The organism is Kitasatospora sp. NEAU-69, from assembly GCF_057158765.1.
This window is the reverse complement of sequence record NZ_JBWXUE010000045.1, coordinates 1-55,727: the sequence shown is the minus strand read 5'-3', so window position 1 is coordinate 55,727 and position 55,727 is coordinate 1. Positions and strand designations below refer to the sequence as shown.

Here is a 55,727-nt window from a genome sequence, read left to right as displayed (position 1 = left end):
GCCTCGGGGTGTTCCGGGCGTTCCGGGACCAGGTGGGCGAGCTGGTCGAGCTGGCCGCCGACGACCGGGCCGCGCGCCGGCACGGGCGGCTGACCACGGCGCTCGCGATGGTGGAGATCAACGCCGGGCGCGGGGTGTTCGCGGACTGCGCGAGCGTCCGTGCGCCGGGCCAGCTGGCGCAGGCGCCTCGCCGGGTGGACCGGCTGCTGGCCGGCGAGCCGCGGCTGACGGTCGCCGGGCGGCTCTGGTGCACCGCGCTGGCGCTGGCGCTGCCCGCCGCGGTGGTGCTGCTCGCGGCGGCGCCGGGGCTGCGCGCCGCGCTGTGAACAGCGCTCCGACGGCGCTCTACCTGCCGGCGCCCTGACTACCGGAGGCCGGTCACAGCGCCCGGAGCTCAGCCGACCGGCTGCGGGGCCGTCAGCGTGCGTGCCAGCACCTCGCGGTGCAGCGGGCGGGCGGCCGCGTAGCGCTCGCGACCGGCCTCGCTGAGGATCACGTAGATACCGCGCCGGTCCACGTCGCACATGGTCCGCTCGACCAGGCCGGCCTTCTCCAGCCGGCCGATCAGCCGCGACAGCGCGCTCTGGCTCAGGTGCACCTTCTCGGCCAGCTCCTGGACCCGCAGCTTGTGGGCCTGCGCGGCAGGCGCCTCGGCCAGCCGCTCCAGCACCTCGAACTCGCTCATGCCCAGGTCGAACCGCTCGCCGAGCTCTCGCTCCAGCGCGCAGACGGTCGCCGCGTGGCGGGCCAGCAGGTCACGCCACTCGACCACCAGGGCGGCCGCTTCGGCCGAGTCAACTGTGGTCACCGGCGCATCCTAACACGTGCACATGAACTAAATGCATCAGAAATATATTCACTTGCATTGGATGCACGTGCATGTAGTCTCTTGCCCATGACCACAGTCCCGCTCGACGGATCAACATCCGTCTCCCTGAAGGCTTCTGACACACCGCTCGGCTCCGCGCAGTGGAGCCCACGGCTCTGGGGCACCCTGATCGTGCTCTGTGCCGCGCTCTTCCTGGACGCGCTGGACGTCTCCATGGTCGGCGTGGCGCTACCGTCCATCGGCACCGACCTGAAGCTCTCGACCTCCGCACTGCAATGGGTGGTCAGCGGCTACGTACTCGGCTACGGCGGCCTGCTCCTGCTCGGCGGACGGGCGGCCGACCTACTGGGTCGCCGCCGGGTCTTCCTGATCGCGCTGACCGTCTTCGCCGCCGCCTCACTGCTCGGCGGCCTGGTGGACAACGGCGCACTGCTGATCGGCGCCCGGTTCCTGAAGGGCGCGAGCGCGGCGTTCACCGCACCGGCCGCACTGTCGATCATCACCACCACGTTCCCCGAGGGTCCGGCCCGCAACAAGGCGCTGTCGATCTTCACCACCTGCGGCGCCAGCGGCTACTCGCTCGGCCTGGTGCTCAGCGGGCTGCTCACCTCGGTCGGCTGGCGCTGGACCTTCCTGATGCCGGTCCCCGTCGCGCTCATCGCGCTGGTCTTCGCGATCAGGCTGCTGCCGCGGCACGCGGCCGAGGAGCGCGGCCACGGCGGCTACGACGTGGCCGGTGCGATCACCGGCACCGCGTCACTGCTGCTCCTGGTCTTCACCGTCACCGAGGCGCAGAGCGTCGGCTGGGCGAGCCTGCGGACCGTCGGATCACTGGTCGCGGTCGCCGTGCTCGGCGCGGTCTTCCTGCTGATCGAGCAGCGCACCGCCCACCCGCTGGTGCGGCTCGGCATCTTCCGCAACGGGAGCGTGGCGCGGGCGAACGTGGCCGCGCTGCTGCTGATGGGCTCGTACTCGGGCTTCCAGTTCGTCGTCGCGCTCTACCTGCAGCGGCTGCTCGGCTGGTCGGCGCTGGAGATGGGCTTCGCACTGCTGCCGGCCGGCGCGATCGTCGCGCTCTCGGCGACCAGGATGGGCGCGATCGTGGACCGGTTCGGCACCGGCAGGCTGCTGCCGCTCGGCGCGCTCGCGATGCTCGCCGGGTACGCGCTGTTCCTGCGACTGGGCGCGCACAGCGGTTTCGTCGGCCTGGTACTGCCGAGCATGGTGCTGCTCGGCATCGGCTTCGCGCTCTTCTACCCGTCGGCCAACATCGCCGCCACCAACGGGGTGGCCGACGAGGAGCAGGGGCTGGCCTCGGGTCTGGTGAACACCGCGATGCAGGTCGGCAACGCACTGGTGCTGGCCGTCACGACCGCGGTGATCACCGCCGGCAACCACGGCGGCACCAGCCCGCGGGCACAGTTGGACGGCTACCGTCCGGCACTCGCGCTGGTCACCGGCGTCGCGCTGGTCGGCCTCGTGGTCACCGCGGCGGGCGTCCTGCTCGACCGGCGCCGAGCCACCGCAGCGGTCCGTCCGGTCCCGGACTACGATGTCAGGCGGACCGCAGCCGCCACCAACGCGGTACTGGAGGAGCGGGTTTGACGGCCCGTCAGCAACGACGGCCACACCGCAGGACGTAGCTGGACCGATCCACCGGACCAGACGCCCACCTGGCAGGCGACCCCTCGCTGCCCGGTGGGCGCCGGTCTCACCAGTCCCCCGTTCTGGTGAGACCGACACCGACCTCCGTACCCGATGGACGCCCGCCTTCGCCTCGGGCGTCCGCCGTCGTCGGCTCCGGGCCGAAAGTATATTGACCGGGAGCCAACCAACGTACGGAGCTGACACGATGGCACCTCGCGGGGAATCGGTCAACGAGGAGATGCGGCTGCGCTCCCGGCGCCGGCTGATGAGGGCCACCATCGAACTCGTCGACCAGCGCGGATACGCGGCCACCACGCTGGCCGACATCGCAGAGCAGGCCGGCCTCGCACGTGGCCTGGTGTCGTACTACTTCGAAGGCAAACGGCTGCTGATGCAGGCGGCCACTCACCGGCTGATGCACCTGGAGCTGGCCTCCGCACTCGAACAGCTGCCGGCCGAGAGCTCGCCGCAGGCCCGGCTCGCCTGTTCGATCGACGCGGTGCTCGGTCTGGCGATGGACCATCCGCGGGTGATGCGCTCGCACCTGGCGCTGATCCTCGACCCGGACACCGGGGCCTTCGTGCAGGACCCGGAGCAGCAACGGCTCAGTGTGATCCTGCGGGAGGTGCTGGCCGACTGGGGCGCGGCGGATCCGGTGGCCGAGCACGCGGTGCTGCGCAGCGCGCTGATGGGCGGCTGCATAGGCGTCCTGCTGCCGGGGGCGCAGACGCCGCTGCCGCCGATCCGGGCCGACCTGTTCGCCCGCTACGGGCTGTCCTGGGAGCTCGGCAGGCCACCGCAGCCGACGCCGCCGAGCCGACCGGGTCAGCCGGACCGACGGTAGCGCGTGACCGCGCTCGGGCACGCCCGGCCGCCGCTCCGGCCGTCACCCCGGGCGGCCCGCCGGAGCTCAGTTCTCGGCGAGGATGGCGCCGAGCAGGTCGATGGTCTTCTCCGGCGTGAGGCTGTCCACGCAGAGCCGCTCCATGACCTGCACGTAGGCGTCCACGTCGTCCCGCTTGTCCAGGTAGAGCGCGCTGGTCAGCTGCTCCAGGTAGACCACGTCGGCCAGGTCCTGCTCGGGGAAGCGCAGGATGCTGAACGCCCCGCTCTCGCCCGCGTGCGCGCCGAACCGGAACGGCATCACCTGGATCACCACGTTCGGGCGCTCGGCGATGTCGATCAGGTACTGGAGCTGACCGCGCATCACCTTCGGGCCACCGACCGGGCGGCGCAGCGCCGCCTCGTCGATCACGGCCCACAGCCGGGGGCCCTGACCGTCCGTCAGCAGCTTCTGGCGGCGCAGCCGCAGGCCGACCAGGCGGTCGATCTCGTCCTCGCTGAGCACCGGGCGGCTCTGGCCGAAGACGGCGCGGGCGTACTCCTCGGACTGCAGCAGGCCGGGGATGAACTGCACCTCGTAGGTCCGGATCAGCGAAGCGGCCTCCTCCAGGCCGACGTAGGTCTGGAACCAGCCCGGCAGCACGTCGCTGAAACTGTGCCACCAGCCGGACTTGTTGGCTTCGCGGACCAGGCCCAGCAACGATTCGCGCTCCTCGCCGTCGTCCACGCCGTACAGGCTGAGCAGATCGGCGACGTCGCGCTCCTTGAAGCTGACGCGACCCAGTTCCATCCGGCTGATCTTCGACTCGGAGGCGCGGATGGCGTAGCCGGCGTCCTCACGGGTGATGTTGCGGCTCTCCCTCAGGCGGCGCAGCTGCGAGCCGAGGAGGATCCGGCGCACCATCGAGCCGCCGCCGGGCTGAACACTGGTCATGCCGTGGGAACCTCCGCATCGGGAAAACAGCGCACAGTCTGCCATCATCCGGCCGCTCACAGTGCGTGTAGTGGCAGATGGATCTATCAATTTTGCATCGGCACGTCCATTGGCATCGTACTCGGCACGTCCATCAGCACAGGCAGATGCACGTGCATCCGGCTCCTGCATATGCCAATAGTGCGACTGCACGTGAATCGACTCTTGCATCTGCCGGGAGCGCAGAGCACGATGGTGCACGTGCAGTTGCACACCCCCTAGACATTCCCGCGGGCTTCGCCGTCGACCCCACGCGCGACCTCCGCATCCGCACCAGGCAGCGCTCGTGCGCGACTTGGCGCGGTGCGTGGACGAGCGTGGCGGCCGGCTCGGGCGGATGACGAAGCGGCCGAGCGAGTCGGAGGTGACCGGCATGACCCCGCCGGGTCCAGCCGTGTCCGCCCCCTTATGGGAGGAGCTCTTCATGGGCACCGGTACGGCCCTGGCCGTCGATCCTGACGTCGTGACGTGTACGCTCGCCCCGCGCTACGACGCGGTGAAGACCGCTCGCGACTTCGCCAGGACCACCCTGCAGCGCTGGGGACTTGACGACATCTTCGACGACGTGGCCCTGGTGGCCTCGGAGCTGGTGACGAACGCGCTGCGGCACGCGATCGGCGAGCCGACGCTGGCGGACCTCCCGCGCGCCGAGTCCGGCCGGCCGGCGTTCCCGAAGCAAGGCGGCCCCGCGCTGGGTGCGGACCGGCTGCCGATCCGGATCAGCCTGGTACACCGGGCCCCCCAACTGGTCTGCGCGGTGAGCGATCCGAGCAGCATGGGGCCGGTCACCCGGGAGGCGGACTTCGTCGCCGAGTCCGGGCGGGGGCTGCACCTGGTGGACTCGTTCAGTCTCTCCTGGGGCTGGCACCCGCTGGCCTCCGGGGCCGGCAAGGTGGTCTGGGCGCTCTTCCAGGCCGATCCCGACGGGTCGTCAGAGAGCTTTCCGGGCCTGATATCCGACGTCTCGTCGTCCTCCGGTCGGCACCGTCGCTCGGCCTAGGACCGGGCCCCGTGCATCGAACGCCGCGCCATCGCGCGGCGTTTCGCTGTTTCCCGGCGTTCCGCCGTTTCCAGGCGCTTCGCTGCTTCCAGGCGCATCGCTGTCTCCCGGCGCTTCGCTGTCTCCTGGCGTTTCGCCGCTCGACTGCGGTCGGCTCCCCCGGACATGTCGAACGCCGCCGCGGCTCGGACCACCACGACGGCGCGTGCACGTTCCCAACGGGCCCACCCGGCCCGGTCCTCAGCCGACCAGGTGGTCGAACTCCCCGTCCTTCACCCCGAGCAGCAGCGCCTCGATCTCGTCCCGGGTGTAGATCAGCGCCGGACCGTCCGGAAAACGCGAGTTGCGCATGGCGACACCCCCGCCGGGGAGGGCGGCGAGCTCCACGCAGTTCCCCTTGGAGTTGCTGTGCCGACTCTTCTGCCAGACCACACCGTCGAGGTCCGCAGCCGCCATGCCGTTGTACGTGTGGTGCATAGAAATCTCCCAAGAGCCTGGAGTGCCCGAGCCTGGAGTGCTCGTACCGCTCGGCACCCGACCGCTCCGGCCGCCGGCCGCCTCCGGCTCGTGCGGGCAGGGCAGATGCCTCACTACTCGTAATGATAACGCTAATGCACGTGCATCGGCATGCGATTTTGCGCGTGCACGGCAGTCGGGCAAACCACGCACCGGGGGCGACGAATCACGCCACGACCAGCCGGTTTGACGGTGCGTACATGGACATATGGACACCATTCGCCGTGCGGCCGACGGCCGTGCGGCGAGCGGGTGCCGGTCGGCGGGCCACGACGGACCGGTGGGATGAGCGGGGCACCTGGGTCCAAGTGATCAACTTCGCAGCCGATTACTCACACTCCGTCACTTCATGCAGTGCGGAGCCGAGCTTTCGGGCGAATTCGCGTCGGCCGTTCCGGGCGGTGGGGCGCCCACCTACTAGACGCGGTGGGAACGGGGGAAGTTGCAACGGAGGAACCGGCTGCGGGCTGACCGTGCGACACGACCCGGACGGGGCGGCTGAGCTGCGAGGGTGCCCGACTTCGGAAGGTGCGCCCGAATGTCCTACGATCTCCGCCATGAGCACTGCAGCCATCCCGGGCGCACCACTGCCCGTCCGCACTCCAGGCTCCCGTGCGCGGGGGCGCCACCGTCGGCCCGAGCGGCCCGAGGTGCCGGCCGGTGCGCCCGCACTGGTGCTCGCCATCCCGGCCGAGGCCTCACCCGAGACGGTCGCCCTGGTCGACGAGATCCTGTCCATGGTCCGCGGCGAGCAGCCCGGCATCCAACTCGCCGCCGGGTGGCTGCCGTCGGCCGCGACCGACGAGGCGCCGCAGGGCGAGGGCGAGGGCGAAGCCGGGGCACCGTCGTTCGGCGCCACGCTGCCGACCGCGGCCGAGCTGATCGCCGGCGCCGTCGGGGCCGGCCTGCCGACCCCGGTGCTGATCCCGCTGCTACCCGGCCCGCACCAGCAGCTGACGGCACTGCAGCAGCTGGCCGCCGAGACCGGCGCACTGCTGACCGATCCGCTCGGTCCGCACCCGCTGCTCGCCGAGGCCGTCCACGTGCGGCTCTCCGAGGCCGGTCTGGCCCGCGCCGACCGCGCCCGGCTGTTCGCCATCACGACGGCGGCCGACGGCGTGGTGCTGACCACCGCCGGTGGCGAGGAGGCCGCCGCCGCGGCCGGGATCACCGGCGTGCTGCTCGCGGCCCGCCTGGCCGTCCCCGTGGTCCCGGCCGCGCTGGACGTGCCCGGTTCGGTCGCCGCCGCCGTCGAGCACCTGCGGGCCACCGGCTCGCAGCGGCCGGCGCTCGCCCCGCTGGTGATCGGCCCCGAGGTGGACCCGGCCCTGCTGGCCGCCGCGGCCGAGGAGACCGGCTGCCCCTCGGCGGACCCGGTCGGCAGCTACTCGACCATAGGGCAGCTGATCGCCTCCGCGTACCTCGTCGCACTGGGCGAGCTGGGCCTGCCGACCGCCGAGCAGATCGAGGCCGAGGCGGTGGCCGCCGCCGAGGCCGCTGAAGCGGCCGCAGCAGCCGAGATGGCCGAGTAACACCGCCTCAGGCGCTCCGCAGCAGCAACCGGGGAGGCTCCCCACCCGCAGTCGGGTGGGGAGCCTTTCCGTGTTTGTGCGTTTGTGCGTTTGTGCTTTGCCGGTTCGCGCTTTGTGCGCTTGTGCATTTCGCGGCCGCACATTCGCTGCTTGTGCTCTTGTGCATCCACGCTTGTGCGTTTGTGCGGCAAACCCGCGAACGGGTCGTCAGAAATGCCAAACCAGAGTGAAACGGACATTCGCCCCATCGTCTTGGCACTTCGGACGGACCGTCGGATCCCGGGTCCCGACCCTTTGGTCGGTCGAATTCATGGACACTCCCCCATCCTCGCGAGCCATGATCGAATTCACTGATCCCGGATGGGGCATCAGGTTTCGCCGGGTCTGACGGGAGGCCAACTCCGGTCGGCGAGGGCTTACTTACCAGGTAAAGATCGTCAACGAAGGGTCCTTGCAGCCGAAGGCCTGTCAGATGATCTCCGCTATTGATCTTGACAATGGCGAAAAGGCCATGTGATGGCCGTCACAGGCATTTGCGAATTCAACTTATCTCTGTCTAACGTGCTCCCCGTTCGTGGTCACACGGACCAAGAGCAACCGGACGCCGAATCCTGCCACCGGTCGCGCTTGCACCGCACAGACGCATCACGGCAGGAGCGGGGGAACCACAGGTAAGCGCTGCGGGCGTCGGTCCTCGGACCGGCACGACGCCTGCGGCTAGGGGTGAAGCCGTGCTCAGCACGGCCGGGCAACTCCAGCCCGAATCCGACAGCTCACCTCGTAGGCGTAGGAGAGGAACGCGTCTTCATGCTGCCCACTACCGGCACGACCCGTCCGTCCCGCAACGCGCGCCGCCTGATCGCGGCCACCGGCCTGGTCGGCCTGGGCCTCAGCCTGCCGTGCATCACCGCCACCACGGCGTCCGCCGCGACGGTCTCCACCTGGGACAAGGTCGCCCAGTGCGAGAGCAGCGGCGACTGGAGCATCAACACCGGCAACGGCTACTACGGCGGCCTGCAGTTCTCCGCGAGCACCTGGGCCGCGTACGGCGGCACCCAGTACGCCGCGCAGGCCAACCAGGCCACCAAGGACCAGCAGATCGCGGTCGCCGAGAAGGTCCTCGCGGACCAGGGCCCCGGCGCCTGGCCCGTCTGCGGCCCGCAGGCCGGCCTGACCCAGGGCGGTGCCGCTCCGGCGATCAACCCGGGCGCCGCGGCGACCAGCACCCCGGCTCCGAGCACGCCGGCTCCGAGCACGCCGGCCGCGAGCGCCCCCGCGCAGGGCAACTCGGCGCAGGGCAGTGGCTCCGGCCACAGCTGGAACGGCCAGGGCGGCTGGGGCAACTGGAACCACGGCTCGCAGGGCAACCAGGACTACACCGTCAAGGCGGGTGACTGGCTGTCCACCATCGCCAGCAGCCACCACGTGGACGGCGGCTGGCAGAAGCTGTACGACCTCAACAAGGCGCAGCTGACCCACGGTCCGGACTCCATCTACCCCGGCCAGCGCCTGCACCTCGGCACCTCGGGCCAGCAGGGCGGCGGCAACGCGCCTGCGGCCGCTGCCACCACCGCCACCACCACGACGAGCGCCCCGGCCGCCACCGCGGCTCCGGCCGCCGCTGTCGCGCCGAGCGGCGCGATGGCCACCGCGGTCGCGTTCGCCGAGTCCAAGGTCGGCCAGGCGTACGTCTACGGCGGCACCGGCAACGGCGGCTGGGACTGCTCCGGCCTGACCCAGGCCGCGATGGCCGCGGCGGGCATCTCCATCCCGCGCGTCGCCGCCGACCAGGCCGCCGCCGCCACCCCGGTGTCGATGAACAGCCTGCAGCCGGGCGACCTGCTGTTCTGGTCGAACGACGGCAGCACGGCGGGCGTTTACCACGTCGCGATCTACGTGGGCAACGGCAGCTTCGTCGAGGCCGCCAACCCGAGCGCGGGCGTGAAGTACGAGACCATCGCGAACTACGCCCCGAGCTTCGCCGGCCGGGTCTGATCGTCGGTCGGTCGTAGCGCTCGGCGCTTGGCACTTGGCACTTGGCACTTGCGCGACTGTGGGCCTGTGGGCCGCTTCCCTTTGGGGGAGCGGCCCACGGGCGTTCCCGGTGTGCGGCATGCTGGGGGTCCGCCACCGATCAGGAGGGGACCCCGCATGGCCAAGGTGACCGTCACGCTGGATGCCAATCTCGCCATCGACGCGATGCTGCTCAGCGGCACCAAGAACCCGCAGGACGCGGTCGAGCTGATCGTCCGCGACTACCTGGCCCGCGGTCAGCGGACCGAAGCGCGCACGGGCGAGGCCCACACCGCACTCGACCGCCCCCACACGGACCGCCCGGCAGCCGAGGGCTGAGGGCTGAGGGCTGAGGGCTGAGGGCCGGACAGCCCTGGGCCGGGCCCGGCCCAGGCTTGCCCGGCTGAGCGCGAGCCCCGATGGGCAACCCGATGGGCAACCCGATGGGCAACCCGATGGGCAACCCGATGGGCAACCCGATGGGCATGCCTGAGCCCCGGCCACCAGAGGTGGCCGGGGCTCAGGCATGCCCATCGGGTGCAGGGCGAGCGTTACGGGGTGGGGATGGAGAGGGGATTGCCAGCGCTCGCGCGGTGTCAGCGGTGGGGCCGGGATCGCGTGGCCGGCGCAGCGCCACCACGCTGGCGCGGTGTCAGCGTGGTGGGCGGGGATGGCGCTGCCGGCGGGGGTTCAGCGGTGGGGGCGGGCTCCGGTGGAGCCGCGCATGACCAGTTCCGGTTGGAACATGAACTCCGCCCGCTGGGCCGCGCCGCCGCCGACCTCCTCCAGGAGGGCGTCCACGGCGGCGGTGGCCATGGCCTCGACGGGCTGGCGGATCGTGGTGAGCGGCGGCTCGGTGAAGGCGATCAGCGGGGAGTCGTCGAAGCCGACCACCGAGATGTCCCCGGGCACGGTCAGCCCGCGCTGGCGCACCGCGCGGATCGCGCCGAGTGCCATCATGTCGCTGCCGCAGACGATCGCCGTGCAGCCGCGGTCCAGCAGCGCGCCGGCCGCCGAGTGGCCGCCCTCGACGCTGAACAGCGTGTGGTGCACCAGCTGCTCGGCCTCCTCGGCCGTCTTGCCGAGCACCGCCTGCAGCGCCGCGGTGAAGCCCTCGATCTTGCGCAGCACCGGCACGTACCGGCGCTGGCCGACGGCCAGGCCGATCTGCTCGTGGCCGAGCTCGGCCAGGTGCTGCACGGCCATCCACATCGCCGCCCGGTCGTCGGGCGAGATGAACGGCGCGGCGATCCGCTCGCTGTAGCCGTTGATCAGCACGAACGGCACCTGGCGTCCGGTCAGCTTGGCGTACCGGTCGTGGTCGGCGGTGGAGTCGGCGTGCAGGCCGGAGACGAAGACGATGCCCGCCACCCCCCGCTCGACCAGCATCTCGACCAGTTCGTCCTCGGTCGACCCGCCCGGCGTCTGGGTGCAGAGCACCGGCGTGTAGCCGTGCCGGCTGAGCACCTGCTCGATCACCTGGGCCAGCGCGGGGAAGATCGGGTTGCTCAGCTCCGGCGTGATCAGCCCGATCAGGCCGGCGCTGCGCTGACGCAACCTGGTCGGCCGCTCGTACCCGAGCACGTCGAGCGCGGCCAGCACCGTCTGGCGGGTCGTCGCGGAGACACCCGCCTTGCCGTTGAGGACGCGGCTGACGGTGGCCTCGCTGACCCCCGCCTGCGCCGCGATGTCCGAGAGTCGCGCCGTAGTCACGAGGCCAGAGCCTATTGCACCCACCTCAGACCGCCCACCAACTGGTGCTGTCCGGTGCCAGCACCGTCTCGCCGTCCACCACCACGGTCTCGGCGGAGGAGAGCAGCAGCCGGCCCGGGGCGGCGTAACGGACCGGCGAGCCGGTCGTGTTGGCGAGGCAGACAACCGCCTGCCCGTCGGCCTCGCGGCGCAGCGCCAGCACGCCCTCGGGCGCGGGCAGCCACTGGACCCCGGTGCCGGCACCGAGCCCGGCGTGCGCGCGGCGCAGCGAGAGCGCGCTGCGGTAGAGCTCCAGCGTGGAGTTCGGGTCGCCGGTCTGCGCCTCGACGCTCAGCTCGGCCCACTCGGCCGGCTGCGGCAGCCAGCTCGGGCCGCCCTCGGTCGGTCCGAAGCCGTACGGCGCCGCGGTGCCGGACCACGGGATCGGCACCCGGCAGCCGTCCCGGAAACCGTCCTGGCCGCTGGCCCGGAAGAAGGACGGGTCCTGGCGGACCTCGTCGGGCAGGTCGGTGACGTCGGGCAGGCCGAGCTCCTCGCCCTGGTAGATGTAGGCGGAGCCGGGCAGCGCGAGCATCAGCAGCGTCGCGGCGCGGGCCCGGCGCAGGCCGAGCGCGCGGTCGCCCTGCTCGCGGATCTGGGTGCCGCCGGGCGGGTTGGCGAACCGGGTCGCGTGCCGGGTGACGTCGTGGTTGGAGAGCACCCAGGTGGTCGGGGCGCCGACCGGGAGCATCGAGGCGAGCGAGGCGTCGATCACCTCGCGCAGCTCGGCGGCGTCCCAGCTGGTGCCCAGGTACTGGAAGTTGAACGCCTGGTGCAGCTCATCGGGGCGCACGTAGTTGGCCGTGCGCTGGACGGTCGGGGTCCAGGCCTCGGCGACCGCGATCCGCTCGCCCGGGTACTCGTCGAGGATCGTGCGCCAGCTGCGGTAGATCTCGTGCACGCCGTCCTGGTCGAAGAACGGCATCACGTCGTTGCCGAGCAGCTTGAGCTGGTCGTGGCTGCCGAGGTCGGGCAGGCCGGCGGCCTTGACCAGGCCGTGCGCGACGTCGACCCGGAAGCCGTCGACGCCCATGTCCAGCCAGAACCGCAGGATCGAGCGGAACTCGTCGGCGACCGCCGGGTGCTCCCAGTTGAAGTCCGGCTGCTCGGGCGCGAAGAGGTGCAGGTACCAGTCGCCCGGGGTGCCGTCGGGGTTCTTCGTCCGGGTCCAGGCCGGGCCACCGAAGATGGACTCCCAGTCGTTCGGCGGCAGTTCGCCGCTGACGCCCTTGCCCGGGCGGAAGTGGTAGCGCGAGCGCAGCGCCGAGCCGGGGCCCTCGCGCAGCGCGCGGACGAACCACTCGTGCTGGTCGGAGGAGTGGTTGGGGACCAGGTCGACGATGATCCGCAGGCCCAGCGCGTGCGCGTCCCGGATCAGGCCGTCGGCGTCCATCAGGCTGCCGAACATCGGGTCCACCGCGCGGTAGTCGGCGACGTCGTAGCCGGCGTCGGCCTGCGGGGAGGCGTAGAACGGCGACAGCCAGACCGCGTCCACGCCCAGGTCGCGCAGGTACGGCAGCCGGCTGCGGACGCCCGGCAGGTCGCCCATGCCGTCGCCGTTGGCGTCGGCGAAGCTGCGCGGGTAGACCTGGTAGATGACCGCGTCCCGCCACCAGTCTCTGCCGGCGTCGGCCTGCTTCGCGGCCGCGGCGGGGGCGGTGCGGGAGGGCCGCGAGGTGTCGGCCAGGTTCTGGGTCATGTCAGGGGGATCCCTTGGAAACGAGGAAACGGCTTGTGGCAGTGGGAGTATGACGGATCGTCATATGCGGCGGAGCGGCGCCCGTCAGGACTTCGCGGCACCCGCGGTCAGCCCGGTGACCAGGTTCTTCTGGACCAGGTAGAAGAGCGCGGTGACCGGGATCGCGATCAGTACGGCGGTGGCGGCCATCAGGTTCCACTGGCTCTCGTACTGGCTGACGAAGGTGGTCAGGCCGACCGCGAGCGTGTACTTGTTCGAGCTGAGCATGAAGGTCGAGGCGAACGGCACCTCGGCCCACGCGGTCAGGAAGGAGTAGAACGCGGCGACCGCCAGGCCCGGACGGGCCAGCGGCAGGATCAGCCGCCAGAAGGTGCCGAACGGGGTCAGCCCGTCGACCCGGCCGGCCTCGTCGATCTCCGTCGGGATGGTGTCGAAGTAGCCCTTCAGCAGCCAGGCGCAGTACGGCACGGTGGTGGTCGAGTAGACCAGGATCAGGCCGCCGTAGCTGTCCAGCAGGTTGAGGCTGGCCATGATGTAGTACATCGGCACGATCAGCACGGCGATCGGGAACATCTGGGTCGCCAGCAGCGACCACATCAGCGGGCGCAGGCCGGGGAACTTCATCCGGGAGACCGCGTAGCCGGTGCTGGCCGCGATCAGCACGCCGAACACGGCGGTGCCGCCGGCGACGATCACGGAGTTGCCGAACCAGGTCAGGAAGTCGGTCTGGCCGAGCACCTTGGAGAAGTTGGCGAGCGTCGCCTTGCCGAGGATCTGCCCGGGGTGCAGGTAGTCCATCTTGTCCGGGCCGAGCGAGACGTAGCAGATGTACAGCACCGGGAAGATCGCGACCAGCGCGGTCAGCCCGAGCGTGGCGTGGATCAGTGCGGTCGCGGGGCGGCTGCGCTCACCCCGCCGGCGGACGGGGGCGGGCTTGGCCGCACTGGCGGGGACCCCGGTCGCCCGGGGCATCAGGTCGGTGGTGGTGCTCATCGGTGGCCCTTCCTGGGTGGTCTGGTCTGCCTGCGTTACCGGCGCTGCTGACGTACCGTCAGACGGCGGTCTGGTCGGCGCGCTTCAGCCAGCGCTGGTAGAAGGCCGTGAAGACGACCAGGATGGACAGCAGGATGATCCCGTAGGTCGCCGACTGCGCGTAGTCGCGCGGCAGTTGACCGAAGCCGAGCTGGTAGGCCCAGGTCACCAGGATCTGCACGTCCGGCGCGTTGTTCTTGCCGAACAGCAGGTAGATGATGGTGAACTGGTTGAAGGTCCAGATCACGCCGAGCAGCACCACCGTGCTGCTGACCGAACGCAGGCCCGGCATGGTCACGTTGCGGAACCGCTGCCAGGCGCTCGCGCCGTCCATCTCGGCGGCCTCGTACAGCTCGGCCGGGATCGACTGCAGGCCACCGAGCAGCGAGACCATCATGAACGGCACGCCGCACCAGGTGTTGACCAGGATCGCGGCGGCCTTCTGCGCCAGCGGGTCCTCCAGCCAGTTCGGCTGCGGCAGGTGGGCGAAGCTCAGCAGGCTGTTGACCATCCCGCCGTCGGAGAGCATCAGGCGCCAGGAGAAGACCGTCACGAAGCTCGGCACGGCCCACGGCACGATCAGCATCAGCCGGTAGAAGGTGCGCCCGCGCAGCTTCTGGTTGAGCAGCAGCGCGAGGCCGAGGCCGAGGCTGAAATGCAGCACCACGCAGGTCACGGTCCAGATGATGGTCCAGACGAAGTGCGACCAGAACCGGTCGTAGGAGCCGGGGCCGAAGAGCACGTCGGTGTAGTTGTGCAGCCCGACGAACTTGAAGGTGTCGGGGATGTGGTTGACGCCGACCGTGTGGCCCACGTTGAGGCTGTTCGCGTCGGTCAGCGTCAGGTAGATGCCGCGGCCGAGCGGGTAGGCGACCAGCACCCCCAGCATGATCACCACGGGTGCGGCCATCGCGTAGGCGTACCAATACGTGCTGTACGAGCGCTTCAGGCTCTTCACCAGTGCTGTCATGAGGGTGGAACACCTTCTCCGAGTCGGTACCGGACGGCATGGCCGCCCGGCCCGCCGTCAGGTGGCGGGCCGGGCGGAGCGCGGGATTACTTCGAGAAGTCCGGCAGGAGCTTGGTGTAGTCCTGCGCGGTCGTGTCGAGGCCGGCCTGGATGCTCTGCTGGTTCTGCGCGATCTTGCCGAGGCTGGTGCTCAGCGAGGTGTACAGCGAGGAGTACTCGGGCAGGGCCGGGCGCGGCTGGCCGACGCTCAGGATCTGCTGGAAGCCGGCGATGCCCGGGTCGGCCTTGACGTCGGCGGTGTAGGCGTCGGTGCGGGTCGGCAGCGTCGAGTTCTTCTGCGCGATGTACGACTCGCTGTCGGCCGAGGTCATGAACGCGGCGAACTTCTCGGCGGCGGCCTGGTGGGCGGCGTCCGAACCGGCGAAGACGCACAGGTTGTGGCCGCCGATCGGGGCGCCGGCCTTGCCGGTGGAGCCGGCCGGGACCGCGGCGATGCCGAGGTTGGTGTGGTCGGTGAAGGAGGAGCCCTTGTAGATGTTGGTGATCTCCCACGGGCCGTTGATGACCGCCGCGACCTTGCCGTTGTTGAACGCGTCCATCATGTGCGCGTAACTGTCGGTGGTCACGTCGGCCTTGACGGTGCCGGGAGCGCTGAACATCGACTGGTAGGTCGCGACGGCCTGCGCGGCCTGCGCCTTGTTGACGGTGATCTTCTTGCCGGCGGCGTCGACCATGTCGGTGCCCTCGCCGTAGAGGTACGGCATGGCGTAGTAGGCGTCGCCCGCGCGCTGCTCGAAGCCGTCCACGCCGGTCTTGTCCTTGACGGTGGCGGCGTCGGCCTTCAGCTCGTCCCAGGTCTTCGGCGGGGTGGCGATGCCGGCCTTGGCGAAGAGTGCCCGGTTGTAGAGCAGACCCAGGGTGTCGGTGACCAGCGGGACGCCGTAGGTCTTGCCCTGGAACTGCGCCTGCTTGAGCAGGCTGGGCTGGAACGCCGAGGAGTCCGGCAGCGCGGCGGTGCCGTCCAGCGGGGTCAGGAAGCCGGCCTTGGCGAAGGCGGCGGTCCAGCCCACGTCGGAGCGGAAGACGTCGGGGGCGCCCTTGCTGCCCATCGCGGTCTGCAGCTTGTCCTGTGCCTGGTCGAACGGCACGTTGACGAAGTTGACGGTGATGTTCGGGTTGGCGGCCTCGAACTTCTTCACCACGTCCTGGTAGTTCGGAGCCTCGTTGGTGGCGTTGGAAGTGTCCCAGTAGGTGATGGTCACCGGACCGGACGTCGAGCCGGCCGAGCCGGAGCCGCTGCTGCCGCAAGCCGCAAGAGAGACCGCGAGGGCCGCAACGAGGGCGGAGGCCGCGATGCCACGCCGCATGAGAACTCCAAAGGTAAGGGTGGTGGGGGTGGGTGCCCGAGCTGGGGAGACGGGAGCGCATACTTGCCCCCAAGCTCGCCCCTGACGCCGACCGCACCTGGCGCCGGATTCGGGCTCGGGCAGGAACGTAACAGCGCTGCAAGCGGTAGTGAAAGTTCTTGCAGCAAGTTTCTGCAAGAACCGGGCGATCGTTACATCCACGTGTCCGGACGGTTGCCTCCACGCGTCTTGACTCACAGGTCCACCGACCGGCCGGTCCTTGACACCACAGGGGGGCAGGTCATGGGATTGGTCTGGGCCGCCCCCACCCCACGGGCGGGCCTGCCCTGGCCGGCGCAGTCCAGGGGGTCAGTCGCTCAGGAGGCGCAGAGATGGCGTACTACCGCACCGTCGGCACGGTGCCGCCGAAGAGGCACACCCAGCACCGCAACGAGGCCGGCGGCCTCTACTACGAGGAGCTGATGGGCGAGGAGGGCTTCTCCTCCGACTCCTCGCTGCTCTACCACCGCGCCATCCCGTCCGCGCTGGTGGACAGCCGGATCTGGGTGCTGCCGGAGGGCAAGCCGGAGCCCAACCACCCGCTGAAGCCGTTCCACTTCAAGCTGCACGACCTCTTCCCCGGCGAGCAGTGGCGCCAGACCGACGCCGTGCGCGGCCGGCGCACCGTGCTCTCCAACGCCGACGTCCGGATCGGCTACGTGGCCTGTGGCCAGCCCTCGCCGCTGTACCGCAACGCGATAGGCGACGAGTGCGTCTACGTGGAGTCCGGCACCGGCACCGTGGAGACGGTCTTCGGCACGCTGGACGTCGGCCAGGGCGACTACGTGATCCTGCCGCGCGCGACCACCCACCGCTGGGTGCCGACCGGCGACGAGCCGCTGCGGCTGTACGCGATCGAGGCGAATAGCCACATCACGCCGCCGAAGCGCTACCTCTCCAAGTTCGGCCAGCTGCTGGAGCACGCGCCGTTCTGCGAGCGCGACCTGCGCGGGCCGGTCGGGCCGCTGGTCGTCGATGCTGACAGTGGTGCCGCCGAAGACACTGAGATCTACGTCAAGCACCGCGGCAACGGCGCCTCCGGCATCGCCGGCACCGTCTTCGTGACCCCGACCCACCCGTTCGACGTGGTCGGCTGGGACGGCTGCCTCTACCCTTACGCCTTCAACATCGCCGACTACGAACCGATCACCGGCCGGATCCACCAGCCGCCGCCGTCGCACCAGGTCTTCGAGGGCAACAACTTCGTGATCTGCAACTTCGTGCCGCGCAAGGTGGACTACCACCCGCTGTCGATCCCGGTGCCGTACTACCACGCGAACGTGGACAGCGACGAGGTGATGTTCTACTGCGGCGGTGACTACGAGGCCCGCAAGGGCTCCGGCATCGGCCAGGGCTCGATCTCGCTGCACCCGGGCGGCCACACCCACGGCCCGCAGCCCGGCGCGTACGAGCGCTCGATCGGCGCGGAGTTCTTCGACGAGCTCGCGGTGATGGTGGACACCTTCCGCCCGCTGGAGATCGCCGAGGGCGGCCGGGCGAGCGACGACGGCAAGTACGCATGGAGCTGGAGCGGGCGCGGCCCGCAGGACGGTGGCAACAACAAGTGACTGTGCAGCAGAGCTGGGTTCCGGTCCCCGAGGGCTCGGACTTCCCGGTGCAGAACCTGCCCTACGGCGTCTTCACTCCCCCGCACGCCACCGGCGCGCGGGTCGGCGTGGCGATCGGCGAGCACGTGCTGGACCTGTCGGCGATCTGGGCCGGCACCCCGCTCGGCGCGGACCTGGCGACCGGCTCGCTCAACCGCTTCCTGCGGCGCGGCCCGGCCGAGTGGGCGTACGTGCGCGAGCGGGTCACCGGGCTGCTCACCGACGAGGCCGAGCGCCGCCTGGTGGAGGCCAACCTGCACCGGATCGACGAGGTGACGCTGCACCTGCCGGTGGAGGTCGCCGACTACGTCGACTTCTACGCCTCCGAGGACCACGCGACCAACCTCGGCCACATGTTCCGCCCCGGCGGCGAGGCGCTGCTGCCGAACTGGAAGCACCTGCCGGTCGGTTACCACGGCCGCTCCGGCACCGTGGTGGCCTCCGGCACCGAGATCCGCCGGCCGAGCGGCCAGCGCAAGGGCCCGAGCGACCCGGCGCCGGTCTTCGGCCCGTCCGTGAAGCTCGACATCGAGGCGGAGGTCGGCTTCATCGTCGGCGCCGGCTCCACCATGGGCGAGCCGGTCGGCGTGGACGACTTCGCGCAGCACGTGTTCGGCGCGGTGCTGCTCAACGACTGGAGCGCGCGCGACATCCAGGCCTGGGAGTACGTGCCGCTCGGCCCGTTCCTCGGCAAGTCCTTCGCGACCTCGATCTCCCCCTGGGTGGTGCCGCTCGCGGCGCTGGAGGCGGCCCGCACGGCCACCCCGGCGCAGCAGCCCGAGCCGCTGCCGTACCTGGTGGAGAAGGAGCCGTGGGGCCTGGACCTGCGGATCGAGGTGCGGCTGAACGACGCGGTGGTCTCCCGGCCGCCGTTCGCCGGCATGTACTGGTCCGCCGCGCAGATGATGGCGCACACCACGGTGAACGGCGCCTCGCTGCGCACCGGCGACCTGTACGGCTCCGGCACGGTCTCCGGTCCCGAGGCCGACCAGCGCGGCTCGCTGATCGAGCTGACCTGGAACGGGCGTGACCCGATCACGCTGCCGGACGGCTCGACCCGCACGTTCCTGGAGGACGGCGACACGGTCACCATGACCGCGAGCGCCACCGGCGCGGACGGCGTGCGGATCGGCTTCGGCGAGGTCAGCGGCACGATCAAGGGCTGACCGAGGACGAGAACCGGCCGATGGCCGGTCACCCCGAGCGCGGGGTGACCGGCCATCGGCACGTCTGTGCAGGTTGCTGCGCTCGTGCTTTCGGGTGAAGCAGTAAGGATTTGCATATCCGTCACATCACCCGACCTGTGACCCGGCTCTACGGTGGCGACAGACCGTCAGTTCACGTCCCACCCCAGGGAGCAGAGCACATGTCCGCAGCCCGCCGCCGCACCCGTCCCCGCCGCCCACTCGCGGCCACCGCCGCGCTCGCGGCACTGGCCGCCGTCCTCGGCAACGCCGTGCCCGCACTGGCCGGACCCGTACTTGCCGGACCCGCCGTGGCCAACGCGCCGCTGCTGCGCCCGGTCGGCCCCGGCCTGCCGCACCAGACCGGCCCGCACGGCGGGCACATCAACGGCGACAGCACCAACTGGTCCGGCTACGCGGCCACCGGCAAGAAGTTCACCAGCGTCAGCGCGAGCTGGATCCAGCCGACGGCCGTCTGCGACAGCACCGACACCTGGTCGAGCTTCTGGGTCGGCCTGGACGGCGACGGCAGCCGCTCGGTCGAGCAGACCGGCAGCGAGGCGGACTGCTCCAGCGGCACGCCGACGTACTACTCCTGGTTCGAGATGTACCCGGCCTACCCGGTCATGTACCAGGACAAGGTGGCGCCGGGCGACCGGTTCACGGCGAGCGTCACGGCGGGCGCGAACGGCGCCTTCACGCTGGTGCTCGCCGACACCACGCAGGGCTGGCAGCACACCGCGCGCAAGACGCTGCGCAATGCCGCGCTCGCCTCGGCCGAGGTGATCGCCGAGGCGCCGTCCAGCCTGTACGGCCCGCTGCCGCTGACGAACTTCGGCAAGGTGGCGTTCAGTTCGGCGACGGCGAACGGGAAGCCGATCGGCTCGTTCAACCCGGAGAACATCACCATGGTGAGCGGCGGCACCACGCTCGCCACCACCTCGCCGCTGACCGGCGGTTCGGCGTTCTCGGTGGACTGGCAGGCGCAGGACTGACGGCGCGTCGGCGCTGCCGTGGTGAGGGGAAGTCGGCCGCGCCGACTTCCCCTCACTCGTGTCGGGCTTGACCAGTCAGTACGGCTTGACCAGCACGTGCGCCGCGCCCGGGATGCCGACCTTCAGCAGCTCGTCCTCCTCCGGCGTGGTCGGCGTGCCGGTCTCCTGCTTGAGCACGGCCCGGGAGAGCGCCTGCACCCAGAGCGCGCGCGGGCGCCGGCGCGCCTCCCAGGCGGCCAGCGCGCGGGGCAGCTCGGGCTCGGCGTCCAGCGACTCGGCCAGCACCAGCGCGTCCTCCATCGCCATCGCGGCGCCCTGCGCCAGGTGCGGGGTGCTCGCGTGCGCGGCGTCGCCGGCCAGCACCACCCGGCCGACGTGCCAGGGCTGCTCGACCGTCACCTGCGAGATCCGCGAGTAGACGACGGCGGCCGGGTCCGTCACCCGGGCGACCGCCGCCGCGATCGGCCCGCCGAAGCCGGCCAGCCGCTCGGCGAGCTGCTCGTGCGCACGGGCCGGGTCGGGGCGGAAGTCGGCGGCCTCGGCGAAGACCGTGCCGAGGTACATCAGCTCGTCGGTGATCGGCGTCAGCAGCGCCTTGGCGTTCCGGTCGCCCGCGCTCATCAGCACCCCGGTCAGCTCGGGGTCGCGCGGCAGCGTCACCCGCCAGTTCGCGAAGCCGGTGTACTCGGGCTCGAAGCGCTCGCCGTACAGCTCCCGGCGCAGCGGCGAGCCGATCCCGTCGAAGCCGACGACCAGGTCCCAGCGGTCCTCGGTGCCGTCCGAGAGCCGCACCTCGACGCCCTCGCCCTCCGTGGTGACCGAGCCGATCGTGGTGCCGAACCGGATCCGGGCGCCCGCGGCCGTCGCGGCGGCGGCGAGCAGCCGGGCCAGCGCCGGCCGGGGTATCCCGTTGCTCGCCGGGACGCCGTCCATCCGCGGCTGCGGGATCCTGGCCAGCACGCCGCCGGCGGGGTCGCAGACCGTCAGCACGTCCCACTCGAAGCCGGCCGCCAGGCACTGGTCCAGCAGCCCGAGTTCGCGCATCACGTGCAGCGCGTTCGAGGGCTGGATGATGCCGACGCCGAGCGCGTCCGGCTCCTCGCGCAGTTCGGCGACCTCGACCTGGTGGCCGCGCCGGGCCAGCGCGATCGCCAGCGTGAGGCCGCCGATCCCGCCGCCGTGCACGAGTACGCGCAGAGTCGTCATCAGTCGGTGTCTCCTCAGACCAGGGCCGGCAGGTTGATCAGGTGGTCGACCAGGGCGAGCAGCAGGTCGCGCCCGAAGGCGCGCTCGCGCACGTCCCCGATCAGCAGCGGGACGTGCGGGTCCAGGTCGAGCGCCGAGCGGATCTCGGCGGCGCTGCGGGTGTTGTGGCCGTCGAAGCAGTTGATCGCGACGACGAACGGGATCCCGCGGCTCTCGAAGAAGTCGATCGAGGCGAAGCTGGAGTCCAGCCGCCGGGTGTCGGCGATCACCACACCGCCGAGCGTGCCGTTCACCAGGTCGTCCCACATGAACCAGAAGCGCTCCTGGCCCGGTGTGCCGAACAGGTAGACCACCAGCTCGGAGCTGATCGTGATCCGGCCGAAGTCGAGCGCCACCGTGGTGGTCTCCTTGCCGGCCACGCCGTCCAGGAAGTCCACCCCGACGCTGGCCCGGGTCAGGTACTCCTCGGTGCGCAGCGGGGCGACCTCGCTGACCGTGCCGACCAGCGTGGTCTTGCCGACCCCGAAGCCGCCGGCGATCAGGATCTTGACGGCGGCGGGGGCGTGCGCGGCGGCAGGGGCGTACGCAGCGGCGGGGTCCGCCTGGGTATCGGTCATCACAGTCTCCATCAGAGTCTTCGGAGTCCGTCGCGCACGGCGGCGAGCAGGCCGAGGTCCACTCCACCGCCGCTGCCGGCGACCGCGAGCGGGGCACGGGCGGTCAGCAGGCCCTGGGCGATCAGGTCGCCCAGCAGGATCTTGGTCACCGAGACCGGCAGGTCCAGGTCCGCGGCGAGCTCGGCGACCGCCGCCGGGTGCTCGCAGCGGGCCAGGATCACCCGGTGCTCGGGCTGCAGCCGCCGCACGGCGGCGGACGGCTCGCCGCGCTGCTGAACGGTCGTCAGCACGGTGATCAGGGTCAGGTCATCCCGTTCGGGCGCGGTGCGGCCGCGGGTGATGGTGTACGGGCGGACCATCGAGTCGGCGCCGTCGTCCTGCGCGGCCGCCTCCTCGAACTCCTGCCAGTGCGGGCTCATCAGCTGCCCCGCAGCGCGGTGCCGAGCTTCTGGCCGACCTGCTGGACCAGGGTGTGCATGGCCAGCGACATCACCTCGGCGTCCACCTCCTGGGAGGCGACCACGGCCAGGTGGGTGCCCTGGCCGGCCGCGGTGACGAAGAGCCAGAGCTCGGCGAGCTCGACGATCACCTGGTGCACCGGGCCGCCGTCGAAGAGCTGGCCGACTCCGCGGGCCAGGCTCTGCTGGCCGGTGGCCACGGCGGCCAGCCGCTCGGCGTCGGCCCGCTCAAGCTCGCGGGACTTGCTGACCACCAGGCCGTCGTCGGAGAGCAGTACGGCGTGCCGGGTGCCTGCCACCGAGTCGACGAGTCCGTCCAGCAGCCAGTCCAGGTCCTGGTGGGTGGCGGTGGTTCGTGTCATGACTCGTGTTCTTCCGTCGTGGGGATGGGGGTCGTGGGGATGAGCTGGACCTCGGTGGTCTCGTCACCGAGGCGGGCCGCCCGGGAGCGGCGCTGGAACGCGCCGATCGCGGCGCCCGAGCGGGTGCGGGTCTCGCTCGCGCCGGGGACCGGGACGGGGGCGTGGCCGGCGTCCACCGGCTGCGCGGTGCGCAGGCCGGCGGCCAGGCTGGCCTGCCGGACCCGCTGCGGCAGCGGCGGCTCGGTGGTGACGGCGGCCTCGGCGCTGTCGGCAGTGCCGGCGTCGGCGGCGTCGGCAGAGCCGGCCGTATCGACGGTGTCGGCGGTGTGCTCGTGGTCCGGGCCCGAGCGCTGGGCCCAGGAGGGACGCGGCGCGGGCACCGGCTCCAGCGCCGGCGCGCTCTCCAGCGCACGTTCGGGCGCACGCTCCGGCGCGGGCTCTGACACACGCTCCGACACGACGGCCGGGGCAATGGGCGCAGCAGCAGGCGCACGCTCGGGCACGGACTCCGGCGTGGTGACGACCGCGACCGGCGCGGCCGTCAGCTCACGCACCGCCGCGGCCGCCCGGCCGCCGGAGCGCCTCGGCAGCTCCGCGGGCTCGGCCCGCTCGGCGCGCGCCGCCGGCGCCGCGTCGCCCGACGGCGGCTCGGCGACCAGCTCGTTCGGGATCAGCACGACCACCCGGGTACCGCCGAAGGCCGAGGGCCGGAACTCCACCCGCAGCCCGAGCGTGTCGGCCAGCCGCGCGACCACGTACAGCCCGAGCCGGATGTCGTCCGCCTGCGCCAGCACGTCCATCCGCGGCGGGTGGCGCATCAGCTCGTTCGCCGCGTCGTACTGCGCCGCCTCCATGCCGAGCCCGCGGTCCTCGATCTCCACCGCGAGCCCGCGGCCGACCAGCGCGACCCGCACCTCGACCGGGGTCGGCGGCTTGGAGAACGCGGCCGCGTTCTCCATCAACTCGGCGAGCACGTGCACCACCGCGCCGACCGCGCGCTCGGCGAGCCACGGGCTGCCCTCGACGTCCAGCAGGATCCGCCGGTAGTCCTGCACCTCGCCCTGCGCGGCGCGCAGCACGTCCAGCAGCGGGACCGGCTTGCGCCAGCGGCGCTGCGGCTGGCCGCCGGCCAGGATGACCAGGTTCTCCTCGTAGCGGCGCAGTCGGGCGGTCAGGTGGTCGAGGTCGAAGAGGCCCTCCAGCACCTCCGGGTCCTCGTGCTTGCGCTCCATCTCGTCCAGCGTCTTGAGCTGGAGGCCGATCAGCAGCTGGGTGCGGCGGGCGATCCGCTGCAGCAGCTTCTCGAAGCCGCGGTGCTGCTCGGCCTGCCGGACGGCCGCGCCGACCGCGCTCTGCCGGGCCAGGTCCAGCGCCTGGCCGAGCCGGGCGATCTCGTCCCGGTCGCGCCCTGCGACCACCTGCGGGCTCGCCGCCTCGGGGTCCACCTGCTCGCCGCGGGCCAGCTTCTCGACCAGCTCGGGCAGGGTGCGCTCCAGCTCCTCGGCGCGGGCCTGGAGGTCGGCGATCCGGCGGCGCAGCGAGCGGGCCAGCCGCCAGCTGCCGATCATCACGGCGATCAGCGCGAGCAGGCCGATCACGCTGGTCAGCACGAGCCTGAGCAGCAGGCTGAGGATGCTGCTCTTGCCGACCGCGACGACGGCGTCGGTCCGGGTCTGGATCAGCGAGACGAGCTGGGGGGTGACCAGGTCGGCGGCCTGGCGCCACTGGTCCGCGTCCGACGGCAGCGCGACGTCGCCGTCGGCGTCCGGCGCCTGCGGGCGCACCAGGGCCTGCTCGATCAAGGTCTTGCCGAGCCAGCCGTCGCTCGCGGTCAGGTCCTTGGCGGCCGCCGCCTCGGCGGCGGGCAGGTACGGCAGGATCCGCTCGCTGTACAGGAACGACTGGTCGGCGATGGCCTGCCGGACGGCCTGCATGTCGGCCGTGGCGAGCTTGCCCGAGGGCCAGCCGCGGGCCAGGATCGCGTCCTCCCGGGAGACCATCTCCTTGGCCCAGAACTCGTCCACCAGGGTCCGCGAGAGGTAGCCGACCTGGCCGTTGTCCACGTGGCTGAGCGCGGTGAAGAGCTGGAGATCGACGGTGATCAGGTTCGTGTAGAAGACGAACGTGGCCTGCTGGTCGGCGCTGCCCCGGTCCACCGCCGCCCGGCGCTGCGGCAGTTGGTTCATCGCCTGCCGGGCGGTACTGACGGCGTTGCGGACCTCGGCGGGGGCGTGGTCGGCCGACACGGCGGAGAGCCGCTGGAAGGTGTGCACCGCCTCGTCGGTCAGCTCCCGCTGGCGGGTCAGCGCGTCGCTGGCCGGGCCGCCGGTGGCGAGCTGCGCGGCGGTCAGCCGGCGCTCCTCCTGCAGGTTGTAGTACACGATGTTGGACGGCTGGCCGGCCTTCTGGGCGAGCAGGCCCTGCGCCGCCTGGACCCGGAAGTCACTGAAGGTCTGGGCGGTGGTGACCGCCCAGAGTGCGGCCAGTGCGAGGCTGGGCACGACCGCCAGGACGAGCAGGGCGGTCCGCAGGCTCAGGCGCGAGCCACCGGGTCTGAAGGCTCGCGCGCGCAGAGCAGGCTCCTAGAGGGGCGGCGGCCGGGGACGACGCGCCGTGTGGGGAACGGCTGGTGACGGGGTGATACTAGTCATACTGCGTGACCTAGAGGGAAACCCAGGCGAAACGCAGCACCGTCACCGAGCGGAACTCCTCCCCCGGACGCAGCTCGGTGGACGGGTAGCCGGGGTGGTGCGGGGAGTCCGGGTGGTGCTGGGTCTCCAGCGCGACGCCCGCGTACTTGCCGTACGGCACGCCGCTCACGCCGGTCACCGCGCCGTGGAAACTGTTCGCGGTGTACACCTGGATCCCCGGCTCGGTGGTAAGCACCTCCAGGCTGCGCCCGGAGACCGGCTCCTCCAGCAGCGCGGCGCGGGTCGGGGTGCCGTCGGCGGAGCGCGGGCGCAGCACCCAGTTGTGGTCGAAGCCGCCGGCCGCCGCGAGCTGCGGGTGCTCCTCCTGGAGCGCCTTGCCGATCGGGCGCGCGGTGGTGAAGTCGAACGGCGTGCCGGCCACCGGCTCGTAGGGGCCGTACGGGATCTGCCGCTCGTCCACCGGCGTGTAGGCGTCGGCGTCCACCGTCAGCAGGTGGCCCAGGACGTCGCCGCTGCCCTCGCCGGCCAGGTTGACGTACGCGTGGTTGGTCAGGTTGACCACGGTGGTCTTGGTGGTGACCGCCCGGTACTCGATGGCCAGTTCGCCGCTGGGCGCGAGCAGGTAGCTGACCCAGACGTCCAGCGCGCCGGGGAACCCCTGGTCGCCGTCCGGGCTGTGCAGGTGCAGCCGCACGCCGCCGCGCTCGCCGTCCCGGACCTCCTCGGCCGACCAGACCCGGTTGGCGAAGCCGTCCGGGCCGCCGTGCAGCGTGACGCCGCCGCCGGTGGCGGCCAGTTGGTGGTCCTGGCCGTCCAGCGTGATCCGGCTGTCGGCGATCCGGTTCGCGAACCGGCCGACGGTGGCGCCGTAGTGCTTGGCCGGGCCGAGCAGCGCGCTCAGGTCACAGGTGGTCAGCAGCACCTCGCCCGGAGCCCCGTTGCGGTCCGGGACCGAGACGCTGTGCAGGATCGCGCCCAGCGTGAGCACCGAGACCTCGACGGGGCCGGCCCGCAGCGTCCAGCGCTCGATCGCCGCGCCCGCCCCGCTCGACTGCAACGGGGCGTGCGAGACGGCGACTTCCTGCTCGTGGTTGGGTGCCATGACTCTCCTTCGACTAGGGCCTGTCCGGCGCGCGCAGCTCTGGTGTCGGGGCCGGCGGCCGACCCCGGCTGCCGGCCTGACGCCTGTCAGCCTAGGGCGTGTCGGAGCGCTGACCGGGCAGATCGAGGGCGGCCGCCAGTCCTTCGTGATTTGTGCCGGTCTTGCGGTGGACGGCGGCCAGCCGACGGTTGACCAGGCTCAGCGGTGCGTCCAGCCGTTCGGCGATCTCCAGCGTGCTGAGCCCCTGCACGGTCAGCTCGGCGACCTGGTACTCGGCCCGGCTGAGCGCCTCCTTGCCGGTGCCGCGCAGCCGGTTGGGCCGCAGGCCGGAGGACTTGAGCTCGTCGCGGGCCCGGGCCACCAGGCCGTCCGCGTTGCACTCGACCGCCAGCTCCATGCCCTGGTGCAGGTACTCGGTCGCCTCCGACAGCCGCCCTGCGGTGCGCAGCGCGGCGCCGAGCTCGACCAGCGCGTACGCGTGTTCGTAGCCGACCGGGGAGCGGCCGAGTTGGCGGACCGCCTCGCGGAGCAGCTCCACCGCCTGCTGCCCGTCGGCCACCGAGGCGGACATCCGCAGCGCGGTGCCGACCGCCGACTCCACGCCGAAGGCGCGGGCCCGGGCCGCGCCCTCATCCGCCAGTTCGCGGGCCCGGTCCGGGTCCTGCGGCTGGACGGCCTGCGCCAGGTGGCCGGCCCACGGCGCCCAGATGACGTTGTGCCAGCCGCGCCCGGCGAGCTGGGCCCCGACGCCGGTGAGGACCTCGATCGCCGTGTCCCGGTCGTGCTGGGCGAGCAGCAGCTTGCCGTAGAGCGTCGCGGCGTCCGGCAACACCATCGCGGTCGGGTGGTACGGCGGCGCGAAGTGGTACTCGGCGGCCAGCGTCCAGGCCTCCTCGGCGCGGCCGCGGGCGAGCAGCGTGTCGGCGAGCACGCCGACGGTGTTCCACAGCAGCGGCAGGCCGGGGCCGAGCCGCTTGGCGATCCGCAGCGCGCCGCGCAGGAACTCCTCGGCCTCGGCGAGCGCGCCGCGGCGGAACCGGGCCAGGCCCATCAGGAAGTAGCCGAAGCCCATGTGGCCGCCGACCCAGCCGGCCAGTTCGAAGGCCCGGATGCCCTCCTCGAAGAGCTTCTCGGCGAGGTCCAGCCGGTCGGTGTAGACGTAGATCAGGCCGACGATGCCGGGCAGCTCCATGCCCCAGGTGGTGCTGGTCCAGTTCAGGCCCTCGGGCAGCTTGCCGTCGTCCAGCGCGGACTCCACCAGGGCCAGCGCCTCGGCGGCGCTGCCGCCCTGCAGCGTCAGGTCCCAGGCCCGCAGCACCCTGGCCACCCGGGCGTTGGTGTCGTCGCCGGTCAACTGGGCGCTGAGGGCGGCCAGTCGGGCCGAGCGTCCGGGGCCGTCGGCCTCGTCGCGCTGGAACGCCGCCCACATGAAGTGCGCGACCTGCAGCCGGTCCTTGCCGGGCCCCGGCTCGGTCCGGTCGGCCTCGCGCTGGGTGAGCTCGGTGGCCTCGACCAGCTGGCCGCTGTGCGCGAGCACCTCGGAGAGCCGGAACGTCGCGTCCACCCGCAGCTCGCGGCTCAGGCCCGGGGTCTCCAGCGCCGTGCGCAGCTGATTGGCCGTGCTGACCGGGTCGGTGAGCAGCGTGGCGCAGCCCAGTTCGTAGATCACCTCGGCCCTGTCCTGCTCGGCGGGCGGCTCGTTCAGCGCGCGGTCCAGGCAGCGCACGGCGGCCTCCGGCGCGCCGACCGCCAGGTGTTCGCGGGCCGCCCGGCGCAGCTTCGCGACCACCTGCAGATCGCCTTCCGGGTGGGTCTCCAGCAGGTGCCGGGAGGACTCGATCAGCGGCCGTCCGGCGTTCTCCAGCTCGACGGCGGCGTTGCCGTGCATCGCGGTCCGGGTGGCGTCGCGGATGGACTTGTAGAGCGAGGTGGCGATCAGCGGGTGGGTGAACTCCAGCGGGCCGTCGGCCGGACCGTTCAGCACCTTCTGGCGGCGCAGCTCGGTGATCGCCTGCTCGGCCACGGCCGGGGTCTGCCCGGCGATCCTGGTCGCGATCCGGATCGAGATCTGGGTGCCGAGCAGCGCCGCGGCCTGCACGAAGTGCAGCGTGCCGACGGAGAGTTTGGCCAGCCAGTAGGCCTGGTCCATGCCCTGCGCCTCGGCCGCCAGGTCGTGCAGCAGCCGGACGTTCTCCTGGACCGGCTCGAGGTCGCTCTCGCGCACCTTGGCGAGCAGCGCGTTGATCAGCCACGGGTTCCCGTCGGTGACCGCCCAGACCTGACGGCAGAACGCGTCCTCGGCGTCCTCCGGGAAGACGTCGCGGACCAGCCGCTCGGTCGCGGCCGGACCGAGCCGCTGGAACTCCAGGTGCCGGTGCGAGTTGGCGGCCACCAGGCGGCGGAACGCCTGCGCGTGCTCGGGCAGGTCCTCGGAGCGCCAGGCGAAGGCGAGCAGCACCGGCAGCTCCGGGCAGCGCACCGCGAAGGACTCCAGCCAGTCGAACGACTCCCGGTCGGCCCAGTGCAGGTCGTCCACCACGATCACCAGCGGCGCCTTCAGGTGGGCGAACCGGGTGACCACGTGGTCGAGTCCGGCCCGCACGCTCTGCGGGTCGAGGTCCTCGCCGGCGGTCGGCGGGATCAGGCCGACGGCCGGGCCGGCGATGTCCCACCAGTGGCCGAGCATCTCGCGCCGCAGCGGCTCGTCCAGCTTCAGCAGCTCGGGCAGCAGCAGCTGGCGCAGCACGTTGAACGGCTCGTTGGTGCGGCGCTCACCGCCACGGGCGTTCAGCACCGTACAGCCGGCCCGGTGGGCCAGCGCGCGCAGTTGCTGCAGGATGCTCGTCTTGCCCAGGCCCGCCTTGCCGCTGTAGAGCAGCAGCGAGCCGAGCTGGATGCCGCCGGCGGCGAAGTCCCGGCTGAGCGTGTCGACCGCTTCCCTGGCCGCCTGGATCGCGGACTCCCGCTCGTAGAGCCGGGGCAAACCCGATTCCGGCTCGCCGTGCCCGTCCCTCTGCCCACTCACCCGTTCGCTCACCGTCGGTCCCTCCACTGGCCGCTGCCTACCCAGCCGCTACACGCAGTCGCTCCGCGTGATTGTTGTGAGATTAACGCCGGAGGGGCTCGCACGGATGCCGTTCGCGCTGGCCGGATCGTTGAAGATGGTTCAACCACAGGTGCCATGGGCAATTGCAGCGACATCCATGCCATCTGATGGTGTGATCAGATACTCTGCCGCCGCCGGGGGCGGCAGTGGATCTCGGCACAACTCGTGGCACCAACCGTACGACCGGCCCTCACCTCCCGGGAGTCCGATGTCCGATGCAACCACGCTCGACCTGCCCTACCCGTTCCGCCGCAACCCCCACCACGCGGCCGCCGAGTCCCACCACTGGCACTGGCTCGACGAACACACCATGCTCGGCAGCGAGATGACCGCCGAGGCGTACGCCCGCTGGGACGTGCCCGCCCTCGCTGCACTCAGCTACCCCGACTGCACGGCCGAGGAACTCGCCCTGGCCGCCGATCTGATGGGGTTCTACTTCCTCTTCGACGACCAGTTCGACGGCCCGCTCGGCCGCCACCCGGCTCAGGTCGCCGCGATCTGTGACGAGCTGACCGCGATCCTGTACGGCGGGCCGGCCGACACGGCGTGCGCGCGCGCCTTCGCCGACCTGTGGGCGCGGATCAGCCACGGCATGTCGCCGCGCTGGCGTGCCCGCGCCACCTACAACTGGGAGTGCTACTTCGCCAGTCACCCGGCCGAGGCCGCCGGCCGCCGCGGCGGCCGGGTGCCCGACCGGGAGGCGTACCTGGTGCTGCGGCGCGGCACCGCGGCGATGGAGTCGGTGCTGGACATGGTGGAGCGGCTCGGCCGCTTCGAGGTCTCGCCCGCCGCCTTCCACAGCCCCTCCCTGCGACAGCTGCGCCAACTGGCGGCCGATATCCCGTCGTTGAGCAACGACATCCGCTCCTATCCGCAGGAGGCGCCGCGCGGTGACGTGAACAACCTGGTGATGATCGTCCAGCGGGAGCGCGGCTGCTCGCTGGAGGAGGCCGGCTCGGTGGTGCTCGCCGAGGCCCAGCTGATGGTCGACCGCTACGCCCGGCTGGTCGACGAACTGCCCGGCACCTACCGTGATCTGGAGCTCGGACCGGTGCAGAGCCGGACCGCGCAGCGGTATGCGGACGGCCTGACCGCATGGCTGTCCGGCTATCTCAGCTGGGAGAGCGGCACCGGCCGCTACCAGCCGGAGTGACGGCGGGTCCGTAGTGACCGGTTCGGCACCCACGGTAGCCGATCCGGTCCGAGCGGGCTAGGGTGCCCATGCAGGACCAGCAGGCACGTCAACCACCGCACAGCACCTGTCACATCACAGGGAGAACCCGGACTTGACGATCTATCAGCCACCCACCAGCTTCAAGTCCCGCTACGAGAACTGGATCGGCGGCGCCTGGGTGCCGCCGGTGCGCGGCCAGTACATCGAGAACCCCACGCCGGTCACCGGGCAGGTCTTCTGCGAAGTGGCCCGCGGCACCGCCGAGGACATCGAGCTGGCGCTGGACGCCGCGCACGCCGCGGCGCCGGCCTGGGGCCGCACCTCCCCCGCCGACCGGGCACAGCTGCTCGGCCGGATCGCCGACCGGATGCAGGAGAACCTCGAACTGCTCGCGGTCGCCGAGAGCTGGGAGAACGGCAAGCCGGTGCGCGAGGCGCTGGCCGCCGACATCCCGCTCGCGATCGACCACCTGCGCTACTTCGCCGGTGCGATCCGGGCGCAGGAGGGCGGGCTCTCGCAGATCGACGACGACACCGTCGCCTACCACTTCCACGAGCCGCTCGGCGTGGTCGGCCAGATCATCCCGTGGAACTTCCCGATCCTGATGGCGATCTGGAAGCTCGCGCCGGCCCTCGCCGCCGGCAACGCGGTGGTGCTCAAGCCCGCCGAGCAGACGCCCGCCTCGATCCTGGTGCTGATCGAGCTGATCGCCGACCTGCTGCCGCCCGGTGTGGTCAACGTGGTCAACGGCTTCGGCGTGGAGGCGGGCAAGCCGCTCGCGTCCAGCAGCCGGATCAGCAAGATCTCCTTCACCGGCGAGACCACCACCGGCCGGCTGATCATGCAGTACGCGAGCGCCAACCTGATCCCGGTCACCCTGGAGCTGGGCGGCAAGAGCCCCAACCTGTTCTTCTCCGACGTCGCGGCGCAGCAGGACGCCTTCTACGACAAGGCGTTGGAGGGCTTCACGATGTTCGCCCTGAACCAGGGCGAGGTCTGCACCTGTCCGAGCCGGGCGCTGATCGAGGCGCCGATCTACGACCGCTTCCTGGCCGACGGCCTGGAGCGGGTGCGTGCGATCAGGCAGGGCAACCCGCTGGACACCGACACCATGGTCGGCGCGCAGGCCAGCAACGACCAGCTGGAGAAGGTCCTCTCGTACATCGAGATCGGCCAGGCCGAGGGCGCCAAGGTGCTGGCCGGCGGCGAGCGGGTGGACCTCGGCGGCGCGCTGGCCGGCGGCTACTACGTCGCACCGACCGTCTTCGAGGGCGACAACCGGATGCGGATCTTCCAGGAGGAGATCTTCGGCCCGGTCCTCGCGGTGGCCCGGTTCGACGGCTTCGACGAGGGCATCGCGATAGCCAACGACACGCTCTACGGGCTGGGCGCGGGCGTCTGGAGCCGGGACGGCAGCACCGCCTACCGGGCCGGGCGGGCGATCCAGGCCGGCCGGGTGTGGACGAACTCGTACCACCTCTACCCGGCCCACGCGGCCTTCGGCGGCTACAAGAGCTCCGGGATCGGCCGGGAGACCCACCGGATGACGCTGGAGCACTACCAGCAGACGAAGAACCTGCTGGTCAGCTACTCGCCCCAGGCGCTGGGATTCTTCTGATGCCGCGGGTGGCCGTCACCGCGGCGGCGGCCGAGCTGCTGCGGCAACTGACCGCCGATCACGGCCCGCTGATGTTCCACCAGTCGGGCGGCTGCTGCGACGGCTCGGCGCCGATGTGCTACCCGGACGGCGAGTTCATCATCTCGCAGAACGACGTGCTGCTCGGCGAGCTCGCGGTGCCCGGCCTGCCGCGGCCGGTCGGCGTCTGGATGGCGCGCGAGCAGTACGCGTACTGGTCGCACACCCACCTGACGATCGACGTGGTGCCCGGGCGGGGCAGCGGCTTCTCGCTGGAGGCACCGACCGGGCAGCGGTTCCTGACCCGGTCGCGGCTGCTCACCGACGAGGAGCTCGCCGAGCTGAGTCCGTGACGGCGCCTGGGGGTTGGGGGGGGTGGGGAAGACCTCCCGCGCAAAGTCCGCATCCGCCCCCCCTTCTCCTCTCCCGCCTCCCCCCGCCGCTGACCTTCCCCCCCCCCCCCCCCCCCCCCCAGGTCAGCGTCAGCCGTTCACCGCTCGCGGGCCGTGCGCAGCGCCGCCTCGATCTGCTCGGGCGGGATCCGCACCCCGGTGGCGATCCGGCCGCCCACCGCACGCAGCGCGTCGGCGGCGGCCCGCGCCCAGACGTGCTCGATCAGCACGAGCAGCGCGACCGTGCCGGGCTCCAGCAGCTCACCGGCCTCCAGCGCGTCCTGCGGCCCGATCAGCGCCGGCTCGCCCGCACCGCCGTCGCCGGCCAGCTCCCGGAGGTGCTCGAAGTCGGCGAGCTCGCCGTAGCCGGTCTCGCCGGCCGCGCTGCGGGTGACCACGAGCGAGTCGATCACCCGTATGTCACCCGCCGTGCGCAGCCCGACCAGCGCCTGGGCGGCCTGCGCGGTGATGGTCTCCTGCGGGAATGTCAGCACGAGCAGCTCGGCCGGTCCCATCCGGGGCTCCCTTCGCAAACCGTCCTATATCCGGAATTTACCCCAGCCGGCCAGGGCCGGCAGCCAGGGCAGGCGGCTCGCGCAGGCAGCTGCGGACCGCCGCGATCAGCGAGCGCGAGCGCGCGTCCCCGGTCACGCCCGGCTGCATCCCGCAGGTGACGTAGCCGAAGCCGAGCCCGAGCTCAGGGTCCGCGAAGCCGAGCGAGCCGCCCCGGCCCGGGTGGCCGAAGGCAGCCGGGGAGCTCATCGGCGAGGTCGGTGCGTGGCGGAAGTAGCCGTGCCCGAAGCGGGAGTTGATGATCAGCACCCGGTCCGGGCCGTCGCTCGCCGGGCCCATCGCCTCAGCCAGCGTGGCCGGCTCGAAGAGCGCCGGCGCCGACTCCCCCGGCCGCCCGTCCGGCCGGTCGGCGACCCCGATCAGCGCGGCGTAGAACCGGGCCACGGCACGGGCGGTGCCGATCCCGTTCGCCCCGGGGATCTCGGCGGCCTGCGCCGCCGGGTCGTTCAGGTCCAGCTCCGGGCCGACGGCCGCGAAGGCGCGCGCGGTCAGCGAGTGCGGGTCCTGGTAGGCGTCGAGGATCGTGGGCTTGGGGCGCACCCGCAGCGCGCTGCCCGCGCGCGCGGCGGGCGGCCCGGGCAGCTCGACCAGCCGGCCGACCCGGGCGCCGACACCGGCCGGCAGCCCGATCCACAGGTCGAGCCCGAGCGGATCGGCGATCTCCTGGGCGAAGTACCGCCCGACGGTGCGCCCGCTCACCCGCCGGACCAGCTCGCCGACCAGCCAGCCGAAGGTGTACGGGTGGTAGCCGTGCGCGCTGCCCGGCTCCCAGGCGGGCGCCTGGGCGGCCACCGCCGCCACGGCCGGCTCCCAGGCCAGCACCTCCGCCACCCGCAGCTGCCGGTCCAGCGCGGGCAGTGCGGCGCGGTGCGAGAGCAGCCAGCGGACCGGCATCCGCTCCTTGCCGGCCGCCTTGAACTCCGGCCAGTACTCGGCCACCGGCGCGTCCAGGTCGAGCTGCCCGCGCTGGGCCAGCAGCAGTGCGGCGGCGGCCGTGCAGCCCTTGGTGACCGAGCGCAGCACCTGCGCGGTGTCGGCCGTCCACGCGACGGCCGGCGCCGGGCCGCCGCCGAGCGCGGGCCGGGCGTCGCCACCCCAGAGATCGACCACCTTGCGCCCGCGGACGTAGAGCGCGAAGGCCGCGCCAAGCTCGCCGTGGTCGCGGAAATTGCGCGCGAACGCCTCCCGGACCGGCTCGAAGCCCTCGGCCGTCTCACCCAGGATCTCCACCACCGTGTGCCGCCTCTTCCTCGTATTCGATGCCCAGAGTGCCGCTCGAACCTTAGTCTGACCAGCATGAGCAACCCTGCCGAAGAAGTTCTGGACGTCGTCGATGAGCAGGACCGGGTGGTCGGCACCGCGACCCGGGCCGAGGTGTACCGCGACCGGCTGACCCACCGCACCGCGATGGTGCTGGTGCGCGACGCCGAAGGGCGGATCTTCGTGCACCGCCGGTCACCCGACAAGCTCTTCGCACCCGGGGCGTACGACGTCTTCGTGGGCGGCGTGGTCGGCACCGGCGAGGGCTACGCCGAGGCGGCGGTGCGCGAGGCCGAGGAGGAACTGGGGGTGAGCGGGATCAGCGTCCAGCCGCTGCTGCGTTTCCTGTACCAGGACGAGGCGTACTCCTGGTTCTGCGACGTCAACACTGCCGTGTGGACCGGCCCGGTCGCACCGCAGGCCGAGGAGATCGACTGGTACGGCTGGCTGACCGAGGCCGAGATCGCCGAGCGGATGGCCGAGGTCGAGTTCGTGCCGGACGGCGCCGAGGCCTACCGCCGCTACCTCGCCGCGCGCTGAGACACCAGGCCCTCGGGCCTGTCGTCGGCGGCAACGGGCGTCGCCCGCTGCTCCGGCAGTGCGCGCCGCCTACGGACCGGGGAGAGGAAGACGGGCAGGAACGCCGTCGCCATGAACGCGGCGCCCACCCAGAGCGTGACCTGCACGGTGGCCAGCTCGCCGACCAGCCCCGCGACGGCGGAGCCGACGGCGAGCGCGCCGGTGAGCAGGAACCGGAAGGTCGCGTTCATCCGGCCGAGCAGCGGGTCCGGCGTCGCCCGTTGCCGCAGGCTGACGCCCAGCACGTTGTCGATGCCCGTCTTGAACAAGGCCAGGAGCCAGCCGGCCCCCGCCAGCCAGAGCCCGGGACCGTGACCGACCAGCGGCACGAGCAGTCCGGCGGGCGCCAGCCAGAGGCCGAGCAGCCCGAGGGCGCGGCCGTAGCCGAGCCGCCTGGCGATCGGCCGGGCGCAGCGCGACCCGAGCAGCAGGCCCACCCCACCCACTGCCCAGAACACGCCCAACACCACGGCGGGGAAGTGCAGTTCGCGGATGAAGAGCAGCGGGAGCATGGTGTTGACGATCTGGGATCCGAGGTTGGACAGCGCCGCGGTGAGTGCCAGCGCCCGCAACTCCCGGTTGCCGAAGACGTGTCGCAGCCCCTCGGCGATCTGCGCTCGCAACCGGGTGGACCGCTCGGGCTGCGGTGGGACCGGCGGCGGTGTGCGGCGGATCGCAGTCAGGCGCACGGCCGAAGCCAGGTAGCCGACCGCCGCGCAGGCCACGGCCACCGGGGCGGTGAGCAGTTGGACGAGCCCGCCACCCGCGCTGCGGCCCGCCACGTTGCCGAGGGCGATGAGACTCACCACGGCGGCGTTCGCCCGGACCAGCCCGTCCCGGCCGACCAGTTGGGGCAGCACGCTCTGCGAGCCGACGTCGAAGAAAACGGTGGCGCAGCCGTTCAGCAGGACCGTCACAAAGAGCTGACCGAGCGTCAGGGATCCGAGCCACCAGGCCAGTGGGATGGTGCCGAGGAGCACCGCGCGCATCAGGTCGGCGACGATCAGCACCCGTCGATGGCGCATCCGGTCCACCCAGGCCCCGGCCGGCAACCCGATGAGCAGGAAGGCGGCCGTGCTCAGAGCGCCGAGTGCGCCGAGCTGACCGGGGCTCGCGTCGAGCGCGGACACGGCGACGAACGGTATGGCGACGTAGCCGATGCTGGTGCCGAGCTGGCTGAGCGTCGTCGCGGCGAACAGCGTGCGGAAGTCGGCGCTGCGCCAGGGGGATTCGGGTTGCATGATTCGTACGGTGCCGTGGCAGCCGTTGTAAGACAAGCGAAAAGATCTTGATTGAGAGTTAAGCTGCGCTACATGCTTGATGTGCGGCGCATGCAGCTGCTGAGGGCCGTGGTCAGCAGCGGATCGGTCACCGCGGCAGCGCGGAACCTCGGATACACACCCTCGGCCGTGAGCCAGCAGATGGCCGCGCTGGAGAAGGAGGCCGGAATCGGCCTGCTGGAGCGGACCGGGCGGGGCGTACGGCCGACCGAGGCCGGGCGACTGCTCGCCGAGTACGCGGCCGTCATCGGCCGGCAGGTCGCCGAGGCGGAGACCGCGCTCGCCGAACTACGGGCCGGCCGGACCGGCCGGGTGGTGATGCGCTACTTCGGCACGGCGGGGGCGACCCTGGTGGCGCCCGCCGTGGCGGCGCTGCGCCGCGAGCAGCCGGGCGTCCAGGTCGAACTCCGGCTGAGCGATGCCGACGATTCGCTCACGGACGTGCGCGAGCGCCGGGCCGATCTGGCCCTGGTGGTCCGACCGCAGGGCCGGACCACCACCGACGGCATCCGGTTCGAGCACCTGGCGGACGACCGGTACGTCGCCGTGCTGCCCGGCGGGCACCGGCTGGCCGCGCAGGACGGGCTCGACCTGGCCGACCTCGCCGCCGAGCCATGGGTCGGCAGCGACCAGCCCGGCCCCTGCCTGACCCCCGTCCTCGACGCCTGCGGGGCGGCCGGGTTCAGCCCCGACTTCGTCGTCGAGAGCGGCGACTACGCCACCGCCCAGGGCTTCGTGGCCGCCGGGCTCGGTGTCAGCCTGATTCCGGCGCTGGGCCTGGGCAGCCCGCACCCCGGCGTGGTCGTCCGCGAAGTCCGCAATCCGCAGCCGGTGCGGGCGATCCACGCGGCGGTACGGGAGGCCTCGCCGATCCGGCCCGCCGTGCGCCGGCTGCTCGACGCGCTGCGAGCCGCGGCCGCCCGGCACACGCCGCACTGACCGGCCTAGCTCGCCGAAGCCTGCTCGGCGTCCCCTTCGGTGTCCCCTTCAGCCTCCCGCTCGGCCTCCCACTGCGGGTGCTCGCGGGTGGCCCAGAGCGGATCCACCGTCCCGGTGCGCATGCCGCGCCGGGCCTCGGGGTCCTTGGCCGCCATGTAGATGTGCCCGGCGACCACCACGCCGATCGCGAGCGCCAGCCAGTCGTGCACGAAGGTCGCGCCGGTGCGGTAGACCAGCGGCGCGACGGTGGTGAACCACATCAGCAGCCCGGTGCCGAGCATCACCAGCACCGCGCCGGCGATCCAGCCCGCCCACAGCTTCTGCCCCGCGTTGAACTTGCCCGCCCGCCGGTTGTACTGCCGCCACAGCACCGCCTTCAGCCAGGCCCGGTCGTACGGCGCGAACCGGTTCAGCCGGCCCAGGTCGCGCCGCAGCGCACGCGAGCCGAGCCCGAGCAGCAGCGGCACCGGCAGCGCCAGGCCCGCCCACTCGTGGATCACCACGAGCAGCCGCCGGCGGCCGACCAGCTCGGCCAGCTGCGGCAGGTAGAGGCAGGCGGCGGTCGCGATGCAGAGCAGCATCAGCCCGGACGTGGTGCGGTGCACCCAGCGCTCGGCCCGGGTGAAGCGCGGCAGCCGCCGCCGGCGGCGCTCGACCTCAGCTGGTGGGGGCATCGTCGCGCCCGTTGGACTTGCCGACCCAGGCGTCCACTTCATAGCCGTAGTGCTCCCAGTAGCCGGGCTCGACGGAGGGGGTGACGGTGATACCGGAGAGCCACTTCGCGGACTTGTAGAAGTACATCGGCGCGACGTAGAGCCGCACCGGCCCGCCGTGGTCGTGGGTGACCGGCTGGTCCTGCATCTTCAGCGCGACCAGCACGTCCTCGCGGCGGGCCTGGTCCAGTGTGAGGCTCTCGGTGTAGGTGCCGTCGAAGCAGCTGAACCGCACGGCGGCGGCTCCCGGACCGACACCGGCGGCGTCCAGCAGATCGGAGAGCCGCACACCCTCGAACGGCGTGGCCGGCACCCGCCAGCCGGTCACGCACTGCACATCGTGCACGATCCGGTGCTGCGGCATCGCCTGGAGGTCGGCGAGCGTGTAGCTGGCCTGGTGGCCGACCAGGCCGTCCACGGTCAGCCGGTAGTCGGTCGCCGACATCGACTTCACCGGGCCGGTCACCGAGTAGTACTCGAAGCCGCCGCCGTTCGGCAGCAGCTGGGTCAGCCCGGTGGGGTCCTCCTTCGAGATCGAGGACAGCACCGACCCGACGGCTCTGGAGAGCACCGGCCCGGCCGCCACACCGGCCGCACCGAGCCCCAGCATCCCGAGGAGCACTCGTCTGCCGACCGGTGTACCGCGGGTCGGCTCGTTCTCTTCCACGCCCTGATTGTCACCGTTGTCGGCACCGGACGGCGAGCGGCCTGGGGGCGACGTCAGACTTTCGTCATGACTGCTCCCCTCGTCATAGGGTGACGCCCATGGCCTCCCGTACGCCCGCAGCGGCGCCCAAGTCCTCACCGCGCGCGCCGTCCCAGCCGCGTCGGCGGCTGAGCGTGGACGAACGGCGCGAGCAGCTGATCGCCGTCGCACTGGAGCTGTTCAGCGCGCGGCCGCCGGAGGAGGTGTCGATCGACGACATCGCCGCGGCCGCCGGCGCCTCCCGCCCGCTGGTGTACCACTACTTCCCCGGCAAGCAGGCGATCTACGAAGAGTCGCTGCGCCGGGCCGGCCAGGAGCTGGCCGGCCGCTTCGAGGAGCCCGCGGTCGGGGCGCTCTCCGACCGGCTGGCCCGGGTGATGGACCGCTACCTCGACTTCGTCGCCGAGCACGGCCCCGGCTTCGCGGCCCTGCTGCGCGGCGGCTCGGTCGCCGCCAGCCCGGGGACGAACGCGGTGATCGACGACGTCCGCCAGGCCGCCCACGACCAGATCCTCGGCCACCTGGCGCTGCCCGATGCCAGCGCGCGGCTGCGGCTGACCGTCCGGGTCTGGATCGCGAACGCCGAGATCACCTCGCTGGAGTGGCTTGCCGACCAGCAGCGCGAGCCCAAGGAGGCGGTGCGGCTGCGGCTGGTGCAGGACTTCGTCGCGGCGCTCGTCGTCGCGGCGGCCCGGGAGCCGGAGTCGGGGCTGGCCGAGACGCTGGGGCTCTACCTGGCGGCCGAGCACCCCGGCAGCCCGACCGGGCAGCTGGTCCACTCGCTCGCCGGGCTGCTCGGCGCCCCGGGCGTCGCGCAGGCGCTCGGCGAGCTGGCCGCGACGGCGAATCCGCGCGGTGGCGGCGGCGCGCAGGCGGTCTGATAGAACAGGGCGGGGGTCCGGACCAGCGAGGGTGGGGGCTGCGGAGCATGGCGCAGAACGGGTACGGCGACGAGTCAGCCGGCCGATCGGATGACCTGCCCGGAACCGCCGCCGAGCGGATCAGCGCCACCCTCGACTCGCTCGCCGAGGCTCTGCTCGGCCCCGGGGTCGCCCGCGCACCGCTCGCCGCGTTGACCGGGTTCCGCGCACCCGGGCCGCCGGCCGTCACCGGCGCCGCCACCGCCACCGGCGCTGCGCTGTTCGACGAGTTGCTGACCCGGACCGGCCCCGGCCGACGGCTGCTGCCCGGCCGGGGCATGCTCGTCTCCTGCGCACCGGAGCACCACGCGGCGGAGCCCCGCACGCCGGACGCCGGGAGCCCGACCGGCAGCAGCCCGGACGGCCGGTCGGCCGCCACCGTACGGCGGCTGCTCGCGCACTTCGGTCCGGCGCCGGTCCGCGGCCGCACGGGCCTCCCGTCCGCCGCCGACTTCCAGCTCCCGGTGCTGGCCGAGCCCCCGGCGGCTCGGCTGCGCCCGGCGTTCGCCGCGCCGCTGGCCGAACTGGCCGCCGGGCAGCAGACCCTGCGGCCGGCCGAGCTGCCGACCGGCACCGGCGTGGCGGTTCGGCTGACCGTGCCGCCCGCCTTCCACGCCCTGACGGTGCGCGGCGACGACGCGGCGCTCGCGGAGCAGCTCGCCGAGGTCGCGCAGGAGCTGTTCGCGAGCGAGCCGCCGTCCGGCGACGGCCCGTCGAGGCGGCGGGACTGGGCGGTGCTCTGCGCGGTGCTGGCCGACGAGTTCACGGCGGCCGACGTCCGGTTCGCGGGCGTCGCGGCGGTGCGGATCGACGGTCGGCCGAGCAACGCCACGCTGGTGCTCGCTCTCGAAGCGAGCCCTCTCCCGATCACCGAGCTGGCCGCCTGGCTGGCCACCTCACGGCCCGAGGCCGAGGTCTGGACGGTGCTGCTGCCGGCCGGCCCCGCCGTCGTGCTGGTGCAGGGCCGCACCGGCGCGGTGCCGGCGGCGCTGACCGAGGACGGCGCCCGGCGCGGGGTGGTCTCCTCGGTCGTCCAGGCGTACCTGCCGCTACCGGACGGCGCCTCGCTGCTGACCGTGCACCTGGGCACGGCGCAGGGGGCGGACTGGGAGCTGTACGCGGAGGTCTTCGCGGACCTGCTGCGCAGTGCCGAGTTCGGCTGGGACGGCGTGCCGACCGGCCGGCCGGCCACTCGACAAGCTCGGCAGACCCAACAGGCCCAACAGACCCAACTGACCCGACAACCCGCGCCACCAGCCGCCCCGCTGGACCCGTTCGGCACCGTGACACGCCAACCCGCAGCCACGCCCGAGCCCGAGCCCACACCTGCACCCGCGCCCGCACCCGCACCCGCACCCGCACCGCCGAAGGGCACCCCGGTGCTGATCCCGCCGCCGGACTTCGACCCGTTCGCGCCCCAGCCCGACTCCGCGCCGACACCCGCACCCGCGCCTGCACCCGCACTGGCGCCCCCGGCAGCCACCGCGCGCGACCCGTTCGCCTGACGGCGCGGCACCGGCCCCCGTCAGTCCCGCTCGCCCTCGCACGGCTGGTACACCCGGCGGATGCTGCTGCCGAGCCGCACCACGTCGGCGCCGTACACGTGGACCGAAATCGCGCTGCCGGTACAGGAGTTCCATACCTGGTGGATGTCACCGGGCGGCGCGAAGCCGCAGGCCGAGCCGGTCGGGTTGACCACGTCCTCGGTGCGGACCAGACGGGCCACGGCGCCCTCCGGGGCCAGCCGGTAGCGGCGCTCGCTCTCCTGCCCCTGGTGGACGCCGGCCACGCACCAGGAGACGTGATCGTGGATCGAGGTGCGCTGACCGGGCAGCCAGACCAGCGCGACCACCGAGAAGCTGCCGTCCGGTTCGACGTGCAGCACGTGCTGCCGGTAGCGCTCGGGGTCGCCCTGCTGCTGTGCGACGGTGAGCAGCGCGGGGTCGCCGAGGTAGTAGCGCAGGCGCTCGGCGGCGAGATGGGCCGTCAGCTCGGGGGTGAGCCCCCGGACGACGACCTCGCGGATCTCGTCGACGAGGGTGTCGGCCAGCGGCGTGCGGGCGAGCTCAGGCGTGGTCACGGTCATATCGGCAGCTTCGGACCGGAGTGCCGCCGGCGTCCAAGCAGCGATTCTTCGCAACCGCCAAGCCGGGCTTATGGATTGGGCCAAGGCGGTGAACGCGGGGTCAGCTCCGAGTGACGGACCGTCAACGACCGTCAACAACCGACCCGGGCCGCCGCGGCCGACTTCAGCCCGTCCAGCACCAGCGAGGTGGCCGGCAGCGGCAGGTGCTCGCGCAGCACGTACGCGCAGACCTCGCGCCGCACGTGCGGTTCCAGCGCTCGCCCGGTGACCCGGCGGTGGTTCAGGAAGGAGAGCACGAGCGAGGGCGCCACCGCGAGCCCGACCCCGGCGGCGACCAGGCTCTGCAACGCGAGGTTGTCGTCGGTGGTGACCACGATGTCCGGCTCGAACCCCTCCTCCGCGCAGACGTGCAGGAAGTTCGCCCGGCAGCGGGCGCAGCCGGCGATCCAGCGCGCCTGCGCGAGGTCGGCCAGCCGCACCGCGTGCCGGCGGGCCAGCTGGTGGCCGACCGGGAGCAGCACCGTGAGCAGGTCCTCCATCAGCCGGATCTCCACCAGCTCGGCCGGCACCTCGGCCCGCAGTCCCGGGTAGCTGAAGGCGAGCGCTATGTCGCACTCGCCGGCCAGCAGCTTCTGCAGCGACTCCGGTGGCTCGGCCTCCAGCAGTTCGACCCGCACACCCGGGTGGTCGGTCAGCAGCCGGGCCATCGCCTCCGGGATCAGCGTCGCGTTCGCGCTCGGGAACGCGCAGACCCGCACCCGCCCGGCCCGCAGTCGGCCCAGCGCCTGGAGCTGCTGCTGCGCGGCACCGAGGTTGTCGAGGATCACCGAGGCGTGCCGGGCCAGCGTCTCGCCGGCCTCGGTGAGCCGCATCCGGCGACCGTCCCGGGCGAAGAGCGGCATCCCGGTCTCCCGCTCCAGCGCGCGGATCTGCTGGGTGACGGCGGGCTGGGTGTAGCCGAGCGAGCGGGCGGCCGCGGTGTACGAGCCGGTGCTGACCACCTCGTGGAAGGTCCGGATGTGCCGGGAGTCGAGCATGGCTGAATCATAAGCAGAAGTTGGGTGAACCTGACCCTGCTTCAGCTTTACTGATCATCAACGCAGTTGGTCCAACTCAGCGGTTCTCGCGGCGCCCCTTGAACAGGTAGCCGAGCACCCCACCGACCACGAGCGTGGTGGCGAGCGCGATCCACAGCGGCGCCGTCACCGTGAAGAACCAGAACTGGATCTTCACCTTCTCCAGATTGGCCAGCAGGAACCAGAGCGCCAGCGCGGCGACCACGACGCCGACCACCACGCGGGTCGGAACGCCCGCGATCTCGCTGTTCTTCTGACCGGAGAAGTTCGGGTTCTTAGCCACACCCGCAGTCTGCGCGCCGCAGCCGCCCGGGGCGCGGCCGAGCCACCCTCAGCTCGTCCGTACGGACGACCAGACTCGCCCGATCGGGTGGCATACGGCGGCCGACCAGGAAATTCTCAGGACAAAACATCCCGATCGGGAACATCGGCGGCATCCACAGGGTTGATCCAGCGGTAATTCCGGACAACCCGAAAGGGCACTCCCGCTCGTGAGCACCATCCCCAGCATCACCCTGAACAACGGCGTCGCGATCCCGCAGCTCGGCTTCGGCGTCTGGCAGGTCCCGGACGACGAGGCGGCGGCCGCCGTCCGCACCGCCATCGACAGCGGCTACCGCAGCATCGACACCGCAGCGATCTACGAGAACGAGGTCGGCACCGGCGCCGGCATCCGGCAGGCCGGCGTGGCCCGCGAGGAACTGTTCATCACCACGAAGCTGTGGAACAGCGGCACGCGTGACTGGTCCGGCGAGGCCGGCCGGGACGCCGTGCTGCGCGAGTTCGACGCCTCGCTCGACAAGCTCGGCACCGACTACGTGGACCTCTACCTGATCCACTGGCCGCGCCCGATGCACGGCAGCTACCAGAACGTCTGGAAGGCGTTCGAGCAGCTGCTGGCCGAGGGCCGGACCAAGGCGGTCGGCGTCTCCAACTTCGGCCAGGCCGAGCTGACCCGGCTCTTCGAGACCAGCTCGCTGGTCCCGGCGCTCAACCAGGTCGAGCTGCACCCGCACTTCCCGCAGCACGAGCTGCGCGCCTTCCACGCCGAGCACGGCATCGCCACCGAGGCCTGGAGCCCGCTGGGCCAGGGCGGCAGCCTGCTGAACGAGCCGGCGCTGGTGAAGGTCGCCGAGAAGCACGGCCGCACGGTGGCTCAGGTGGTGCTGCGCTGGCACCTGCAGAGCGGCATCATCGCGATCCCGAAGTCGGTCACGCCCTCCCGGATCCAGGAGAACATCGCGGTGACCGGCTTCGAGCTGGACGCCGATGACCTCGCGGCGCTGGCCGGCGTCGAGACCGGCAAGCGGCTCGGCCCCGACCCGGTCGGCTTCGACTGGAACTGATCCGGGCGAATCCCGCCGGAACAGCACTGCGGCCCCTCGCCGAAGCGAGGGGCCGCAGTGCTGTGTCCTTACTGACGAAAAGCCCTAGCAGGAACGGTCCTCGGAGAAGGCGCTTCCCAGCCAACTCCCAGAAAGCTCCGGGCGAATCGTTACGCCACCGGCGCGAGCCGGGCCGCCTTGCCCAGCAGGACGAGCGCCTGCTGGTGCTCGGCCTGCTCCAGCGGTTCGAGCAGCAGCCGCTCGACCTCGGCCACCCCGGCGGCGGCGCTGTGCAGCAGCTCCTGACCGGTGGGCGAGAGCGAGAGCAGGTTGCGCCGCCCGTCCGAGGGGTCGCGCCGACGCAGCACCAGTCCGCGCCGGACCAGCCGGCTGACCATCTCGGCCATCGTGGCCTTGTCCAGCGAGGCCAGCTCACCGACCGTGCGCTGGTCGGCGCCCGGCTCGGTTTCCAGCGCGTCGAGCACCGCGAACTGAGGGGCGGTCAGTTCGGAGCCGACGTGCTCGGACCAGAGCTTGGTATGGACCTGCTGGCCGACCCGGATCAGATAGCCGACCGCGCGCTGGGCATCCAGCAGCGGCCGGGCATCGGCGAGCGCGGCCACCTGCGCCGGCTCCATCCTGGCTATCTTGGCCAGCACCCGGACGAGTTCGAGCTGCTCCTCGGGTGTGAGCGGCTCGAAGAGGGTGCGCTGCACGCGCACCACTCCGCCGGTTGCCTCGCGGACCGCCTGGGCGCCGCTCTGCGAGAGAGCGAGCAGCTTGCGCCGGCCGTCAGCGGGGTCGCGTCGGCGCAGCACAAGGCCGCGCCGGACCAGTCGAGCGACCATCTCGGCCATCGTCGCCTTGTCCAGCGACGCCCGTTCGCCCACCGTGCGCTGGTCGGCGCCCGGTTCCAGAGCGAGGGCGAGCAGGACTGCGAATTGAGGAGCCGTCAATTCGGCTCCGACGTGTTCTGACCACAGCCGTGTGTGCACCTGCTGGGCCACGCGGATGAGGTGCCCGGGTGACTGCTGCAGTCGTCCGGGCACGCGGGTCGTCGGGATCTCCCCCAGCACCATGAATCCGTCCTGATGTCACACCCGGCGTGCTGTGGGACACCCGGGCGGGGCAGTAGCGGCGTGCTGGCCTCCCCCGGCGCGAATCGAGAACCAACCGCAGTGATTTCGACCCGGATCGAGGGGAGCTCCGCCGTGCAGCCGACGGCTGCTGGCGCACACTATACAAACGCGAGCACTCTTGCGGCAGGCAGGGGCAGATAGTAGACGGATGTTCGGGGGACTTGTCGCAATTCGTCCCGCGTCGGTGTGCTGACAACCCGCACTGGCCGGGCCCTGGCCACGTCAACTACCCGCCGGTAGGGTTACCGGGCGGCACTCTCACCGCCATTTCCCAGCTATTTCCCAGGGTTCCCAAGGGCGTTCAGAGCTGCCCAACCGTGCAGATCTGCCCAGCCGGTTCAGAGCTGCCCAACCCCCAAAACCGAGAGAAGCGAGTACGACGTATGACCGAGCAGAACAGCACCCAGAAGGTCGCGGTTGTCACCGGCGGCGCGCGCGGAATCGGCGCCGCCACCGCGCTGCGGCTGGCCGCCGACGGCTACGCGGTCGCGGTGGTCGACCTCGAGGAGTCGGCCGGCAAGGAGACCGTGGAGAAGATCACCGCGGCCGGCGGCCGGGCGCTCGCCGTGGGCGCGGACGTCTCCGACGAGGCCCAGGTGCAGGCCGCGGTGGACCGGATCGCGGCCGAACTCGGCGCCCCCGTGGTGCTGGTGAACAACGCCGGGGTGCTCCGCGACAACCTGCTGTTCAAGATGTCGGCCGCCGACTGGGACACCGTGATGAACGTGCACCTGCGCGGCGCGTTCCTGATGACCCGGGCCGTCCAGAAGCACATGGTGGACGCCGGCTTCGGCCGGATCGTGAACCTCTCCTCCTCCTCGGCCCAGGGCAACCGCGGCCAGGCCAACTACTCGGCGGCCAAGGCCGGTCTGCAGGGCTTCACGAAGACGCTGGCGATCGAGCTCGGCAAGTTCGGCATCACCGCCAACGCGGTGGCGCCCGGCTTCATCGCCACCGACATGACGGCCGCCACGGCGGCCCGGGTCGGCATGGAGTTCGAGGCGTTCAAGGCCGCCGCCGCGACGCAGATCCCGGTCAACCGGGTCGGTGTTCCGCAGGACATCGCGCACACCATCTCGTTCCTCGCGAGCGAGGGTGCGGGCTTCGTCAGTGGCCAGGTTATTTACGTCGCGGGCGGACCGCTCGACTAGTACATCCGCCGTAGTACCCCCGGTCCCCCGTGTCCCCTCCGGGTCGGACGATGGGCCGGGGGAATCTCACCGACTCCGAGCTGCGGTCAGGCGTGCCGCACCGACAGGCTGCTGTCAGGGACGCCCGGCAGCAGCCGGACGCCGTGCAGCAGCCCGGCGCTCTGCGCGATGGCGCAGCCGGGCGGGGCGTCGACCCGGTCGAAGTGCGCGATCGTGTGCCGGACGTTGACCGCGAGCTCGTCGCCGACGGCCGGCGGCTCAGTGCCGCCGGGCAGGAAGAGAATGCTGACCTGCATGTGCGGTGGCTCGGCGAACCAGAGCTGACGGCCCTCCCACTGGTACGGCGAGAGCGTGCGGTTGAGGGTCGCCAGGCCGGCCCGGGCGATGCCCTTCGCGCGCGGGAGCAGCCCGTGCACGTATTTCGGGGCCTCCAGGCCGATGCCGTGCGCGGTGCCGCCGGCCAGCACCAGCAGGTGCCCGTCGGAGGGTGCCTTGTGCTGGCGGTAGCCGTAGCGCTCGCCGCGTGCGACCGGGGTGACGTCCAGCACGGTCGCCCGGGCCGCCAGCGCCGACGCGTCGCCGAGCCAGAGCCGGGTGCCGATCCGGGACCGGAACGTGGTCCACGGGAACCGCTCGACCAGCCGGGCGATGTCGGCCGCACCGAGGTGGCTCAGGTAGACGGTGCGCAGCGGCAGGTCCGCGTTGCCGATCGCCTGCAGCCAGGCGGTGACCTCCTCGATCGGGTCGGTGCCGTCGGGCCGGTCCAGTGGCAGGTGCAGTGCGAAGCCCTCCAACTGCACGCCGGCCAGCGCCTCGCGCAGTTCGACGAGCTCCGCCATGCGGATCCCGTGCCGCCGCATGCTGGTCAGACACTCCACGACCACACGGTGGTTACGTAGCGCACGCAGGCCCTCGATCGAACCGGCCGTGCGGATCACCCGGTCGACGGGCAGTGCGGAGGTCTCCTGGCCGGGGCGATGCGGCGCGAGGACCAGCAGGTCGCGCGGGAAGACGTCCAGCAGGTCCGCGGCCTCGTCGGCGGTGCCGACGGCGAGCACACCGCTGCCCAGCCGCTCGGCCTCCTGGGCCAGCCGGTGGTTGCCCAGGCCGTAGCCGTTGCCCTTGGCCACTGGGACCAGGCCGGGGAACTCGGCCAGCAGCGCACGCTGATGGGTCCGCCAGCGGTCGGTGTCCACAGACAGCGAAAAGCTCATGGGTACTCTCCGAGAATGTGAAGACAGTCGGTCAACTGCCCGATGGTCATGAGGTGCGGCGTCATGGGGTGTGGCGTCACGGGGTGCGGCGTCATGGGGTGCGGTCAGCTTTTGCACGGGTCAACGACGCTTCAGATATAGGTCAAGTGCCTTGTGCAGCAGCTTGTTCAGCGGGAAGTCCCACTCGCCCAGATACTCGGCCGCCTGGCCGCCGGTGCCGACCTTGAACTGGATCAGCCCGAAGAGCGGCGCCGCGGGATCGAGCGTGTCGCTGATCCCGCGCAGGTCGTAGCGCGCCGCGCCGAGCGCGTACGCGTCGCGCATCATCCGCCACTGCACCGCGTTGGACGGCTTGACCTCGCGCTTGTGGTCCGCCGAGGCGCCGTAGGAGTACCAGACGTGCTCGCCGACGGTCAGCATCGTGGTCCCGGCCAGCGGCTCGCCCTCGTGGTACGCCAGGTAGAGCCGCATCCGGTTCGGATCCTCCGCCGTCAACTCCGTCCACATCCGCTGGAAGTAGGAGAGCGGGCGCGGTGTGAAGCCGTCACGTACCGCGGTGACCACGTACAGCCGGTGGAAGGCCGGCAGGTCGTCGTAGCCACCCTGGACCACCTCGACGCCGCTCTTCTCGGCCTTCTTGATGTTGCGCCGCCACTGCTGGTTGAAGCCGCGCTGCAGGTCGTCCAACGAGCGCTCTGCCAGGGGGACTTGGAAGACGTAGCGGGGCTGCACGTCGCCGAAGCCGGCACCGCCGTCCTCGCCCTGCAGCCAGCCCGAACGCCGCAGCCGGTCCACCAGTTCGAAGCCGCGCGGCTCGTACCAGTCGGCGGGCACCTGCCGCAGCCGGGTGAGTTCCGGGTTGCCGACGGCCTGCTTGATGGTGGCCGCCTCCCAGCGGCGGATCACCACCGGCGGGCCCATCTTCACCGAGAACGCGCCCTGCGCCTTCAGGTGCGCGAGCATCGGCTGCAGCCACCGGTCGAGATCCGGGTCGAACCAGTCGATCACCGGGCCCTCCGGCAGGTACGCCAGGTAGCGCTTCAGCTTCGGCAGCTGCCGGTACAGCACCAGCCCGACCCCGACCACCGTGCCCGAGGCGTCCACCCAGCCGATCGACTCGCTGCGCCACTCGGACTTCACCCCGCCCCAGGACGGGAGCTGCATGTGACTCGCCGACGGCAGGCTCCGAATGAAAGCGAGATGCTCCTCGCCGGTTATCGATTTCACACTCAGAGTCATCTGTGCAGTGCTCCTGGAATGGCAAATGACGAACCGGCTGCTCGGCCGGTTCGTGCTGGTACTCCCTTCCAGACGTGATGGGACCCAGGTTGTGTTGCACGATTATGAGAGGAAATTAAAAGTTCTCGCCCGGCCGGTCGACCACGGCCGCGACAGCCTCCGTTCAGGCAGCCCCCGTTCAACCGGTCCGACCGCACTTGACCATGTTCGCCCACGCGACCGGTCAACAGCTGTCTATCCTGTTGCCCGATCATCTGATGACCGATCAGTCGTCGATCGGTTCGGCGACCAGGCAGACCGGGAGTGCGCGATGGAGGACGACGGCATGACGTGGATGGCGCCGCAGTGGCCCGACGAGATACACGAGCCGACCGACCTGCGCCCGGACGTCCCCCACCCGGCCCGGATCTACAACTACTTCCTCGGCGGCAAGGACAACTTCCCCGCCGACCGGGCGGCCGCCGAGCAGATGATCGCAGCGGCGCCGGGCACCCCGGGCGCGGCCAAGGCGAACCGGGGCTTCCTGCAGCGGGCCGTGCGGTTCGTGGCGGACCAGGGCATCGACCAGTTCCTCGACATCGGCACCGGGATCCCCACCTCCGGCAACACCCACGAGGTGGCGCAGCAGGTCGCCCCGGCGGCCCGGGTGGTCTACGTGGACAACGACCCGATCGTGCTGGCGCACGCCCGCGCGCTGATGGCGGGTCCGGGCAACGGCGCGACCACGGTGATCCAGGCGGACCTGCGCGAGCCGGAGCTGATCCTGGCCGACCCACGGGTGCGCGAGGCGCTGGACTTCTCCCGGCCGGTCGCGCTGATGCTGGTCGCGGTGCTGCACTTCATCGACGAGGAGCAGGATCCGTACGGCATCGTCGAGCGGCTGCTCGCGGAGCTGGCGCCGGGCAGCTACCTGATCCTCTCGCACGCGACCGGCGACTTCGAGCCGCCGGCCCGCACCGAGGCCGGGCGGGCGATCTACCGGAAGGCGGCGGCCCAGGTCAGCCCGCGCAGCCGGGAGCAGGTCGAGCGGTTCTTCACGGGGCTGGAGCTGGCCGAGCCCGGGCTGGTCGTGGTGCCGAAGTGGCGGCCGGAGTCGGCGGAGGCGGCCGAGGTCTGGGCCCCGGGCTACGCGGCGGTCGCCCGCAAGAAGTAGGCGCCCCGAGCAGCGGGCGGCGGGCCGTGGCTGCCCGCTGCGGCCGCCGGTTGCTGCGCCCGGCCTGGGTCTGCGCCCGGCCGGGGCCCTGTCCGGCCCTAGAGCTGGCGCAGTGCCCGCAGCCGGGCGGCCTCCGCGACCATGACGGCCCGCTCGGCGCGCCGCGCCTTGCGGGCCTCGTCCGCGCCGAGCGGCTCGACCACGTGGAAGCAGGCACCACAGACGTACCCGCCCTCCGGCCCCTCGGAGACCGGGGTACCGCAGTGCGCGCAGTAGCGGGAGTAGGTGACGGTGGCGACCATGACGACCTCGCAGTGGCTACGAAGAGACCAGGGGCGGGACTCAGGAGGTTCCGGAGACTCGTCCACGGTAGCCGTTTGACTCTGAGTCAGAAAGAGCGAACGAACGCCCGATCAGATCCGGGCCGGGATCAACCGGTCATCGGACCCGGATCACCACTGGGTGGGCAGGCGGTGCTCGTGCGGCTTCAGCTGCGCGTGCGGCTCAGGGGCCGGCTGCGGCACAGGGTGCGGGTGCGGCTGCTGCTCGGGTGCGGCTCAGGGTGCGGCTCAGGCGTCGACCGCGTGCCCGGTGGTGATCGACCCGGTGCCGTCGCAGGTGCGGCAGGGCTCCTCGCGGTAGGGGTGCTTGCTGCCGTCGGCCGAGACCCGGTAGCGGGTGTACGTCCCGGTCCCGGTACAGAGGAAGCAGTTGCCGCCGGTGTCCCGCTCGGTCGTGCCGGTGCCCTTGCAGGTCCGGCACTGCAGGCCGGCCAGCCGCCCGGTCCCGGTGCAGATGGTGCACACCGCGATGCTCACGCCGGTCCTCCGATCCTCACGCCCGCGCTCCCCGACGAGCGCCCACTGCCTCACGTGCTTCGACTGATGAGCGTACCGCCGGTCTAAGGTTGAAGCGTTCGGGTAGGTCGATTCCGGACGGAGGTGGACGGCATGCGCTATGCGACCACACCGCGCCGGTGGCGCAGCGGGACCGAGCCGCGTTTCGCGCGCAGCGACCTCAAGCTGAGGTTCCTGCTCTCGGTGATCTTCACGCCGGTCTTCGCGCTGATGACGGCCGCCTTCGCGGTCTTCGCAGCCCTCGCGAAGCCGACCGGGGTACCCTCCCGGGGCACCCTGATCGGCTTCGCGGTGGTCTGCTTCGCGCTGACCGTCATCGCCCTGATCGACCTCTACGTCGTGATCCGGCGCCGCCGGGTCGAGCTGTGAGTACGGCCCCGAGTAAGGCTCCGAGTACGGCCGCGAGCGCGGCCGCGCGGCTCAGCGGGCGGCGACCGCCTGCTTGACCAGCGTCCGCCCGAAGTCCCACATCAGGCCGCCGCCACGGTGCGCGTCGTCCATCACCTCGCTGAACGCCTCGATGAAGCGGTCCACCTCGCGCTCGGTGATGATCAGCGGCGGGATCAGCTTGATCACCTCCAGGTAGTCCCCGGAGACCTGGGTGAGGATCCGGTGCCGCTGGAGCAGCGGGACCACCACCATCTGGGCGAAGAGCCCCTTGCGGGCGGCCTGCAGCGCCGTCCAGCCGGTCCGCAGCTTGAGCGACTTCGGCCGGCCGAACTCGATGCCGATCATCAGCCCGCGCCCGCGCACGTCGGCGAGCATCTCGTACTTGTCGGACAGCGCCGAGAGCCGGTCCCGGAACAGGTCACCGACCCGCCGGGCGTTCTCCACCACCTTCTCGTCGGCCATCACCTGCAGCGTGGCCAGACCGGCCGCCATCGCCTGCGCGTTGGAGCCGAAGCTGGCCGAGTGCACCAGCACCCGGTCCATCGAGGAGTAGACCTTCTCGAAGATCCAGCCCTTGCCGAGCGTCGCGCCGATCGGCACGTAGCCGCCGGAGAGCGCCTTGGCCGCACAGACCAGGTCGGGGTCCACCCCCTCCTCGTCCTGGTAGGCGAAGAACGAGCCGGTGCGCCCGATGCCGGTCTGCACCTCGTCGCAGATCAGCAGCGCCTTGTTCTCGTGCAGCAGGTCCTGCGCCGCCCGCAGCCAGCCGGGCGGGGCCTGGTGCACGCCCTTGCCCTGGATCGGCTCGACGATCAGCGCCGCGACATCGCCCTTGCGCAGCTCGCGGCGGAGCGCGTCGAGGTCGCCGAGCGGGATCGCGGTGTCCGGCAGCAGCGGGCCGAAGCCCTTGCGGAACCCACCCTCGCCGTTGATCGAGAGCGAGCCGGTGGTCAGACCGTGGAACGCGTGGTCGCAGTAGATGATCCGGCCCCGGCCGGTGGCGTACCGGGCGAACTTGATCGCGGTCTCCACCGCCTCGGTGCCGCTGTTGCCGAAGAAGACCCGGTCGAGTCCGGGCGCCTGGGCGAGCAGCCGCTCGGCGAGCAGGCCGGGCAGCGGCGGGCAGTCGAAGCGGGTCAGGTCGGGCAGGTCGAGGTCCATCACCTGCTGGATCGCGTCGCGCACCACCGGGTGGTGCCGGCCGAGCGCGAAGATGCCGAAGCCGGCCAGCATGTCCAGGTACTCGTTGCCCTCGGCGTCGTAGAAGTACGGGCCGGCGGCGCGGTCGTACGTCTTGTCGAAGCCGATGGTGTGCAGCATCCGCGGCAGCTGCGGGTTGAGGTAGCGGCTGTGCAGCTCGTACCGCTCGCCGCCGCGCTCGGCGAGCAGGGCGGCGAGGTCGAGCGAGCCGGCAGGACGGTCAGCTGGCACGAGTTTCGTTCACTCCTCGGTTCGGCAGGTTGGGCAGCAGGTGCTTGGCGAAGGCGGCGGTCTGAGCGGCGATACCGGTGCCGGTCAGACCGGTCTCCTCCATGATCTCGCCGCGGCTGGCGTGGTCGAGGAACTGCTGCGGGATCCCGAGGTCGCGCAGCGGAGTGTCCACCTCGGCGTCGCGCATCGCCTGGGCGATCGCGGCGCCGACGCCGCCGGCGCGCCCGTTGTCCTCGACCGTGATCACCAGGCGGTGCGCGGCCGCGAGCTGGACCAGGGCCGGATCCACCGGCTTGACCCAGCGCGGGTCCACCACGGTGGTCGCGAAGCCGTCCGCGGTGAGCAGCGCGGCGGCGTCCAGGCAGGCGGTGGCCATGGTGCCGACCGAGACCAGCAGGATCTCCTGGCCGGTCCGCCCCGGCACCTGGGTGCGCTGCAGGATGTCCACGCCGCCCTGGTGCCCGACAGCCTCCACCACCGGGCCGATCTCGCCCTTGGGGAAGCGCACCGCGGTCGGCGCGTCGGTGACCTCCAGCGCCTCGCGCAGCTGGGCCCGCAGCTGGACGGCGTCACGCGGTGCGGCCAGCCGCAGCCCCGGGACCACCTGGAGGATCGACATGTCCCACATGCCGTTGTGCGAGGCGCCGTCGTTGCCGGTCACGCCGGCCCGGTCGAGCACGAAGGTGACGCCGAGCTTGTGCAGCGCGACGTCCATCAGGACCTGGTCGAAGGCCCGGTTGAGGAAGGTCGCGTAGACCGCGACGACCGGGTGCAGGCCGGCGGTGGCCAGGCCGGCCGCGCTGGCCACGGCGTGCTGCTCGGCGATGCCGACGTCGAAGATCCGGCTCGGGAAGGCCTTCGCGAACGGGGCCAGGCCGACCGGCTGGAGCATCGCGGCGGTGATCGCGACCACGTCCGGGCGCTGCGCGCCGACGGCCAGCATCTCCTCGCCGAAGACCGAGGTCCAGGAGGTGCCGCAGCTCGGCGAGATCGGCAGGCAGGTGTACGGGTCCATCGCGCTGACCGCGTGGAACCGGTCCGCCTCGTCCTGCTCGGCCGGGCGGTAGCCGCGCCCCTTGACGGTCAGGCAGTGCACGATCACCGGGCCGCCGAAGCCGCGCGCCTTGCGCAGCGCGGACTCCACGGCGGCGATGTCGTGGCCGTCGATCGGGCCGATGTACTTCAGGCCGAGGTCCTCGAACATGCCCTGCGGCGCGAAGGAGTCCTTGAAGCCCTTCTTGGCGCCGTGCAGTGCCTCGAAGATCGGCTGGCCGACCACCGGGGTGCGCTGCAGCGCCTCCTTGCCCCAGGCCAGGAACCGCTCGTAGCCCTGGGTGGTGCGCAGCGTGGCCAGGTGGTTCGCGAGGCCGCCGATGGTCTTGGCGTAGGAGCGCTCGTTGTCGTTGACGACGATGACCAGCGGGCGGTCCTGGGCCTCGGCGATGTTGTTCAGCGCCTCCCAGGCCAGACCGCCGGTGAGCGCGCCGTCGCCGATCACCGCGACCGTCTGGCGGTCGTTGCGGCCCTGGATCTGGTGGGCCTTGGCGATCCCGTCGGCGTAGCCGAGCACCGTGGAGGCGTGCGAGTTCTCGATCACGTCGTGGTCGGACTCGGCCCGGGACGGGTAGCCGGAGAGCCCGCCCTTGGCCCGCAGTCTGCTGAAGTCCTGCCGTCCGGTCAGCAGTTTGTGGACGTACGCCTGGTGCCCGGTGTCCCAGAGGATCCGGTCACGCGGTGAGTCGAAGACCCGGTGCAGCGCGATGGTCAGCTCGACCACGCCCAGGTTCGGGCCCAGATGGCCGCCGGTTCGGGAGACCGCCTCGATCAGGAAGTCCCGGATCTCCTGGGCCAGCTGCGGCATGCGGTTGGCCGGCAGGCGCTTCAGATCGGCTGGTCCCTGGACGGAGGACAGGAGTGACATCACGACACCTCGTGGCTCGCTGTTGGGGGTATCTGACTGGACCTCTGTATGCACCTGCTGGAATCAGCCTGCCGCGATCACGGCCGGTACGCCTGCCGGGGAGCCCTCGGCCTGCATCTGCTCGGCGAGGATCAGGGCCTCCTCGATCAGGGTCTCGACGATCTTCGACTCGGGAACGGTCTTGATCACCTCGCCCTTCACGAAGATCTGCCCCTTGCCGTTGCCCGAGGCCACCCCCAGGTCCGCCTCACGCGCCTCGCCCGGACCGTTCACGACACAGCCCATCACCGCGACCCGCAGCGGCACCTCCATGCCCTCCAGACCGGCGGTGACCTCCTCCGCGAGCTTGTACACATCCACCTGCGCCCGCCCGCACGAGGGGCACGACACGATCTCCAGACCACGCTGACGCAGGTTCAACGACTCCAGGATCTGGATCCCGACCTTGATCTCCTCCGCCGGCGGCGCCGACAGCGAAACCCGGATCGTGTCCCCGATCCCCTCCGCCAGCAGCGCCCCGAACGCCACCGCCGACTTGATCGTCCCCTGGAACGCCGGACCCGCCTCCGTCACACCCAGGTGCAACGGGTAGTCACAGGCCGCCGCCAGCTGCCGGTACGCATTGATCATCACGACCGGGTCGTTGTGCTTCACCGAGATCTTGATGTCGCGGAAATCGTGCTCCTCGAACAGCGAGCACTCCCACAGCGCCGACTCGACCAGCGCCTCCGGCGTCGCCCGGCCGTACTTCTCCAGCAGCCGCTTGTCCAGCGAGCCCGCGTTCACACCGATCCGGATCGGCACACCCGCGCTCTTCGCCGCCTTCGCGATCTCGCCGACCTTGTCGTCGAACGCCTTGATGTTGCCCGGGTTCACCCGGACGGCCGCGCAGCCGGCGTCGATCGCCGCGAAGACGTACTTCGGCTGGAAGTGGATGTCCGCGATCACCGGGATCTGCGACTTCTTCGCGATGATCGGCAACGCGTCCGCGTCGTCCTGCGAAGGCACCGCGACCCGCACGATCTGGCAGCCGGACGCGGTCAGCTGCGCGATCTGCTGCAGCGTCGCGTTGA

Annotated in this window: 51 protein-coding genes, 1 pseudogene and 1 riboswitch (1 of these 53 running past the window's edge); of the genes and pseudogenes, 21 read left to right on the top strand and 31 right to left on the bottom strand. The window is 71.8% G+C overall.

What is annotated here, in order from left to right; translation table 11 throughout:
* A protein-coding gene (locus AC060L_RS33830) for a M56 family metallopeptidase (RefSeq protein ID WP_483802814.1) crosses the window boundary here: on the top strand, positions 1-326 show its end. It extends 643 nt beyond the left edge of the window; only the last 326 of its 969 coding nucleotides appear in the window; its start codon lies off the left edge, out of view; its stop codon occupies positions 324-326.
* Positions 327-394: 68 nt separating this feature from the next.
* Here the strand turns inward: AC060L_RS33830 and AC060L_RS33825 are convergent, their stop codons facing one another.
* Positions 395-808: a MarR family transcriptional regulator gene (locus AC060L_RS33825; RefSeq protein ID WP_483802813.1), complete on the bottom strand. Its 414-nt coding sequence runs from the start codon at positions 806-808 to the stop codon at positions 395-397.
* Positions 809-895: 87 nt separating this feature from the next.
* Between AC060L_RS33825 and AC060L_RS33820 the strand changes: the two genes are divergently transcribed.
* Together AC060L_RS33820 and AC060L_RS33815 are read left to right on the top strand one after the other, a co-directional pair.
* Positions 896-2,434: an MFS transporter gene (locus AC060L_RS33820; RefSeq protein ID WP_483802812.1), complete on the top strand. Its 1,539-nt coding sequence runs from the start codon at positions 896-898 to the stop codon at positions 2,432-2,434.
* A gap of 247 nt (positions 2,435-2,681) precedes the next feature.
* Complete coding sequence (locus AC060L_RS33815) at positions 2,682-3,320, top strand: TetR/AcrR family transcriptional regulator (RefSeq protein WP_483802811.1); 639 nt, start codon at positions 2,682-2,684, stop codon at positions 3,318-3,320.
* Between the two features lie 66 nt (positions 3,321-3,386).
* Here the strand turns inward: AC060L_RS33815 and AC060L_RS33810 are convergent, their stop codons facing one another.
* Positions 3,387-4,253, bottom strand: coding sequence for a helix-turn-helix domain-containing protein (locus tag AC060L_RS33810; RefSeq protein ID WP_483802810.1), 867 nt, complete (start codon positions 4,251-4,253; stop codon positions 3,387-3,389).
* Positions 4,254-4,716: 463 nt separating this feature from the next.
* Here AC060L_RS33810 and AC060L_RS33805 point away from each other — a divergent pair, with 463 nt between their 5' ends.
* Positions 4,717-5,292, top strand: a complete 576-nt coding sequence (locus AC060L_RS33805) for an ATP-binding protein (RefSeq protein ID WP_483802809.1) — start codon at positions 4,717-4,719, stop codon at positions 5,290-5,292.
* 240 nt (positions 5,293-5,532) lie between these two features.
* Here AC060L_RS33805 and AC060L_RS33800 read toward each other — a convergent pair whose 3' ends face one another.
* Positions 5,533-5,769 (bottom strand): DUF397 domain-containing protein, encoded by a 237-nt coding sequence (locus tag AC060L_RS33800; RefSeq protein ID WP_483802808.1) that lies wholly within the window; start codon positions 5,767-5,769, stop codon positions 5,533-5,535.
* 596 nt (positions 5,770-6,365) lie between these two features.
* Between AC060L_RS33800 and AC060L_RS33795 the strand changes: the two genes are divergently transcribed.
* From AC060L_RS33795 to AC060L_RS33785, 3 genes are all read left to right on the top strand, one after another.
* On the top strand, positions 6,366-7,340 hold the full coding sequence (locus tag AC060L_RS33795) for a sirohydrochlorin chelatase family protein (protein ID WP_483802807.1): 975 nt from the start codon (positions 6,366-6,368) through the stop codon (positions 7,338-7,340).
* A 631-nt stretch (positions 7,341-7,971) separates the two neighbouring features.
* Positions 7,972-8,140, top strand: a riboswitch (cyclic di-AMP (ydaO/yuaA leader).
* Between the two features lie 7 nt (positions 8,141-8,147).
* The gene (locus tag AC060L_RS33790) at positions 8,148-9,335 is read left to right on the top strand and encodes a transglycosylase family protein (protein WP_483802806.1); all 1,188 of its coding nucleotides are present in this window, start codon (positions 8,148-8,150) and stop codon (positions 9,333-9,335) included.
* Positions 9,336-9,491: 156 nt separating this feature from the next.
* Complete coding sequence (locus tag AC060L_RS33785) at positions 9,492-9,692, top strand: hypothetical protein (protein ID WP_483802805.1); 201 nt, start codon at positions 9,492-9,494, stop codon at positions 9,690-9,692.
* Between the two features lie 351 nt (positions 9,693-10,043).
* On the opposite strand, the gene AC060L_RS33780 is transcribed toward AC060L_RS33785, so the two are convergent.
* The 5 genes from AC060L_RS33780 to AC060L_RS33760 all read right to left on the bottom strand — a co-directional run bounded on the left by AC060L_RS33780 (position 10,044) and on the right by AC060L_RS33760 (position 16,173).
* The gene (locus tag AC060L_RS33780) at positions 10,044-11,066 is read right to left on the bottom strand and encodes a LacI family DNA-binding transcriptional regulator (RefSeq protein ID WP_483802804.1); all 1,023 of its coding nucleotides are present in this window, start codon (positions 11,064-11,066) and stop codon (positions 10,044-10,046) included.
* 25 nt (positions 11,067-11,091) lie between these two features.
* Positions 11,092-12,804, bottom strand: coding sequence for a glycoside hydrolase family 13 protein (locus tag AC060L_RS33775; protein ID WP_483802803.1), 1,713 nt, complete (start codon positions 12,802-12,804; stop codon positions 11,092-11,094).
* A gap of 84 nt (positions 12,805-12,888) precedes the next feature.
* On the bottom strand, positions 12,889-13,797 hold the full coding sequence (locus AC060L_RS33770; protein ID WP_483802802.1) for a sugar ABC transporter permease: 909 nt from the start codon (positions 13,795-13,797) through the stop codon (positions 12,889-12,891).
* A gap of 58 nt (positions 13,798-13,855) precedes the next feature.
* Positions 13,856-14,806, bottom strand: a complete 951-nt coding sequence (locus AC060L_RS33765; protein ID WP_483802801.1) for a carbohydrate ABC transporter permease — start codon at positions 14,804-14,806, stop codon at positions 13,856-13,858.
* 86 nt (positions 14,807-14,892) lie between these two features.
* On the bottom strand, positions 14,893-16,173 hold the full coding sequence (locus AC060L_RS33760; RefSeq protein ID WP_483802800.1) for an extracellular solute-binding protein: 1,281 nt from the start codon (positions 16,171-16,173) through the stop codon (positions 14,893-14,895).
* A 371-nt stretch (positions 16,174-16,544) separates the two neighbouring features.
* Here AC060L_RS33760 and AC060L_RS33755 point away from each other — a divergent pair, with 371 nt between their 5' ends.
* The 3 genes from AC060L_RS33755 (at position 16,545) to AC060L_RS33745 (ending at position 19,998) form a co-directional block, all read left to right on the top strand.
* Entirely contained in the window at positions 16,545-17,780 is a 1,236-nt protein-coding gene (locus tag AC060L_RS33755; RefSeq protein ID WP_483802799.1) for a cupin domain-containing protein, read from the top strand.
* Positions 17,732-18,985, top strand: coding sequence for a fumarylacetoacetase (fahA, locus tag AC060L_RS33750; RefSeq protein ID WP_483802798.1), 1,254 nt, complete (start codon positions 17,732-17,734; stop codon positions 18,983-18,985). Before AC060L_RS33755 ends, fahA begins: the two co-directional genes overlap by 49 nt.
* Before the next feature lie 200 nt (positions 18,986-19,185).
* On the top strand, positions 19,186-19,998 hold the full coding sequence (locus AC060L_RS33745; protein ID WP_483802797.1) for a G1 family glutamic endopeptidase: 813 nt from the start codon (positions 19,186-19,188) through the stop codon (positions 19,996-19,998).
* 75 nt (positions 19,999-20,073) lie between these two features.
* Here AC060L_RS33745 and AC060L_RS33740 read toward each other — a convergent pair whose 3' ends face one another.
* The 7 genes from AC060L_RS33740 to AC060L_RS33710 all read right to left on the bottom strand — a co-directional run bounded on the left by AC060L_RS33740 (position 20,074) and on the right by AC060L_RS33710 (position 29,419).
* Complete coding sequence (locus tag AC060L_RS33740; RefSeq protein ID WP_483802821.1) at positions 20,074-21,207, bottom strand: FAD-dependent monooxygenase; 1,134 nt, start codon at positions 21,205-21,207, stop codon at positions 20,074-20,076.
* A gap of 11 nt (positions 21,208-21,218) precedes the next feature.
* Positions 21,219-21,821, bottom strand: coding sequence for a GTP-binding protein (locus AC060L_RS33735; RefSeq protein WP_483802796.1), 603 nt, complete (start codon positions 21,819-21,821; stop codon positions 21,219-21,221).
* A gap of 11 nt (positions 21,822-21,832) precedes the next feature.
* The gene (locus AC060L_RS33730) at positions 21,833-22,240 is read right to left on the bottom strand and encodes a DUF742 domain-containing protein (RefSeq protein WP_483802795.1); all 408 of its coding nucleotides are present in this window, start codon (positions 22,238-22,240) and stop codon (positions 21,833-21,835) included.
* The gene (locus tag AC060L_RS33725) at positions 22,240-22,641 is read right to left on the bottom strand and encodes a roadblock/LC7 domain-containing protein (protein WP_483802794.1); all 402 of its coding nucleotides are present in this window, start codon (positions 22,639-22,641) and stop codon (positions 22,240-22,242) included. Before AC060L_RS33725 ends, AC060L_RS33730 begins: the two co-directional genes overlap by 1 nt.
* Positions 22,638-25,142 carry a sensor histidine kinase gene (locus tag AC060L_RS33720; RefSeq protein WP_483802793.1) on the bottom strand — a complete coding sequence of 835 codons (2,505 nt, stop codon included), beginning with the start codon at positions 25,140-25,142 and terminating at the stop codon, positions 22,638-22,640. The genes AC060L_RS33725 and AC060L_RS33720 overlap by 4 nt, the downstream gene beginning before the upstream one ends.
* Before the next feature lie 160 nt (positions 25,143-25,302).
* Entirely contained in the window at positions 25,303-26,394 is a 1,092-nt protein-coding gene (locus AC060L_RS33715) for an aldose epimerase family protein (protein ID WP_483802792.1), read from the bottom strand.
* A 91-nt stretch (positions 26,395-26,485) separates the two neighbouring features.
* Positions 26,486-29,419, bottom strand: a complete 2,934-nt coding sequence (locus AC060L_RS33710) for an ATP-binding protein (protein WP_483802791.1) — start codon at positions 29,417-29,419, stop codon at positions 26,486-26,488.
* A gap of 289 nt (positions 29,420-29,708) precedes the next feature.
* On the opposite strand from AC060L_RS33710, the gene AC060L_RS33705 reads away from it, so the two are divergent.
* From AC060L_RS33705 to AC060L_RS33695, 3 genes are all read left to right on the top strand, one after another.
* Complete coding sequence (locus AC060L_RS33705; RefSeq protein WP_483802790.1) at positions 29,709-30,653, top strand: terpene synthase family protein; 945 nt, start codon at positions 29,709-29,711, stop codon at positions 30,651-30,653.
* A 133-nt stretch (positions 30,654-30,786) separates the two neighbouring features.
* On the top strand, positions 30,787-32,292 hold the full coding sequence (gene exaC, locus AC060L_RS33700) for an acetaldehyde dehydrogenase ExaC (protein ID WP_483802789.1): 1,506 nt from the start codon (positions 30,787-30,789) through the stop codon (positions 32,290-32,292).
* A complete protein-coding gene (locus tag AC060L_RS33695) occupies positions 32,292-32,663 on the top strand; it encodes a DUF779 domain-containing protein (RefSeq protein ID WP_483802788.1) in 372 nt (123 codons plus the stop codon). Before exaC ends, AC060L_RS33695 begins: the two co-directional genes overlap by 1 nt.
* A 137-nt stretch (positions 32,664-32,800) precedes the next feature.
* Here the strand turns inward: AC060L_RS33695 and AC060L_RS33690 are convergent, their stop codons facing one another.
* Both AC060L_RS33690 and AC060L_RS33685 read right to left on the bottom strand, forming a co-directional pair.
* The gene (locus AC060L_RS33690; protein ID WP_483802787.1) at positions 32,801-33,217 is read right to left on the bottom strand and encodes a DUF6325 family protein; all 417 of its coding nucleotides are present in this window, start codon (positions 33,215-33,217) and stop codon (positions 32,801-32,803) included.
* A gap of 37 nt (positions 33,218-33,254) precedes the next feature.
* Entirely contained in the window at positions 33,255-34,508 is a 1,254-nt protein-coding gene (locus AC060L_RS33685; protein WP_483802786.1) for a serine hydrolase domain-containing protein, read from the bottom strand.
* Between the two features lie 63 nt (positions 34,509-34,571).
* Between AC060L_RS33685 and AC060L_RS33680 the strand changes: the two genes are divergently transcribed.
* A complete protein-coding gene (locus AC060L_RS33680) occupies positions 34,572-35,075 on the top strand; it encodes an NUDIX domain-containing protein (RefSeq protein WP_483802785.1) in 504 nt (167 codons plus the stop codon).
* Here AC060L_RS33680 and AC060L_RS33675 read toward each other — a convergent pair.
* Positions 35,057-36,355, bottom strand: coding sequence for an MFS transporter (locus AC060L_RS33675; RefSeq protein WP_483802784.1), 1,299 nt, complete (start codon positions 36,353-36,355; stop codon positions 35,057-35,059). The genes AC060L_RS33680 and AC060L_RS33675 overlap by 19 nt on opposite strands.
* A gap of 72 nt (positions 36,356-36,427) precedes the next feature.
* Between AC060L_RS33675 and AC060L_RS33670 the strand changes: the two genes are divergently transcribed.
* Entirely contained in the window at positions 36,428-37,333 is a 906-nt protein-coding gene (locus AC060L_RS33670; RefSeq protein ID WP_483802783.1) for a LysR family transcriptional regulator, read from the top strand.
* Positions 37,334-37,338: 5 nt separating this feature from the next.
* Here the strand turns inward: AC060L_RS33670 and AC060L_RS33665 are convergent, their stop codons facing one another.
* Positions 37,339-38,007, bottom strand: a complete 669-nt coding sequence (locus tag AC060L_RS33665) for a cytochrome b/b6 domain-containing protein (protein ID WP_483802782.1) — start codon at positions 38,005-38,007, stop codon at positions 37,339-37,341.
* Positions 37,991-38,656 (bottom strand): molybdopterin-dependent oxidoreductase, encoded by a 666-nt coding sequence (locus AC060L_RS33660; RefSeq protein ID WP_483802820.1) that lies wholly within the window; start codon positions 38,654-38,656, stop codon positions 37,991-37,993. Before AC060L_RS33660 ends, AC060L_RS33665 begins: the two co-directional genes overlap by 17 nt.
* 155 nt (positions 38,657-38,811) lie before the next feature.
* Between AC060L_RS33660 and AC060L_RS33655 the strand changes: the two genes are divergently transcribed.
* Together AC060L_RS33655 and AC060L_RS33650 are read left to right on the top strand one after the other, a co-directional pair.
* The gene (locus tag AC060L_RS33655; protein WP_483802781.1) at positions 38,812-39,633 is read left to right on the top strand and encodes a TetR/AcrR family transcriptional regulator; all 822 of its coding nucleotides are present in this window, start codon (positions 38,812-38,814) and stop codon (positions 39,631-39,633) included.
* 47 nt (positions 39,634-39,680) lie between these two features.
* Positions 39,681-41,177 carry a hypothetical protein gene (locus tag AC060L_RS33650; protein ID WP_483802780.1) on the top strand — a complete coding sequence of 499 codons (1,497 nt, stop codon included), beginning with the start codon at positions 39,681-39,683 and terminating at the stop codon, positions 41,175-41,177.
* A 20-nt stretch (positions 41,178-41,197) separates the two neighbouring features.
* On the opposite strand, the gene AC060L_RS33645 is transcribed toward AC060L_RS33650, so the two are convergent.
* The 3 genes from AC060L_RS33645 to AC060L_RS33635 all read right to left on the bottom strand — a co-directional run bounded on the left by AC060L_RS33645 (position 41,198) and on the right by AC060L_RS33635 (position 43,117).
* Positions 41,198-41,758, bottom strand: a complete 561-nt coding sequence (locus AC060L_RS33645) for a cysteine dioxygenase family protein (protein WP_483802779.1) — start codon at positions 41,756-41,758, stop codon at positions 41,198-41,200.
* A 131-nt stretch (positions 41,759-41,889) separates the two neighbouring features.
* The gene (locus AC060L_RS33640; RefSeq protein WP_483802778.1) at positions 41,890-42,795 is read right to left on the bottom strand and encodes a LysR family transcriptional regulator; all 906 of its coding nucleotides are present in this window, start codon (positions 42,793-42,795) and stop codon (positions 41,890-41,892) included.
* Between the two features lie 76 nt (positions 42,796-42,871).
* The gene (locus AC060L_RS33635) at positions 42,872-43,117 is read right to left on the bottom strand and encodes a LapA family protein (RefSeq protein ID WP_483802777.1); all 246 of its coding nucleotides are present in this window, start codon (positions 43,115-43,117) and stop codon (positions 42,872-42,874) included.
* A 208-nt stretch (positions 43,118-43,325) separates the two neighbouring features.
* Between AC060L_RS33635 and AC060L_RS33630 the strand changes: the two genes are divergently transcribed.
* Complete coding sequence (locus AC060L_RS33630) at positions 43,326-44,180, top strand: aldo/keto reductase (RefSeq protein WP_483802776.1); 855 nt, start codon at positions 43,326-43,328, stop codon at positions 44,178-44,180.
* A 149-nt stretch (positions 44,181-44,329) separates the two neighbouring features.
* Here the strand turns inward: AC060L_RS33630 and AC060L_RS33625 are convergent, their stop codons facing one another.
* Positions 44,330-45,115: a MarR family winged helix-turn-helix transcriptional regulator gene (locus AC060L_RS33625; protein WP_483802775.1), complete on the bottom strand. Its 786-nt coding sequence runs from the start codon at positions 45,113-45,115 to the stop codon at positions 44,330-44,332.
* 566 nt (positions 45,116-45,681) lie between these two features.
* On the opposite strand from AC060L_RS33625, the gene fabG reads away from it, so the two are divergent.
* Positions 45,682-46,449 (top strand): 3-oxoacyl-ACP reductase FabG, encoded by a 768-nt coding sequence (gene fabG, locus AC060L_RS33620; protein WP_483802774.1) that lies wholly within the window; start codon positions 45,682-45,684, stop codon positions 46,447-46,449.
* A gap of 191 nt (positions 46,450-46,640) precedes the next feature.
* Here the strand turns inward: fabG and AC060L_RS33615 are convergent.
* Both AC060L_RS33615 and AC060L_RS33610 read right to left on the bottom strand, forming a co-directional pair.
* Positions 46,641-47,663, bottom strand: a pseudogene (locus AC060L_RS33615) (alanine racemase); the annotation flags it as partial.
* Positions 47,664-47,783: 120 nt separating this feature from the next.
* Entirely contained in the window at positions 47,784-48,902 is a 1,119-nt protein-coding gene (locus AC060L_RS33610; RefSeq protein ID WP_483802773.1) for a lipid II:glycine glycyltransferase FemX, read from the bottom strand.
* Positions 48,903-49,227: 325 nt separating this feature from the next.
* Here AC060L_RS33610 and AC060L_RS33605 point away from each other — a divergent pair, with 325 nt between their 5' ends.
* Entirely contained in the window at positions 49,228-50,055 is an 828-nt protein-coding gene (locus AC060L_RS33605) for an SAM-dependent methyltransferase (RefSeq protein ID WP_483802772.1), read from the top strand.
* A 98-nt stretch (positions 50,056-50,153) separates the two neighbouring features.
* Here the strand turns inward: AC060L_RS33605 and AC060L_RS33600 are convergent, their stop codons facing one another.
* Complete coding sequence (locus tag AC060L_RS33600) at positions 50,154-50,357, bottom strand: hypothetical protein (protein ID WP_483802771.1); 204 nt, start codon at positions 50,355-50,357, stop codon at positions 50,154-50,156.
* 267 nt (positions 50,358-50,624) lie between these two features.
* A complete protein-coding gene (locus tag AC060L_RS33595; RefSeq protein ID WP_483802770.1) occupies positions 50,625-50,873 on the bottom strand; it encodes a hypothetical protein in 249 nt (82 codons plus the stop codon).
* A gap of 132 nt (positions 50,874-51,005) precedes the next feature.
* On the opposite strand from AC060L_RS33595, the gene AC060L_RS33590 reads away from it, so the two are divergent.
* On the top strand, positions 51,006-51,281 hold the full coding sequence (locus AC060L_RS33590; RefSeq protein WP_483802769.1) for a DUF6343 family protein: 276 nt from the start codon (positions 51,006-51,008) through the stop codon (positions 51,279-51,281).
* A 51-nt stretch (positions 51,282-51,332) separates the two neighbouring features.
* Here AC060L_RS33590 and AC060L_RS33585 read toward each other — a convergent pair whose 3' ends face one another.
* From AC060L_RS33585 to ispG, 3 genes are all read right to left on the bottom strand, one after another.
* The gene (locus tag AC060L_RS33585; protein WP_483802768.1) at positions 51,333-52,733 is read right to left on the bottom strand and encodes an aspartate aminotransferase family protein; all 1,401 of its coding nucleotides are present in this window, start codon (positions 52,731-52,733) and stop codon (positions 51,333-51,335) included.
* Entirely contained in the window at positions 52,723-54,654 is a 1,932-nt protein-coding gene (gene dxs / locus AC060L_RS33580) for a 1-deoxy-D-xylulose-5-phosphate synthase (protein ID WP_483802767.1), read from the bottom strand. Before dxs ends, AC060L_RS33585 begins: the two co-directional genes overlap by 11 nt.
* A 63-nt stretch (positions 54,655-54,717) precedes the next feature.
* Positions 54,718-55,727 (bottom strand): flavodoxin-dependent (E)-4-hydroxy-3-methylbut-2-enyl-diphosphate synthase (gene ispG, locus AC060L_RS33575; RefSeq protein WP_483802766.1); only part of this gene is annotated, 1,010 nt, incomplete at its 5' end.

Bases quoted from the DNA above. Each gene is read 5' to 3' on its own strand.
- AC060L_RS33680 (WP_483802785.1), top strand. From the start codon at position 34,572: ATGAGCAACCCTGCCGAAGAAGTTCTGGACGTCGTCGATGAGCAGGAC.
- AC060L_RS33820 (WP_483802812.1), top strand. From the start codon at position 896: ATGACCACAGTCCCGCTCGACGGATCAACATCCGTCTCCCTGAAGGCT.
- AC060L_RS33715 (WP_483802792.1), bottom strand. From the start codon at position 26,394: ATGGCACCCAACCACGAGCAGGAAGTCGCCGTCTCGCACGCCCCGTTG.
- AC060L_RS33745 (WP_483802797.1), top strand. From the start codon at position 19,186: ATGTCCGCAGCCCGCCGCCGCACCCGTCCCCGCCGCCCACTCGCGGCC.
- AC060L_RS33805 (WP_483802809.1), top strand. From the start codon at position 4,717: ATGGGCACCGGTACGGCCCTGGCCGTCGATCCTGACGTCGTGACGTGT.
- AC060L_RS33815 (WP_483802811.1), top strand. From the start codon at position 2,682: ATGGCACCTCGCGGGGAATCGGTCAACGAGGAGATGCGGCTGCGCTCC.
- AC060L_RS33610 (WP_483802773.1), bottom strand. From the start codon at position 48,902: ATGACTCTGAGTGTGAAATCGATAACCGGCGAGGAGCATCTCGCTTTC.
- AC060L_RS33735 (WP_483802796.1), bottom strand. From the start codon at position 21,821: ATGACCGATACCCAGGCGGACCCCGCCGCTGCGTACGCCCCTGCCGCC.
- AC060L_RS33660 (WP_483802820.1), bottom strand. From the start codon at position 38,656: ATGCTGGGGCTCGGTGCGGCCGGTGTGGCGGCCGGGCCGGTGCTCTCC.
- AC060L_RS33810 (WP_483802810.1), bottom strand. From the start codon at position 4,253: ATGACCAGTGTTCAGCCCGGCGGCGGCTCGATGGTGCGCCGGATCCTC.
- AC060L_RS33795 (WP_483802807.1), top strand. From the start codon at position 6,366: ATGAGCACTGCAGCCATCCCGGGCGCACCACTGCCCGTCCGCACTCCA.
- AC060L_RS33655 (WP_483802781.1), top strand. From the start codon at position 38,812: ATGGCCTCCCGTACGCCCGCAGCGGCGCCCAAGTCCTCACCGCGCGCG.
- AC060L_RS33770 (WP_483802802.1), bottom strand. From the start codon at position 13,797: ATGAGCACCACCACCGACCTGATGCCCCGGGCGACCGGGGTCCCCGCC.
- fahA (WP_483802798.1), top strand. From the start codon at position 17,732: ATGGAGCTGGAGCGGGCGCGGCCCGCAGGACGGTGGCAACAACAAGTG.
- AC060L_RS33600 (WP_483802771.1), bottom strand. From the start codon at position 50,357: ATGGTCGCCACCGTCACCTACTCCCGCTACTGCGCGCACTGCGGTACC.
- AC060L_RS33755 (WP_483802799.1), top strand. From the start codon at position 16,545: ATGGCGTACTACCGCACCGTCGGCACGGTGCCGCCGAAGAGGCACACC.
- AC060L_RS33690 (WP_483802787.1), bottom strand. From the start codon at position 33,217: ATGGGACCGGCCGAGCTGCTCGTGCTGACATTCCCGCAGGAGACCATC.
- AC060L_RS33605 (WP_483802772.1), top strand. From the start codon at position 49,228: ATGACGTGGATGGCGCCGCAGTGGCCCGACGAGATACACGAGCCGACC.
- AC060L_RS33760 (WP_483802800.1), bottom strand. From the start codon at position 16,173: ATGCGGCGTGGCATCGCGGCCTCCGCCCTCGTTGCGGCCCTCGCGGTC.
- AC060L_RS33695 (WP_483802788.1), top strand. From the start codon at position 32,292: ATGCCGCGGGTGGCCGTCACCGCGGCGGCGGCCGAGCTGCTGCGGCAA.
- AC060L_RS33650 (WP_483802780.1), top strand. From the start codon at position 39,681: ATGGCGCAGAACGGGTACGGCGACGAGTCAGCCGGCCGATCGGATGAC.
- AC060L_RS33705 (WP_483802790.1), top strand. From the start codon at position 29,709: ATGTCCGATGCAACCACGCTCGACCTGCCCTACCCGTTCCGCCGCAAC.
- AC060L_RS33800 (WP_483802808.1), bottom strand. From the start codon at position 5,769: ATGCACCACACGTACAACGGCATGGCGGCTGCGGACCTCGACGGTGTG.
- AC060L_RS33790 (WP_483802806.1), top strand. From the start codon at position 8,148: ATGCTGCCCACTACCGGCACGACCCGTCCGTCCCGCAACGCGCGCCGC.
- dxs (WP_483802767.1), bottom strand. From the start codon at position 54,654: ATGTCACTCCTGTCCTCCGTCCAGGGACCAGCCGATCTGAAGCGCCTG.
- AC060L_RS33775 (WP_483802803.1), bottom strand. From the start codon at position 12,804: ATGACCCAGAACCTGGCCGACACCTCGCGGCCCTCCCGCACCGCCCCC.
- AC060L_RS33730 (WP_483802795.1), bottom strand. From the start codon at position 22,240: ATGAGCCCGCACTGGCAGGAGTTCGAGGAGGCGGCCGCGCAGGACGAC.
- AC060L_RS33765 (WP_483802801.1), bottom strand. From the start codon at position 14,806: ATGACAGCACTGGTGAAGAGCCTGAAGCGCTCGTACAGCACGTATTGG.
- AC060L_RS33785 (WP_483802805.1), top strand. From the start codon at position 9,492: ATGGCCAAGGTGACCGTCACGCTGGATGCCAATCTCGCCATCGACGCG.
- fabG (WP_483802774.1), top strand. From the start codon at position 45,682: ATGACCGAGCAGAACAGCACCCAGAAGGTCGCGGTTGTCACCGGCGGC.
- AC060L_RS33640 (WP_483802778.1), bottom strand. From the start codon at position 42,795: ATGCTCGACTCCCGGCACATCCGGACCTTCCACGAGGTGGTCAGCACC.
- AC060L_RS33670 (WP_483802783.1), top strand. From the start codon at position 36,428: ATGCTTGATGTGCGGCGCATGCAGCTGCTGAGGGCCGTGGTCAGCAGC.
- AC060L_RS33645 (WP_483802779.1), bottom strand. From the start codon at position 41,758: ATGACCGTGACCACGCCTGAGCTCGCCCGCACGCCGCTGGCCGACACC.
- AC060L_RS33590 (WP_483802769.1), top strand. From the start codon at position 51,006: ATGCGCTATGCGACCACACCGCGCCGGTGGCGCAGCGGGACCGAGCCG.
- AC060L_RS33725 (WP_483802794.1), bottom strand. From the start codon at position 22,641: ATGACACGAACCACCGCCACCCACCAGGACCTGGACTGGCTGCTGGAC.
- AC060L_RS33665 (WP_483802782.1), bottom strand. From the start codon at position 38,007: ATGCCCCCACCAGCTGAGGTCGAGCGCCGCCGGCGGCGGCTGCCGCGC.
- AC060L_RS33675 (WP_483802784.1), bottom strand. From the start codon at position 36,355: ATGCAACCCGAATCCCCCTGGCGCAGCGCCGACTTCCGCACGCTGTTC.